At 64.0% G+C, this 49,792-nt stretch carries 58 protein-coding genes (1 of these 58 only partly in view); 40 read left to right on the plus strand and 18 right to left on the minus strand.

What is annotated here, in order from left to right; all coding sequences use genetic code 11:
* Positions 1-748, minus strand: partial view of a branched-chain amino acid ABC transporter substrate-binding protein gene (locus XW59_RS15790; RefSeq protein WP_047146135.1) — the 5' portion only. Its footprint begins 314 nt before the window's first position; the window shows 748 of its 1,062 coding nt (coding positions 1-748); the start codon lies at positions 746-748; its stop codon lies beyond the left edge, outside the window.
* A 180-nt stretch (positions 749-928) separates the two neighbouring features.
* Here XW59_RS15790 and XW59_RS15795 point away from each other — a divergent pair, with 180 nt between their 5' ends.
* The 7 genes from XW59_RS15795 (at position 929) to XW59_RS15825 (ending at position 7,797) form a co-directional block, all read left to right on the plus strand.
* Positions 929-1,423: a flavin reductase gene (locus tag XW59_RS15795; protein ID WP_047146364.1), complete on the plus strand. Its 495-nt coding sequence runs from the start codon at positions 929-931 to the stop codon at positions 1,421-1,423.
* A gap of 20 nt (positions 1,424-1,443) precedes the next feature.
* Positions 1,444-2,373 carry a MoxR family ATPase gene (locus tag XW59_RS15800; protein ID WP_047146134.1) on the plus strand — a complete coding sequence of 310 codons (930 nt, stop codon included), beginning with the start codon at positions 1,444-1,446 and terminating at the stop codon, positions 2,371-2,373.
* A gap of 10 nt (positions 2,374-2,383) precedes the next feature.
* Entirely contained in the window at positions 2,384-3,628 is a 1,245-nt protein-coding gene (locus XW59_RS15805) for a VWA domain-containing protein (RefSeq protein WP_047146133.1), read from the plus strand.
* Between the two features lie 28 nt (positions 3,629-3,656).
* A complete protein-coding gene (locus XW59_RS15810; RefSeq protein WP_047146132.1) occupies positions 3,657-3,995 on the plus strand; it encodes an XdhC family protein in 339 nt (112 codons plus the stop codon).
* A 3-nt stretch (positions 3,996-3,998) separates the two neighbouring features.
* Positions 3,999-4,709, plus strand: a complete 711-nt coding sequence (locus XW59_RS15815; protein ID WP_047146131.1) for an XdhC family protein — start codon at positions 3,999-4,001, stop codon at positions 4,707-4,709.
* Complete coding sequence (locus tag XW59_RS15820) at positions 4,706-6,316, plus strand: molybdopterin-binding/glycosyltransferase family 2 protein (protein WP_047146130.1); 1,611 nt, start codon at positions 4,706-4,708, stop codon at positions 6,314-6,316. The genes XW59_RS15815 and XW59_RS15820 overlap by 4 nt, the downstream gene beginning before the upstream one ends.
* Before the next feature lie 608 nt (positions 6,317-6,924).
* On the plus strand, positions 6,925-7,797 hold the full coding sequence (locus XW59_RS15825; protein ID WP_047146129.1) for a phospholipase: 873 nt from the start codon (positions 6,925-6,927) through the stop codon (positions 7,795-7,797).
* 5 nt (positions 7,798-7,802) lie between these two features.
* Here the strand turns inward: XW59_RS15825 and XW59_RS15830 are convergent, their stop codons facing one another.
* A complete protein-coding gene (locus tag XW59_RS15830) occupies positions 7,803-8,834 on the minus strand; it encodes a DUF1176 domain-containing protein (RefSeq protein ID WP_047146128.1) in 1,032 nt (343 codons plus the stop codon).
* Between the two features lie 74 nt (positions 8,835-8,908).
* Entirely contained in the window at positions 8,909-9,256 is a 348-nt protein-coding gene (locus tag XW59_RS29365) for a hypothetical protein (protein WP_170990157.1), read from the minus strand.
* A gap of 24 nt (positions 9,257-9,280) precedes the next feature.
* On the opposite strand from XW59_RS29365, the gene XW59_RS15840 reads away from it, so the two are divergent.
* Complete coding sequence (locus XW59_RS15840; RefSeq protein WP_052958182.1) at positions 9,281-9,754, plus strand: hypothetical protein; 474 nt, start codon at positions 9,281-9,283, stop codon at positions 9,752-9,754.
* A gap of 50 nt (positions 9,755-9,804) precedes the next feature.
* On the opposite strand, the gene gloA is transcribed toward XW59_RS15840, so the two are convergent.
* The gene (gene gloA, locus XW59_RS15845; RefSeq protein WP_047146127.1) at positions 9,805-10,245 is read right to left on the minus strand and encodes a lactoylglutathione lyase; all 441 of its coding nucleotides are present in this window, start codon (positions 10,243-10,245) and stop codon (positions 9,805-9,807) included.
* Positions 10,246-10,461: 216 nt separating this feature from the next.
* Between gloA and XW59_RS15850 the strand changes: the two genes are divergently transcribed.
* From XW59_RS15850 to XW59_RS15865, 4 genes are read left to right on the plus strand one after another with little or no spacing between them, the layout of a single operon-like run.
* On the plus strand, positions 10,462-11,055 hold the full coding sequence (locus XW59_RS15850; RefSeq protein ID WP_047146126.1) for a cold-shock protein: 594 nt from the start codon (positions 10,462-10,464) through the stop codon (positions 11,053-11,055).
* Between the two features lie 33 nt (positions 11,056-11,088).
* Positions 11,089-11,592 (plus strand): DUF192 domain-containing protein, encoded by a 504-nt coding sequence (locus tag XW59_RS15855; RefSeq protein WP_082137629.1) that lies wholly within the window; start codon positions 11,089-11,091, stop codon positions 11,590-11,592.
* A 25-nt stretch (positions 11,593-11,617) separates the two neighbouring features.
* The gene (locus XW59_RS15860) at positions 11,618-12,388 is read left to right on the plus strand and encodes an alpha/beta hydrolase (protein WP_047146125.1); all 771 of its coding nucleotides are present in this window, start codon (positions 11,618-11,620) and stop codon (positions 12,386-12,388) included.
* A complete protein-coding gene (locus XW59_RS15865) occupies positions 12,385-13,251 on the plus strand; it encodes an alpha/beta hydrolase (protein ID WP_047146124.1) in 867 nt (288 codons plus the stop codon). Before XW59_RS15860 ends, XW59_RS15865 begins: the two co-directional genes overlap by 4 nt.
* On the opposite strand, the gene XW59_RS15870 is transcribed toward XW59_RS15865, so the two are convergent.
* Positions 13,236-14,468 (minus strand): crosslink repair DNA glycosylase YcaQ family protein, encoded by a 1,233-nt coding sequence (locus XW59_RS15870; protein WP_047146123.1) that lies wholly within the window; start codon positions 14,466-14,468, stop codon positions 13,236-13,238. The two genes, XW59_RS15865 and XW59_RS15870, sit on opposite strands and share 16 nt — an antisense overlap.
* Before the next feature lie 145 nt (positions 14,469-14,613).
* Complete coding sequence (locus tag XW59_RS15875) at positions 14,614-15,414, minus strand: enoyl-CoA hydratase-related protein (protein WP_047146122.1); 801 nt, start codon at positions 15,412-15,414, stop codon at positions 14,614-14,616.
* A gap of 110 nt (positions 15,415-15,524) precedes the next feature.
* Here XW59_RS15875 and cysE point away from each other — a divergent pair, with 110 nt between their 5' ends.
* Both cysE and XW59_RS15885 read left to right on the plus strand, forming a co-directional pair.
* Complete coding sequence (gene cysE / locus XW59_RS15880) at positions 15,525-16,346, plus strand: serine O-acetyltransferase (protein WP_047146121.1); 822 nt, start codon at positions 15,525-15,527, stop codon at positions 16,344-16,346.
* Positions 16,347-16,448: 102 nt separating this feature from the next.
* Entirely contained in the window at positions 16,449-16,658 is a 210-nt protein-coding gene (locus XW59_RS15885; protein WP_047146120.1) for a DUF3126 family protein, read from the plus strand.
* Between the two features lie 14 nt (positions 16,659-16,672).
* Here XW59_RS15885 and XW59_RS15890 read toward each other — a convergent pair whose 3' ends face one another.
* The gene (locus XW59_RS15890; RefSeq protein ID WP_047146119.1) at positions 16,673-17,389 is read right to left on the minus strand and encodes a hypothetical protein; all 717 of its coding nucleotides are present in this window, start codon (positions 17,387-17,389) and stop codon (positions 16,673-16,675) included.
* A 189-nt stretch (positions 17,390-17,578) separates the two neighbouring features.
* Here XW59_RS15890 and XW59_RS15895 point away from each other — a divergent pair, with 189 nt between their 5' ends.
* Positions 17,579-18,106 carry a gamma carbonic anhydrase family protein gene (locus XW59_RS15895; protein ID WP_047146118.1) on the plus strand — a complete coding sequence of 176 codons (528 nt, stop codon included), beginning with the start codon at positions 17,579-17,581 and terminating at the stop codon, positions 18,104-18,106.
* Positions 18,107-18,113: 7 nt separating this feature from the next.
* Here XW59_RS15895 and XW59_RS15900 read toward each other — a convergent pair whose 3' ends face one another.
* From XW59_RS15900 to XW59_RS15925, 6 genes are all read right to left on the minus strand, one after another.
* A complete protein-coding gene (locus XW59_RS15900; protein WP_047146117.1) occupies positions 18,114-18,629 on the minus strand; it encodes a DUF1801 domain-containing protein in 516 nt (171 codons plus the stop codon).
* Positions 18,630-18,640: 11 nt separating this feature from the next.
* Entirely contained in the window at positions 18,641-18,865 is a 225-nt protein-coding gene (locus XW59_RS15905) for a hypothetical protein (RefSeq protein ID WP_047146116.1), read from the minus strand.
* Between the two features lie 37 nt (positions 18,866-18,902).
* A complete protein-coding gene (locus XW59_RS15910) occupies positions 18,903-19,298 on the minus strand; it encodes a VOC family protein (protein ID WP_047146115.1) in 396 nt (131 codons plus the stop codon).
* Between the two features lie 75 nt (positions 19,299-19,373).
* Positions 19,374-19,784: an SRPBCC domain-containing protein gene (locus XW59_RS15915; protein WP_047146114.1), complete on the minus strand. Its 411-nt coding sequence runs from the start codon at positions 19,782-19,784 to the stop codon at positions 19,374-19,376.
* Positions 19,781-20,104 carry a metalloregulator ArsR/SmtB family transcription factor gene (locus XW59_RS15920; RefSeq protein WP_047146360.1) on the minus strand — a complete coding sequence of 108 codons (324 nt, stop codon included), beginning with the start codon at positions 20,102-20,104 and terminating at the stop codon, positions 19,781-19,783. The genes XW59_RS15915 and XW59_RS15920 overlap by 4 nt, the downstream gene beginning before the upstream one ends.
* 252 nt (positions 20,105-20,356) lie before the next feature.
* Positions 20,357-20,965: a transglutaminase-like cysteine peptidase gene (locus tag XW59_RS15925; protein WP_047146113.1), complete on the minus strand. Its 609-nt coding sequence runs from the start codon at positions 20,963-20,965 to the stop codon at positions 20,357-20,359.
* A gap of 377 nt (positions 20,966-21,342) precedes the next feature.
* Between XW59_RS15925 and XW59_RS15930 the strand changes: the two genes are divergently transcribed.
* The 4 genes from XW59_RS15930 to XW59_RS15945 all read left to right on the plus strand — a co-directional run bounded on the left by XW59_RS15930 (position 21,343) and on the right by XW59_RS15945 (position 24,731).
* Positions 21,343-22,743, plus strand: a complete 1,401-nt coding sequence (locus XW59_RS15930; RefSeq protein ID WP_047146112.1) for an L-serine ammonia-lyase — start codon at positions 21,343-21,345, stop codon at positions 22,741-22,743.
* Between the two features lie 73 nt (positions 22,744-22,816).
* Positions 22,817-23,251, plus strand: coding sequence for a DUF1489 family protein (locus XW59_RS15935; RefSeq protein WP_047146111.1), 435 nt, complete (start codon positions 22,817-22,819; stop codon positions 23,249-23,251).
* 53 nt (positions 23,252-23,304) lie between these two features.
* Positions 23,305-24,039, plus strand: a complete 735-nt coding sequence (locus tag XW59_RS15940; protein WP_047146110.1) for a hypothetical protein — start codon at positions 23,305-23,307, stop codon at positions 24,037-24,039.
* Entirely contained in the window at positions 24,036-24,731 is a 696-nt protein-coding gene (locus XW59_RS15945; protein WP_047146109.1) for a DnaJ domain-containing protein, read from the plus strand. Before XW59_RS15940 ends, XW59_RS15945 begins: the two co-directional genes overlap by 4 nt.
* A 51-nt stretch (positions 24,732-24,782) precedes the next feature.
* Here the strand turns inward: XW59_RS15945 and XW59_RS15950 are convergent, their stop codons facing one another.
* Positions 24,783-26,165, minus strand: a complete 1,383-nt coding sequence (locus tag XW59_RS15950; protein ID WP_047146108.1) for a D-alanyl-D-alanine carboxypeptidase — start codon at positions 26,163-26,165, stop codon at positions 24,783-24,785.
* Between the two features lie 268 nt (positions 26,166-26,433).
* On the opposite strand from XW59_RS15950, the gene XW59_RS15955 reads away from it, so the two are divergent.
* The 6 genes from XW59_RS15955 to XW59_RS15980 all read left to right on the plus strand — a co-directional run bounded on the left by XW59_RS15955 (position 26,434) and on the right by XW59_RS15980 (position 32,054).
* A complete protein-coding gene (locus XW59_RS15955; protein ID WP_047146107.1) occupies positions 26,434-26,763 on the plus strand; it encodes a phasin family protein in 330 nt (109 codons plus the stop codon).
* A 247-nt stretch (positions 26,764-27,010) separates the two neighbouring features.
* Positions 27,011-27,358, plus strand: coding sequence for an ATP-dependent Clp protease adapter ClpS (gene clpS, locus XW59_RS15960; RefSeq protein ID WP_047146106.1), 348 nt, complete (start codon positions 27,011-27,013; stop codon positions 27,356-27,358).
* Positions 27,359-27,366: 8 nt separating this feature from the next.
* A complete protein-coding gene (clpA, locus tag XW59_RS15965; protein ID WP_047146105.1) occupies positions 27,367-29,829 on the plus strand; it encodes an ATP-dependent Clp protease ATP-binding subunit ClpA in 2,463 nt (820 codons plus the stop codon).
* A gap of 142 nt (positions 29,830-29,971) precedes the next feature.
* Entirely contained in the window at positions 29,972-30,715 is a 744-nt protein-coding gene (locus tag XW59_RS15970) for an AzlC family ABC transporter permease (protein ID WP_137327039.1), read from the plus strand.
* Positions 30,712-31,062, plus strand: coding sequence for an AzlD domain-containing protein (locus XW59_RS15975; protein WP_047146103.1), 351 nt, complete (start codon positions 30,712-30,714; stop codon positions 31,060-31,062). Before XW59_RS15970 ends, XW59_RS15975 begins: the two co-directional genes overlap by 4 nt.
* 65 nt (positions 31,063-31,127) lie before the next feature.
* Positions 31,128-32,054: a phosphatase PAP2 family protein gene (locus XW59_RS15980; RefSeq protein ID WP_047146102.1), complete on the plus strand. Its 927-nt coding sequence runs from the start codon at positions 31,128-31,130 to the stop codon at positions 32,052-32,054.
* On the opposite strand, the gene XW59_RS15985 is transcribed toward XW59_RS15980, so the two are convergent.
* From XW59_RS15985 to XW59_RS16000, 4 genes are all read right to left on the minus strand, one after another.
* Positions 32,045-32,482, minus strand: coding sequence for an HIT family protein (locus tag XW59_RS15985; RefSeq protein WP_047146101.1), 438 nt, complete (start codon positions 32,480-32,482; stop codon positions 32,045-32,047). The genes XW59_RS15980 and XW59_RS15985 overlap by 10 nt on opposite strands.
* 98 nt (positions 32,483-32,580) lie before the next feature.
* Positions 32,581-33,810 (minus strand): GNAT family N-acetyltransferase, encoded by a 1,230-nt coding sequence (locus XW59_RS15990; protein WP_047146100.1) that lies wholly within the window; start codon positions 33,808-33,810, stop codon positions 32,581-32,583.
* Positions 33,811-33,867: 57 nt separating this feature from the next.
* The gene (locus XW59_RS15995; protein ID WP_047146099.1) at positions 33,868-34,581 is read right to left on the minus strand and encodes a glycerophosphodiester phosphodiesterase; all 714 of its coding nucleotides are present in this window, start codon (positions 34,579-34,581) and stop codon (positions 33,868-33,870) included.
* 11 nt (positions 34,582-34,592) lie between these two features.
* Positions 34,593-35,057 carry a RidA family protein gene (locus XW59_RS16000; protein WP_047146098.1) on the minus strand — a complete coding sequence of 155 codons (465 nt, stop codon included), beginning with the start codon at positions 35,055-35,057 and terminating at the stop codon, positions 34,593-34,595.
* A 131-nt stretch (positions 35,058-35,188) separates the two neighbouring features.
* Here XW59_RS16000 and XW59_RS16005 point away from each other — a divergent pair, with 131 nt between their 5' ends.
* The 15 genes from XW59_RS16005 to lpxB all read left to right on the plus strand — a co-directional run bounded on the left by XW59_RS16005 (position 35,189) and on the right by lpxB (position 49,704).
* On the plus strand, positions 35,189-36,013 hold the full coding sequence (locus XW59_RS16005) for a cell envelope integrity EipB family protein (RefSeq protein ID WP_047146097.1): 825 nt from the start codon (positions 35,189-35,191) through the stop codon (positions 36,011-36,013).
* A 9-nt stretch (positions 36,014-36,022) separates the two neighbouring features.
* The gene (locus XW59_RS16010; protein ID WP_047146096.1) at positions 36,023-36,319 is read left to right on the plus strand and encodes a DUF4031 domain-containing protein; all 297 of its coding nucleotides are present in this window, start codon (positions 36,023-36,025) and stop codon (positions 36,317-36,319) included.
* 170 nt (positions 36,320-36,489) lie between these two features.
* The gene (gene rpsB / locus XW59_RS16015; RefSeq protein WP_047146095.1) at positions 36,490-37,272 is read left to right on the plus strand and encodes a 30S ribosomal protein S2; all 783 of its coding nucleotides are present in this window, start codon (positions 36,490-36,492) and stop codon (positions 37,270-37,272) included.
* 105 nt (positions 37,273-37,377) lie between these two features.
* Positions 37,378-38,301, plus strand: a complete 924-nt coding sequence (gene tsf / locus XW59_RS16020) for a translation elongation factor Ts (RefSeq protein ID WP_047146094.1) — start codon at positions 37,378-37,380, stop codon at positions 38,299-38,301.
* Between the two features lie 100 nt (positions 38,302-38,401).
* Positions 38,402-39,124: a UMP kinase gene (gene pyrH, locus XW59_RS16025; RefSeq protein WP_047146093.1), complete on the plus strand. Its 723-nt coding sequence runs from the start codon at positions 38,402-38,404 to the stop codon at positions 39,122-39,124.
* 58 nt (positions 39,125-39,182) lie between these two features.
* A complete protein-coding gene (gene frr, locus XW59_RS16030; protein ID WP_047146092.1) occupies positions 39,183-39,743 on the plus strand; it encodes a ribosome recycling factor in 561 nt (186 codons plus the stop codon).
* 48 nt (positions 39,744-39,791) lie between these two features.
* Positions 39,792-40,508 (plus strand): isoprenyl transferase, encoded by a 717-nt coding sequence (locus tag XW59_RS16035; protein WP_082137612.1) that lies wholly within the window; start codon positions 39,792-39,794, stop codon positions 40,506-40,508.
* Positions 40,505-41,368 (plus strand): phosphatidate cytidylyltransferase, encoded by an 864-nt coding sequence (locus tag XW59_RS16040; RefSeq protein WP_082137611.1) that lies wholly within the window; start codon positions 40,505-40,507, stop codon positions 41,366-41,368. The genes XW59_RS16035 and XW59_RS16040 overlap by 4 nt, the downstream gene beginning before the upstream one ends.
* A gap of 147 nt (positions 41,369-41,515) precedes the next feature.
* Positions 41,516-42,655: an RIP metalloprotease RseP gene (rseP, locus tag XW59_RS16045; RefSeq protein WP_047146091.1), complete on the plus strand. Its 1,140-nt coding sequence runs from the start codon at positions 41,516-41,518 to the stop codon at positions 42,653-42,655.
* A 218-nt stretch (positions 42,656-42,873) separates the two neighbouring features.
* Positions 42,874-45,246, plus strand: coding sequence for an outer membrane protein assembly factor BamA (bamA, locus tag XW59_RS16050; protein WP_047146090.1), 2,373 nt, complete (start codon positions 42,874-42,876; stop codon positions 45,244-45,246).
* Positions 45,247-45,296: 50 nt separating this feature from the next.
* Positions 45,297-46,358 (plus strand): UDP-3-O-(3-hydroxymyristoyl)glucosamine N-acyltransferase, encoded by a 1,062-nt coding sequence (lpxD, locus tag XW59_RS16055; protein ID WP_047146089.1) that lies wholly within the window; start codon positions 45,297-45,299, stop codon positions 46,356-46,358.
* Entirely contained in the window at positions 46,351-46,818 is a 468-nt protein-coding gene (fabZ, locus tag XW59_RS16060; RefSeq protein ID WP_047146088.1) for a 3-hydroxyacyl-ACP dehydratase FabZ, read from the plus strand. The genes lpxD and fabZ overlap by 8 nt, the downstream gene beginning before the upstream one ends.
* A 12-nt stretch (positions 46,819-46,830) precedes the next feature.
* On the plus strand, positions 46,831-47,664 hold the full coding sequence (gene lpxA, locus XW59_RS16065) for an acyl-ACP--UDP-N-acetylglucosamine O-acyltransferase (protein ID WP_047146087.1): 834 nt from the start codon (positions 46,831-46,833) through the stop codon (positions 47,662-47,664).
* Positions 47,648-48,538, plus strand: coding sequence for a UDP-2,3-diacylglucosamine diphosphatase LpxI (lpxI, locus tag XW59_RS16070; protein WP_246666107.1), 891 nt, complete (start codon positions 47,648-47,650; stop codon positions 48,536-48,538). Before lpxA ends, lpxI begins: the two co-directional genes overlap by 17 nt.
* Positions 48,538-49,704, plus strand: a complete 1,167-nt coding sequence (gene lpxB / locus XW59_RS16075) for a lipid-A-disaccharide synthase (protein WP_047146085.1) — start codon at positions 48,538-48,540, stop codon at positions 49,702-49,704. The genes lpxI and lpxB overlap by 1 nt, the downstream gene beginning before the upstream one ends.
* Positions 49,705-49,792: the final 88 nt, after the last annotated feature.

Genomic DNA, 49,792 nt, shown 5'->3' on the forward strand with positions numbered 1-49,792 from the left:
GAACCGCGCCGGGCGCGGACCGCAGGGCCTCGCCGCCGGCGAAGACGATCGGATAGCCGAGGCCGGCCGCATCGCGGGCCATGACGGCGACGTCCTCGCGATCGCCGCCGACGAAGACATGCGTCGCACCGGCGCGGTTCAGCCTGCCGATCAGCCCGATCTGATTGTCGAGTTGCGGGCGGAACGTGTCGACATATACCGGTTTCAGCCCTTGCTGCTCGGCTTCGGCGCGCAGGTTTTCGGCGAGCTCGCGGCCGTAGATCGTACCGTCGTCGACGATCGCGAAATGCGCGTCGCGCCAGCGCTCGATCAGTATGCGCGCAACGCTTCCCCGCTCGGCGTCGCCGCGCGGCGCGATGCGGAAGACCGGCCAGCCGGTCCGCTCGTGCTTGTCGGTGAGGCTCGCGGTGCGCACGGCTGGCGTGATCACAGGGATGCCGGCATCCTTCAGCGCCGGCAGCGCCGCTTCGATGGTCTCGGTGCAGGCGAAGCCGATGACGAGATCGACCTCGTTTTCGATGAAATTCTGTGCCGCCGCGATGCCTGATGCGGCTGTGCAGGCGTCGTCGGCCTCCACGATCTGCGCTCCGGTCTCCTGTGCCGCCGCCGCTGCTCCCCGGCGCATCTGCTCGCCCAGGATATCCGAGGAGCCTTCCCGCGGCACCGCGAGGCCGACGGTCAGCGCCGCGGCATGCACGGGCGTCGCCATGAAGAGCGCGGCAAGGATGAAGGAAGTCGCAGGACGCATCAAAGGCAATTCTGTTCGAGACGGCAAAACGTTGCGCCAACTGGTAAAGGCTGGCGGCGCGACGCGCAACAGGATAGGACCGGTGGCAGGCATCGCGCGCGGCTTGTTTTGTCGCTTGAAAGCGCGCACCTATATTTCGATCGGACCATGACTATCCTGACGCTGGAAACGGAACATCAAGTGCTGAAGCAGAATGCAGTGGAACCCCGGCTCTATCGTGAAGCGATGAGCCGTTTTGCCGGAGCCGTCCATGTCGTGACGACCGACGGGCAGGCGGGCAGGCGCGGCGTGACCGTCATCGCCGCGTGCTCGGTCTCCGATCATCCGCCGACGATCCTCGTCTGCCTCAATCGCGAGAAGGCGGAAAACGACTGCTTCGCCGGGAACGGCGTTTTCGCGCTCAACACGCTCGCCTCCGACCAGCAGAAGATTGCGGACGCCTTTTCCGGCCTCACCGGGCTTTCCCAGGACGATCGTTTCGCGCTCGCCGAATGGGAGACTGTCTCCACCGGCGCGCCGCTTCTGAACGGCGCGCTCGCCTCCTTCGACTGCCACCTTGTCGAGGCCAAGGACGTGGCCACCCACCGCATCCTGATCGGAAAGGTGACAGGCCTGCGCATCGGCGATAGTCTGAGGCCGCTGATCTACCATCATCGCTCCTACCACATTCTTTGAGCAGTCAGCCCGGAGTTCCCATGCCCGAACCGAAGCCGCGTCCCGCGCCGCAATCCATCGACGAGACGATGGCGATGCTTGCGGATGCGGACTACGTGGCCGACCGCTCGCTGGCGACGGTTCTCTTCCTCAGCCTGCGCATGGGGCGGCCGCTCTTCCTCGAGGGCGAGGCCGGCGTGGGCAAGACGGAAATCGCCAAGGTGCTCGCCTCGGCGCTCGGGCGCAGGCTCATCCGGCTGCAGTGCTATGAGGGGCTCGACGTCTCTTCCGCCGTCTACGAGTGGAACTACGCCGCGCAGATGATCGAGATCCGCATGGAGGAGGCGGCCGGCAAGGTCGTCCGCTCCGACATGGAGCGCAACGTCTTTTCCGAGAAATACCTGATCCGCCGTCCGGTGCTGGAGGCGCTGACGGGCGAGAGAGGGGCGGCACCCGTCTTTCTGATCGACGAGCTCGACCGCACCGACGAGGCATTCGAGGCCTTCCTGCTCGAGATATTGTCGGATTTTCAGGTCACCGTGCCCGAATTGGGCACCATCAAGGCGGCCGAGCCGCCGATCGTCGTCATCACCACCAACCGCACCCGCGAGATCCACGACGCGTTGAAGCGCCGCTGCCTCTATCATTGGGTCGATTATCCCGATGCCATCCGCGAGCTGGAGATCGTGCATCGCAAGGTGCCGCGGGCCAATGCGCGGCTTGCCGCCGAGGTCGTCTCCTTCATCCAGAAGCTGCGCGAGCTCGACCTCTTCAAGGTGCCCGGCGTAGCGGAAACAATAGATTGGGCGGGCGCGCTCAACGAACTCGACAAGGTGGCGCTCGATCCCGAGACCATTTCCGACACGATCGGCGTGCTACTGAAATACCAGGACGACATCGCCCGCATCGGCCAGGGCGAGGGGCGGCGCATCCTCGAGGAGGTCAAGGCCGAGCTCTCGGCCGCGCAGTAGGCGGGACCCGATGGCCGGTTTTCGTTCAAATCCGAATGTCGCGGTCGAGGAAGGAAAGCTCGCCGACAACATCGTCTACTTCGCCCGCGCCCTGCGCAAGGCCGGCATGCGGGTCGGTCCGGCAGCAGTCAAGGATGCGATCGAGGCGGTGCTTGCCGCCGGCATCGGCTCGCGTGACGATTTCTACTGGACGCTCCACGCCGTGCTGGTCAACCGGCGCGAGGATCACGCCACCTTCGACGAGGCGTTCCGCCTCTTCTGGCGCTCGCGCGAGCTGGTCGAGAAGATGATCGCGATGTTCTCGCCGGTCGCGCCGGAAACCCGCGAGCGGGAAAAGCACCGCGCCGCCGAATCCCGCGTCGCCGACGCACTCTTCGAAGGGCACCGCAGGAACCAGCCGGTGCGGGAAATTCCCGAGATCGAGGTCGACGCACGCTTCACCTTCTCGGGCAACGAGGTGCTGCGCGACAAGGATTTCGCGCAGATGTCGGCGGCCGAGCTGGCCGAGGCGCGTCGCGCGATCGCGCAATTGCGCCTTCCGCACGATCTGGTGCCCACACGTCGCTTCAAGCCCGACCCCCGCGGCGTGCGTACCGATCCGCGCGCGATGATGCGCTCGGCGCTGCGCACCGGCGGTGATCTCATCCTGCCGAAATTCCGTTCCGTGCGCGAGGTCCATCCGCCATTGGTGGTGCTTGCCGACATTTCCGGCTCGATGAGCCAGTATACGCGCATCTTCCTGCATTTCCTCCACGCGCTGCAGGAGAACCGCTCGCGCGTGCACACCTTCGTCTTCGGAACGCGGCTGACCAATCTGACCAGGCAGATGCGCCGCCGCGACCCCGACGAGGCGCTGGGGGAATGCGCCGCCGCGGTGAAGGACTGGTCGGGCGGCACCCGCATCGGCGACACGATGCGGGAATTCAACCGGCTCTGGTCGCGCAGGGTGCTGGGCCAGGGCGCGGTCGTGCTGCTGATCACCGACGGGCTGGAGCGCGACCATGTCGAAGGCCTGTCGGAGGAGATGGAGCGGCTGCGCAAATCCTGCCGGCGGCTGATCTGGCTCAATCCGCTTTTGCGCTTCGACGGTTTCGAGGCAAGGGCGCGCGGCGTGCGGGCGATGCTGCCGCATGTCGACGAATTTCGGGCCGTCCACACGCTGAATGCCCTGTCCGATCTCGTGTCGTCGCTGTCCGAGCGGCCGTCGCCTGCCGCCGATCCGCGCAAATGGCTTGGCAATAGCCGTGCCGCATGACCATATTTCGAATTTGGAGGTGCAAGCCATGAAGCAAACCCCGGTTCTGGATGCAACCCGCGATCCGCTGATGATCGCGGAGGAATGGATGAAGAACGGCAGGGACGTGGCGGTCGCGACCGTGGTCGAAACCTGGGGCTCCGCTCCCCGACCGGTCGGCAGCCATCTGGTCATCGATGCGGAAGGCAATTTCCACGGCTCCGTCTCGGGCGGCTGCGTCGAGGGCGCGGTGGTGGCCGAGGCTGTCGACATCATCGAAAGCGGCAGGCCGCGAATGCTGGAATTCGGCGTCGCCGACGAAACCGCCTGGCAGGTCGGCCTGTCCTGCGGCGGGCGCATCAAGGTCTATGTCGAGCGGTTGGGTTGAAGAATGGACCCTAATTCCCTGAAAAGACTGAATGTCGAGCGCAAGGCACGCCGCGCCGCCGTGCTTGTCACCAATCTCGCGGATGGCCGCGATCGCGTGGTGAGGGAAGGCGACATCGTAGCCGGCGCGCTCGGCGAGGCGCTCGACAGGGCATTCCGCTCCGGCCGGTCGGGGACGGTCGAGGCCGACGGCGAGAATTTCTTCCTCAATGTTCACCTTCCGCCGCCGCGCCTCGTGGTGATCGGCGCGGTGCATATCAGCCAGGCGCTGGCGCCGATGGCGGGGATCGCCGGATTCGACATGGAGATCATCGACCCGCGCACGGCATTCGCCACCGCCGACCGCTTTCCCAACGTACCGCTCTTTGCCGAGTGGCCACAGGACGTGCTCACCAGGCGGCCGCTCGACGCCTACACGGCACTCACGGCGGTGACGCATGATCCGAAGATCGACGATTTCGCGCTCCATGCCGCGCTTCGCGCCGGATGCTTCTATGTCGGCGCGCTCGGCAGCCGCAAGACGCATGCGAAGCGGGTCGAACGCCTGCTTGCCCTCGGCGCTTCGCAGGTCGAGATCGAGCGCATCCACGCGCCGATCGGTCTCGACATCGGCGCCGCGAGTCCGGCGGAAATCGCGGTGGCGGTGTTGGCGCAGGTGATCCAGGCATTGCGCTCGCGAGCCGTGGTGCGGCTCGGGGAAGGCGAGGCAGCGTGAAGTTCGGTCCGACCCCCCTGGACGAAGCCGAGGGTGCGATCCTCGCCCATTCCGTCACCGCCGGCGGATTTCGTCTGCGCAAGGGCCACCGTATCTCAGCCGCCGACATTGTTTCACTGCGAGCCGCCGGCGTTGCGGAACTCGTCGCCGCCGTGCTCGAGCCGGGCGATCTCGGCGAGAACGAGGCGGCGACGCGGCTTGCCGGCGCGCTCGACGCGCGCGGCGTCTCGGTCAAGCCCGCGAGCACCGGGCGCGTTAACATCCATGCCGAGGCCGCGGGCGTGCTCATGGTCGACCGAGGCCTGATCGACGCGATCAATGCCGTCGACCCGGCGATCACGATCGCGACGCTCGATGAATATGCCGCCGTCGAGGCCGGGCAGATGGTCGCGACGGTGAAGATCATCCCCTTTGCCGTCGCCGGAAACCTGGTGGAGGCCGCGATCCGCGCCTGCGCGGGCCGTTCGGCCTTCGTCGTGAACCCGTATCGCGCGCTTCGGGTCGGGCTGGTCCAGACCGTGCTGCCCGGAGTGAAGCCGAGCGTGCTCGACAAAACGGTGAACGTGACGGAAGGAAGGCTGGAGCGTTCCGGTTCGCGCCTCGTCGCGGAAAGGCGCACGGAGCATCACGCCGAGACGATCGCCGCCTCGATCGCCGAACTGGCTGAAGCGAGCGACCTCGTCGTCGTCTTCGGCGCGTCGGCCGTTTCCGACGAGGAAGACGCCATCCCGGCGGCGATCAGGCTTGCCGGCGGCAAGGTCGAGCGAACCGGGATGCCGGTCGATCCCGGCAATCTTCTCGTGCTCGGCCGTCTCGGCGAGATGCCGGTGATCGGCGCGCCTGGCTGCGCCCGCAGTCCCAAGCCGAACGGCTTCGATTGGGTGCTGGACCGCATCCTCGCGGACGTTCCCATTACCGATCGCGATATTGCCGGCATGGGCGTCGGCGGCCTGCTGATGGAGATACCGACGCGGCCGCAACCGCGCGAGGCGCGCCCGCGCCCTGCGGTGCTCGAAATTCACGGGATATTGCTTGCCGCCGGCCGTTCCAGCCGCATGGGGGGACCGAACAAGCTTCTGGCGGCGTTTCATGGCGTTCCGCTCGTTCGTCATGTCGCGGACCGGTTGACGTCATCGCAGTTGCATGGCGTCCACGCCGTGGTCGGCCATCAGGCCGAGAGGGTGCGGGGCGCGCTCGCCGGTTCGGGCGCCGTGGTGGTCGAGAACGCACAATTCGCGAGCGGGCTTGCCTCCTCGCTGCAGGCGGGCTTCAGGGATTTGCCGAAGGAGGCCGATGGCGTTCTGGTCGCGCTCGCCGACATGCCCGAAATATTCTCGGCCGACATCGACCGCATGATCGATGCCTTCCGCAGGACGGGTGGAAACTCCGTCATCCGTGCAACCCATGAGGGCAGGCGGGGCAATCCCGTCATTCTTCCGCGCGCGCTTTTCGGCGAGATCGCCAGGCTGGAAGGCGACATCGGCGCCCGCCATATCGTCGAGTCGAGCGATTTGCCGATCGTGGATGTGGAGATCGGCCCCGCCGCCAGCGTCGACGTCGACACGCCCGAGGCGATGGCAATGGCGGGCGGGGTGCTGCAAGGTTGAACGGTTGTATCCTCGCCTGATTTTCAGGGCATATCGCCGCCGGCGGTCTGGCACTCGGCATGCGATGCCGGCTAGGCTGGACCATGGCTCGTTCTTTCCTCTCAGCGACCGCTCGCTTTTGTCGGCGCCTTTTCATGGGTGCGTCCTTCGAGGCTCCGCTTCGCTCCGCACCTCAGGATGAGGGAGCTTGGCGCTCCCTGCTCAAACGATCGAGGCCTCGATTTGGCGGGACATTCAAAGAGGGCGCCGATGCGATTTTAGCTCGAAATCCCGTCGAACATCGTCCGCCCGCACAGCGAGCACCAACCTCTTTCATCCTGAGGTGCGCAGCGGAGCGCAGCCCCGAAGAACGCACGGCGCGACTTGAGCAGCGAGCGCCAAGCTCCCTCATCCTGAGGTGCGGAGCGAAGCGAAGCCTCGCAGAACGCACGGCGCGACTTGAGCAGCGAGCATCAGCCTCCCTCATCGTGAGGTGCGGAGCGGAGCGCAGCCTCGAAGAACGCACGGTGCGACTTGAGCAGCGAGCACCAAGCTCCCTCATCCTGAGGTGCGGAGCGAAGCGGAGCCTCGAAGGACGCACGGCGCGACTGCAATCCGTCCGAGGAAACATGAGGGTGGGCCTTCTCGCCGCTCTCGTCCTTGCATTTCCGGCTACCGCGCGGGCCGAGCTGCTCGCCCCCTTCAAGGACGAGCTCTTCGCCTATCCGGCGAGGCTTGGCGAGGCGGATGGCGGTGCCCATGTGACGGTCGACTATCGCGAGATGCGCGACATCAACGGGCGCGACGAAATCCCGGAACGCCGCGCTCATCGCAGATATGTGGATCTTTCGGCCAGGCGCGCGCAGCGGGATTTGCTTGCCCGCGCGGGAGGGGTGCAGATTCCCCATTTCGCCGTCGGAAAGGCCGACGGCGCCCGCTTCATCATGATCTACCTTCACGGACAGGGCGGCAGCCGCAGGCAGGGCGTGGACGACTTCACCTTCGGCGGCAATTTCAACAGGATCAAGAACCTCGCCGTCCGCAATGGCGGGCTCTATCTGACGACGGACTTCACCGATTTCGGTGCCAGGGGCGCCGGCCAGGTCGCAAGCCTGCTTGCGCTCTATGCCGGAAAATCGCCGAACGCGCCGCTCTTCGTCGCCTGTGGCTCGATGGGCGGCGGTCTGTGCTGGAAGCTTGCCGACGATCCGTCGATCGCCCCGAAGCTGGGCGGCCTTCTTCTCCTGGGTTCGCACTGGGACGAGGGCTTCCTGACGAGCCGCGCCTTCAAGCGCAAGGTGCCGGTCTTCTTCGGCCATGGTGGCGCCGACAAGGTGTTTCCGGCGCAAAGGCAGGAGGCTTTCTTCAGATCGATCCTCGCCCGTTCGCCCGGCTATCCGGCGCGTTTCGTGCGCTTCGAGACCGGCAGCCACGGCACGCCGATCCGCATGTCCGACTGGCGTGACACGCTCAACTGGATGGCGCGCAATGCGCCGCGTTAGGCTGGCTACGGCGTGCTGTCGTAGTCGATCACCGTTTCCGGATTGACCTCGCCGTCATATGAAGCGTCGACCTCGTAGAGGACGAGCCGGAAGCGACCGTCGCGAAACGCCCATTTGCCGGTGGAAGAAGCGTCACCCACACCGCGCCATTTGGAGGATTCGCTGATCGCCAGCGTCTGCGGATCGAAGTCCGAATTGACCAGCTCCGCCTTTGTCATGAAGCCGGTGATGCTGATGGAATCGACTTCCTCCCGCGCCTCTTCGTCGACATAGCGGATGTCGAGCTCGGGCTCGGCGAACTGGAGCGGCGCGAGTTCGCCGTCGCCATTGGCGAAATAATAGACATGCGTCTCGTTGTAGGCGCCCGCCATGCAGAAGAAGCGGTAGAGATGCGCCTGGCGCTCCGGATCGTTCGGATCGTCGTCCTGCGTCCGGTAGGAAAACGTGTGGGAATCCGGTTCGGCCCGGGCAGGGTCGGCATTCGCGGGAGCATCGCAGACGGAGGCGAAGTCGGTGGCGAACATCTGCTTCGCCCGCGCCAGCAACGCATCTTGTCGGGGAAGCTCGGGCCCGTCGCCGCAGTGGCGGGGCAGGGCATCCTCGAAAGCCGCGTCGGATGCCGCGAGCGTGCCGCCCTCGATGTGCAGCGGCACGAAGGAATCTTCCTGGATTGCGGGGTTGGCCAGCCGCATCGTGTAGCAGCCGGCAAAGACGTTCTGCGATCCGTCCTTCTGCGTCGCTCTGATCGCGACCGGCAGTTGGTAGAACACACTCCCGGCGGCGCCTTCCTCGCCGGGGATGCCGGTCAGGAGCTCGACGCTCTGCGTGTTTTCATATCCCTTACGATAGGCATCGATGTCGGCTGCCGGCGGCTCCGCGAAATAGCCGAACGCGCGCCCATATTCCTGGCGGTTGATGGCGTTGTAGAGCGAACGCGCCAGCGCCGCCGGGTTCGACCGGTCGTCGACATAGGGCTCGTCCGAAAGGGCCGGGGCCGCGGAAGCCAGAAATCCTGCCGCAAGGATGAGACCGCGCATTCCTTCCTCCTCGAATCGTTCCGCCTATCCTAGGCGAAGCGATGTGGCGGGAGAAAGACGGCGGCGGCCCCGCCTCAATTGGCGCTGCGGACAGCCATTTCGCGGGCGATTCTCGAGAAATCGGCCGGTCTTATGCCGATATCGGCGCGATCCGCCGGGCTCATCGATTCCAGCATGGCGAGCGCGTTGCGGAAGCGCTCCGTTTCGACCGGTCGCGGCCGGGCGAAGAATTCAGTGAAGAACCCCATCTTCAGGTCCCTTTCATGTTGCCTCCCAGCAAGTTGAAGATAGGCGATTTCGTTCGATTTGTGCAGCGCAGCATTATGCATGGCTGCCATGCGCGACAGGCAAATAGCTAAAAAACCCGGTGGGTTATGGGGAACCTTTTTAACTGTCTCGACGTAGTTGGGGAGCAGGGACAATGCGATGGGCGACAGGAGGTTTGTGTGGAGTCGCGCAAGGACATCAGTTTCGCGGAGCTTCTCGACGAATTGATATCCTCCTCGCGGGAGGAGGAGCCGTTTCGGGCCGAAGGTCCGAGGCCGTCGTTGCGCCTCGACATGCTGGCGCAGATCGAGCGCCTCCAGGCCGAGAATTCCTCGCTGTTTCGGGAAAAGGGAGCGAGCGCCTATCGCGAAATGATGAGCGAACCGACGCCGCCCATCGCGGCAGGCCTCGACGAGACCGAGGCGAAGCTCCAGCCGGCCCTCGAGGACCTGTTCTTTCTCGACCCCCAGTCCATCGCCAACGAACTCGGCATCAAGACCAGGAACAACCCCGCCGATCTCGACAAGGCGCGGCGCAGTTTCGCCAAGCGCTACCACCCCGACCGGGTGCCCGAGCATATGCGCGACCGCGCCGCGATGCGGATGCAGATCGCCAACATGCTGATCGACGAGGCCAAGCGCGCCAAGCGTTGACGCGTGTTGCCGGTTTCAGGGCGCGCCGGATTGCCGGCGCGCGATAGGCCTCACCAGCTTCCGGTGTTTTCCATCGAGGCCCAGGGCTCGGCCTTCGCCTTGGCCTCGCCCTTCTGCAGGAGCTCGATCGAGATGCCGTCGGGCGATTTGACGAAGGCCATGCGGCCGTCACGCGGCGGGCGGTTGATCGTCACGCCATTGTCCTGCAGGTGCTGGCAGGTCGCATAGATGTCGTCGACCTCATAGGCGAGATGGCCGAAATTGCGTCCGCCCTTGTAGTCCTCGGGATCCCAATTGTAGGTGAGCTCGACCAGCGGGGCCTGGTTCGCGACACCGGCCTGCTCGTCGCCGGGCGCGGCGAGGAAGATCAGCGTGTAGCGGCCCTGTTCGCTCTCCGTCCGGCGCACTTCCTTCAGGCCGAGCTTGTTGCAATAGAAATCCAGCGACTTGTCGATGTCCGCGACACGGACCATGGTGTGGAGATAGCGCATTTTCCATCCTGTTTCTGGGGGATGCGCCGGAGATATGGAGCAGCGGGCCCCAAAGGGCAACCGACGACGTTAGTCTAAACGTTCATATCAACTCATCTTGGCGTTATTTCACAGCACATGTTGAAAAATGTAGCGCGGCTCTTGCTAACACATGAATGCAGAGTGTTATCCTGTTAATCAGAATCAATCGTGTCGATTGCGAAAAGGTGCGTTCGGATGGGGGACAAAGCCTCTCCAGAGAGGCGGTACGCGGCCATTGAAGATGCTTCGGTACCAGACGATGCAGGCGAGACGGGGCTTGTAGAGGTATCGGGCGCAATCAAGTGGTTCGACGTCGCCAAAGGCTATGGTTTCATCGTGCCCGATAGCGGTGGCATGGGTGATATCCTTTTGCACGTCACCTGCCTTCGCCGCGACGGTTTCCAGACGGCGCTGGAAGGCGCGCGGGTCGTGTGCCTGGTGAAGCGCGGCGATCGCGGCATGCAGGCCTTCAAGGTCGTCTCCATGGACAATTCCACCGCGGTGCATCCGGCCGAGCAGCCGCTGCAGCGCACCCATGTGACGGTGACGCCGGAAAGCGGGCTCGAGCGCGCCCTGGTCAAATGGTTCAACCGCACCAAGGGATTCGGCTTCCTCACGCGCGGCGAGGGAACGGAGGACATCTTCGTCCATATGGAGACCCTGCGCCGCTTCGGCCTCACCGAGCTTCGGCCGGGGCAGGTCGTGCTCGTGCGTTTCGGACGTGGCGAGAAAGGCCTTATGGCTGCCGAGATTCACCCGGATATGGGAACCCTGCCGGTCGCGCACTGACCTTTCCTCCATATCCGGCAGGACAGGATGCCCATGCCCCGAAATGTCTGGATAGCCGCTCTTTTCCTGTTGTTCGCGTTTTCGGCTGCGCCTGCCTTGGCGCAGGAGGGTTGGCCCCAACCTGGCCAGCCGATGATCCTGCCGGTCGATCCCGCTCCGCTGACGGTCGCGACCGCGTCGGGCGAGGCGCGCTTCAGCATCGAAATCGCCGACGACGACCCGAAACGCTCCGCCGGATTGATGTTCCGCGAGGAGATGGACGAGGATCACGGCATGCTCTTCGTCTTCGGAGAGACCCGGCCCGTTTCGTTCTGGATGAAGAACACGCCGCTTCCGCTGGACCTCGTCTTCATCGGCGAGGATGGCAGGGTTCGCGCCGTGCTGCCGGGCGAGCCGCAATCGATTGCTTCCATATCACCCGGCGTTCCGGTTCGCTTCGTGCTTGAATTGAACGCCGGAAGGGCGCAAAAAGCCGGCATTTCCGAGGGCGACCGGATAAGACATCCGCGGATTGACCAGATCGCAGACAGCGGCTGAGCCGCTTTGAACATATTGGCGGCGAATGCAGATTTTCAGCCACAACAATTTTGAGATCGCCTTCATCGACGAGCCGGCCAGGGGCGAGCCGGGCGAGCCGATCCTTCTCATTCACGGCTTCGCCTCGAGCGCGCGGGTGAACTGGGTGTCGCCGGGCTGGGTGAAAACCCTGACCGAGGCCGGCTACCGGACGATCGCGTTCGACAATCTCGGCCACGGGCGTTCTTCCAAGAGCTATGAGCCGGCCGACTACACGCCTTCCAGGATGGCCGACGACGCGGCCGCGCTGCTCGATCACCTCGAAATCCCGCGCGCTCATGTGTTCGGCTATTCGATGGGTGCGCGCATCTCCGCCTTTCTCGCGCTCCGACATCCCGACCGCGTCGCCACGCTGATCTTCGGCGGGCTCGGCTACGGCATGGTGGACGGGGTCGGCGATTGGGATCCGATCGCGGCGGCGCTTGCGGTTGACGATCCGGCGACGGTGACCCATCCGCGCGGGCGCATGTTCCGCAATTTCGCCGATCAGACGAAGAGCGACAGGCGCGCTCTTGCCGCATGTATCGAAACCTCGCGCGAGCTGCTGAGCGAGGCGGAGATGGCGCGCATCGCCCAGCCGACGCTCGTTGCCGTCGGCACCAAGGACGATATCGGCGGCTCGGCCGAAAAGCTCGCCGCGTTGATGCCGGCCGGCGAGGCGTTCGACATCGAGGGACGCGACCATATGCTCGGCGTCGGCGACCGCACCTTCAAGGCGAGAGCCCTGCAATTCCTGAAGGAGCATCCGATCTCATGACACCAGCTGCCGTCGACTTCACCGGTGCCGAGGGCAATCGCCTCGCCGCCGACTTCTGGGATGGACGCGGTCACCCGGTGATCTTCTTCCACGGTGGCGGCCAGACGCGCCGCGCCTGGGACGGGACGGCAAGGCGGATCGCCGCCAACGGCATGCGCGCCGTCACCGTCGATCTTCGCGGGCACGGCGAGAGTGCCTGGGTCGAAAGCGGCAACTACACCTTCCTCGACTACGGCGCCGATGTGGCGGCGGTCGTTCGCCAGGTTGCCGAGCGATTTCGCGTAGCACCCTCGGTCGTCGGCGCCTCGCTCGGCGGACTGTCTTCGCTGATCGCCGAGAAGCGGCACGGCCCGCTGATCGATTCGCTGGTGCTGGTCGACATCACGCCGCGCATGGATCCGGAAGGCGTCGCCAGGATTCAGGGATTCATGGGCGAGCGCATGGAGGAGGGCTTTGCCACGCTGGAAGAGGCGGCGGACGCCATTGCCGGCTACCTGCCGCATCGCAAGCGGCCGAAATCGCTCGAAGGGCTGCGCAAGAACCTGCGCGTCGGCGAGGATGGCCGCTATCGCTGGCACTGGGACCCGGCCTTCATGAAGAGCGGGCGCAACATCAATCTCGGCGCGCGCGAACTCATGGAAGAGCTGATCGATGGGCTGCCCGACCTGCACATCCCCATGCTGCTGGTGCGCGGCATGCAGTCGGAACTGGTGCATGAGGACTACGCAAGGGAATTCGTCGATCTCGCGCCGGCCGCGAGCTATGTCGATGTCGGCGGCGCGGGCCACATGGTCGCCGGCGACCGCAACGACATCTTCTGCTCGGCGATCCTGGAATTCCTGACCGATCAGGAAGCCGCCTGAGCGGCGAGCGCGGCCGGTCTCAGCGGCCCGCGCAGCCATCCATCCAGAAATTTCACGCCGGCGACGCCTGAAAAGCGGCGCACGCGCTCCAGTTCCGCCTCGAGCTTCGACAAGAGAAGCTTGGAAAGCCGGACGCCGGGTTCCGGCCAGAAGGCGCGGATTTCCAGCACGTCCTCGTCGCGCAGCGCCTTCATGTCGATGCGCCCGACGATCGCGTCGCCGCGCATCACCGGAAAGACGTAATAGCCGTATTGGCGCTTCGCCTCCGGCACGAAGACCTCGATGCGATAGAAGAAGTTGAACAGCCGGTGCGCCCGGTTGCGGTCGCGCAGCAGCGGGTCGAACGGGCTCAGAATGCGCATCCGATCCGGCGGCTCGGGCGCGGCGGCGACCGCCTCGACCGTTCCGGGAAGGGCGAGCGAGACCCGCGGCTTCGAGCCGTCGGCCGTCTCGACGCGGACGGTCACCAGTTCGCGACGATGCGCGGCGATCCATTCGTCGACCTCCTGCGGGGTCAAAAGCGCCCAGAAGGCGGCGATCTCGCCGCGCGTGGCGATCCCCAGCCTTGCGAAGGCGCCGCGGCAGGCCCAGTCCACGAATGCCTCATGATCGACCGCCGGCTTGCGATGACAATCCGGTATCACGCGTTCCGTGAGATCGTAGACTTTCTGGAAGCCCTCGCGCCGCGCTATCGCCAGATCGCCGGTGCGCCAGAGATATTCGAGCGCCGCCTTGGAGGGATGCCAGTCCCACCAGCCGGTCGAAGGTTTCTCGCCGTCGAAGTCGCGCGACATCATCGGGCCGTCCTTGGCGATCCTGTCCAGGACGCGATCGAGATCCCCGTCGAAGCCTTCCTTGCCGAAATGATCCTTCCAACGCAGATGCAAACGCTTCTTCTCCCGCGCGAAGCGGTGCCGCCAGTAAGGGAAGAAGGCGCTCGGGATGATCGACGCATCGTGCGTCCAGTTCTCGAAGAGATCGCCGTCCTTCTCGATCAGCGTCTTCAGATCGCGCTGGCGGTAGGTCTGGCTGCGCGCGAACAGGATGTGGTGATGCGCACGCTCGACCGTGTTGATGCTGTCGACCTGCACGAAGCCCAGGTCGCGGATCGCGGTGGCGAGCTCCGGCTTGCGCATCGCCCGGTGCGGCGCGCCGCAAAGCCCCTGCAGGGACATGAAATGACGTCTGGCCTGGCGGTTGGATATCTCAATCATGATGACAGAAAGCTAGCGGCAAACATTCTTCCATCCACCCGAAAACCGAGGCGCCATCAAGTTCCCGTCGTTCCGGCTGCTGACACGTGATGGCAGGAGCCGCCCGTCACCCGGGTTGCCGCCAGTGGCGACGAAAGGCGACGAGCGGCTATTTCCCGTGGAACTGCGGCTTCCGCTTCTCGCGGAAGGCGCTGCGGCCCTCGCCATAGTCGAGGCTGTCGAACGTCGCCGCGCCCAGCGCTTCGGCAAGCTGATAAGCCTTGCCATCGCGGGAGAGCGAGGCCCGGATGGCCGCCTTCGAGGCGCGCACGGAGAGCGGCGCATTGGCGGCGATGACACGGGCGAGTTCGCGCGCGCGGAATTCCAGCGTGCCGCGCTCGACGATCTCGAGCAGGAAGCCCGCCGAAAGCGCCGTCGCCGCGTCGATGCTGGCGGCCGAATAGGTAAGATACCGCGCCAGTTGCGGTCCGAGCGCCTCGACGATGTCGATCATCGCGTCCACCGGATAGGCGAGCCCCAGCTTCGCCGCGGGCACGCAAAAGCGCGCATCGTCCTCCGCGACCCGCAGGTCGCAGGCAGCGGCGAGGCCGAAGCCGCCGCCGAAACAGATGCCGCGAATGGCGGCGAGCGTCGGCACCGGCGCGTCGCGAACCGCGGCGAATGCGGCCGAATTGGCGTTCTCATAGAACCGCGCCGTTTCGGCATTGCGGCGGACCTCGTCGAATTCCCCGATATCGGCGCCGGCCGAAAAGTCACCTCCGGCCCCCATGATGACGATCATGCGCGTTTCCGGATTCTTCCCCAGCGCGGTGACGGTCTCCGCCAGTTCCAGCCACATGGCCTGCGTTATGGCGTTCTTGCGGTGAGGCCGATCGATCGTGACGAGCGCGACCCCTTCCGAGACTTCCGTTTTCAGGGAGCCCGATTGCGCTTTTTTCTGATTTGCCATGATGGGAATCCAATTGAAGTGTTATTAAGCAAATTGAAGTTCATTCCAGCCGCGATCGGGAGTATGTTTCCCGTCTCCGGAAGGCAAGCCGTTTGCACGGGAGAATATGAATGAGCAATCAAAGCGCGATCAGGGCAAGCAGCGTGCAGCCGATCGACCCGATCTGGAGCGCGATCCGCGAGGAGGCGAGCGAGGCGGTCGCACACGATCCCCTGCTGGCGGCGTTTCTCTATTCGACGATCCTCAACCACGACAGTCTCGAGGATTCGGTGATCCACCGGCTTTCCGAGCGGCTCGACCATCCCGATATGGGCGCCGACCTGATCCGGCAGACCTATCAGGCGATGCGGCGAGACGTACCGGAATGGAGCACGATCGTGCGCGTCGACATCCAGGCCTATTACGACCGCGATCCGGCCTGCGACCGCTTCATGATGCCGGTCCTCTATTTCAAGGGTTTTCACGCAATCCAGACCCATCGCCTGGCGCACTGGCTGTGGGGACAGGGTCGCCGCGACTTCGCGCTCTATCTGCAGAGCCGGTCCTCAGCCGTGTTCCAGACCGACATCCATCCGGCCTCGAAGATGGGCAAGGGCATCTTCATCGATCATGCGACGGGGCTCGTGGTAGGCGAGACCGCGATCGTCGAAGACGACGTTTCCATGCTGCACGGGGTAACGCTCGGCGGTACCGGCAAGGCGGGCGGCGACCGGCATCCGAAGATCCGCCACGGCGTGCTGATCGGCGCGGGCGCCAAGATCCTCGGCAATATCGAGGTCGGCCATTGCTCGAAGGTTGCGGCCGGCTCGGTTCTGCTGACCTCGATCCCGGCCAACAAGACCGTTGCCGGCGTGCCGGCCCGCATCGTCGGCGAGGCGGGTTGCGACGAGCCTTCGCGTGCCATGGACCAGTTGCTCGCAGGCGAGAATTGAGGCTTCTCTCCCGATAGCCGTTGAAAGCCCGTCCGCGGGCTTTACATGCGTGTCGGTAGCGTGCCAGAAGCGCCTTCCCACGTAGCCGACCGGAGAGAAGTGTTGAAACCGGAAGAAATCAGAAAGCTCGACGCGTATTTCAAGCGCACCTTCCAGAACCCGCAACTGCAGGTGAAGGCGCGGCCGCGCAAGGACGATTCGTGCGAGCTCTATCTCGGCGACGAGTTCCTCGGCATCATCTTCAAGGATGATGACGACGGCGATCTTTCCTACAATTTCTCGATGGCGATCCTCGACATCGACCTGAGCTGAGCTCTCGCAGCCGCTCACTCGGCCGTTCGCAGGAACTTCCTTGCGGCGGCCATGATCGCCGGATCGACCTCGCGCCACTGCGCGGCAAGTTCCGCCGGCATCCGATAGACGAGATTGAGACCCTTGCCGATGTGGACGTCGCGTTCGCAGGGCGCAAGCGATTCCTTCGCCGCCGCACCCGACAGGCAGCGGGCGACGAACGGAACCCGGCCGCCGCGGTCGCCGACCACCAGCACCTCGTCCTTGTAGCCCGACTGCTCGATGAAATCATGGACCGTCAGCCCGTTGGGGCCGGGTCGTCCGGGCTTTTCCACCAGCGAGCTGTAGATCGGACCGTAGCGCCCGCCCATGTCGCGCGACATCAGCCGTGGCTCGAACGACATGAAGATGATGTTTTTGGAGCCGCCGGCATGGTTGAAGTCGTCCCGGGCGTCGGTGGTGTAGCCGTCCATGTCCGGCCAGCGCAGGTATAGATCGACGCGGGACGCGACGCCGTCGCGCCGCGAGGCTTCGAAACGGATCATGTTGGCGGGTATGGCCAGCACGTCATTGCCGATGACCACCTCGTGGATCGTCCGGTCTTCGGTGTGTCCGGCGAGCACGATCGACCGGCCGATCCATTTTCCGGCGACGCTGATGGCGGCGGACAGCAATGCCAGGGCAAGGAAGATGTAGAAGACCCGCACGACGAAGTTGGGCCGCACCGCCTGCACGTTGAAATCCGTCGTCATTTCCCGTCCCGCGCGGACGCTCGAATTGTCCGCATTCCTGCCAGCCTGATCGGGACGATCATTGGATGGTCATGGTAAATGGATTGTTAATTCCCGGCATGCGCGTGACAAGAAGCATGCCGGAATGCATAAATTCCGTATCGCCGCGCGGCTTGCCTGCCGCGCGAAATCGATCTTACTGGAGGAAGAATGCCGCTCTACGAACTCGACGGCGCCGCGCCGGAACTGGACGACGAGACCACCAACTGGATCGCACCTGATGCGACGATCATCGGCAAGGTGAGGCTGGGCGTTGACGTCGGCGTGTGGTTCGGCGCCGTACTGCGCGGCGACAACGAGCCGATCGTGGTCGGAGAGGGATCGAACATCCAGGAACACACCGTCATGCACACCGATCCCGGTTTTCCGCTGACGGTCGGGCGCAATTGCACGATCGGGCACCGTGCCATCCTGCATGGCTGCACGATCGGCGACAACAGCCTCGTCGGCATGGGCGCCACCATTCTCAACGGCGCACGCATCGGCAGGAATTCCCTGGTGGGGGCGGGAGCCTTGGTGACCGAGGGCAAGGAGTTTCCCGACAATTCGCTGATCGTCGGGGTCCCGGCGAAGGCGGTGCGGACGCTGGACGAGGAAGCGGTAAAACGGCTCGATCGATCGGCCCGGCTCTATGTCGCCAACGGCAAGCGTTTCCGCAACGGCCTGAAGAAGATCTGATCGAAGCTCACAATCGTTCGCCGGGCAACCGGCTGGCTTGCTTGATCCAGTCGACGAACCGCGCCTCGTCGAACTCTCCCTCGTGGATGTCGAGATAGCGAACCGCCGGGTGCTTGGATGGGCCGGGCGGGAGAGGGGCGAGGGACGCACCGCGCAGAAAGATCACCTTCACGTATTTCGTGAAGCAGTGGAGGCTGAGGAACCAGCCCTGGCTTTCGTCCTCGACCCCGTAAAAGGGAGAGTTCCATTTCACCGCCTTGCGCACGCCGGGGACGGTGCGCACGATGAGCGCGTCGAGGCGGCGCCCGATGTCGCTTTTCCAGCCCGGCATGGCGGCGATGTAGGCCTGCACGGGGCCGTCGCCATAGCCCTTCGCGATCTGCGGGTTGCCGCCCGAGAGGAGGACGACCTCGCCGGATTGCGGCTTCGGCGCCGTCTTGGAGCGCGCGGCCGTTCGCCCTGCGCTTGCCTTGGTGACAGGGCCCTTTACGCCCTTCGACGGTTTATCGGGTGTCTTGGCCATCGCGTTCTCTCCTATCCGATGGTGCCTCGCCCGCCGCGCCATCTCGCGGCATAGGGCAGCACGAACATGTAGAGACCGGTGAGCAGAAGAAAGGCGAGGGGGAGCAACGGCAGGAGATAAATCCACTCCGCAGGCTCCCGGCCCAATCCCAGGGCGCCGAAGATGGCGGCAACGATCACCGTGAAGACGATGGACAGCCAGCGGTGGATCTGCCGAACCCAAAAGTTCCAGTTCAATGCGACCTCCTTGAGAAGATGGGCCCAGGTGCCTGTCCTAGCGACGGGCAAGCTGGTTGATTTGAACGAGGTTGCCGCAGGTGTCGTTCAGCTGGGCAATGGTCACGCCGCGCATCACCTCCGTCGGCGGCATCGTGAACTCCGCGCCGCGCGCCTTGATGCGTTCATACTCGGCCTCGACATCGTCGGCATGGAACATGGCGGCCGGCTGGCCTTGTTCAAAGATGGCCTGCTGGTAGGTCTTGGCCGCCGGATTGTCGTTGAGCGCGAGTTGCAGTTCGGTTCCGTCCGCCTCCTCGGGTGAGGCCACGGTGAGCCAGCGATACGGTCCGTTGCTGACATCGGTCTTCTTGGTGAAGCCAAGCACCTCGGTATAGAAGCGCAAGGCCCTTTCCTGGTCGTCCACATACACGCTGGTCAATTTGATCTTCATCGTTCGTCCTCCGTTGCACGCCTTCACGATGGTCGCTTCGCCGGGAGGGCGAGCTCCGCATCGCGCCGACCGGCGTCAGTCCATCCGCTCCAGGACCTGCTCCAGGGCGGTAAGGAATTGCGGCCACCCGACCTTGGCGCCCCGGTAGTAAGGCTGCTGATCGGGTCGGAAGCCCGACTGCTCCATGCGCAGGCGGGTTCCCGTGCTCGTAGGGGTGAGCGTCCACCTGACGACACTTTTCAGATCCTTGGTGTCCCATGTGTATGTCAGCGCCTTGTCTTGCTCGACCGTCTGGACCTCGCAGTCCACGGCGCCCCAGTTCGCGCTCATATTGAAACGGTGGCCCTTGTCCGGCTTGAAGTCGTTCTTCATCAGCCATTCCTCGATCAGGTGCGATTGCGTGAGCGCGCGCCAGATCTTCTCCGGCGGATAGGGTATGTCGCGTTCGACGATGACGGAAAGCGTTTCGGTGGACGTTTCGTTCATTGGTCCATCCTCTTCAGCAGGTCTTCGAGGTTGTCGAACCGGCTCTCCCAAAAACCCGCCATCTGGTTTGTCCAATCGATCAGCGGGGTCAGCGCGCCGAGCTGCGCGCTATAATGCGTCCGGCGTCCTTCGTGACGATCACGCACCAGTCCCGCCTGCTTCAGGAGCGCGAGGTGCTTTGAAACGGCCGGCTGCGAAACCCCGGCGCGGACCGTCAGCGCTCCGACCGTCTGCTCTCCCTCGCTGCACAGCCGTTCGAATATCGCCCGGCGGGTCGGGTCGGCGAGCGTCCTGAAGAGCACATCGTGGGCGTTCGGCATTTCGATCAATAACTCGGTGGCTATTGATTGACTTATAACCATCGAGATATGGGTAGGTCAAGGATCGCCGCAGGCGCCCATAAAAGCGCGGCCAGACAAATCTTGCCGAAGGCGGGAAAATCCGGAGCGACGGTTCCTTGCTTCTAGAAAAAAAGCGGAGCCGGCTCTTGGGGAAAGAGCCGGCTCCTGACCCGGTCGTTGGGGACGGGGAGGGTGGGGACTCGACCGGGTGTCCCTGGCCAGAAGCCTGGCCTAGTTGCTTTTGACGCTGCCGACGAGGATGTCGCGGCTGTCGTCGATCGAAACCCAGATGCCTGCGTGCTTCGTCGACTGGCGCTTCAGATATTCGTAATCGGTATCCGTCCAGGCGAGGACGCGCCCCTCGATATTGTCGAGGATGAAATCGCCATGGCTGGTGCTGACGGTGAGCACCGCATGGCCGTCGCCGTTCGGCTGGCGAACGACGGTGATCAGCAGGTTCGATGCCGGAACGCCGGCCGCGATCAGGCGTTTGCGCTTTTCAAGCACGTAGTCCTCGCAATCGCCTTCGCCATTGACCGGATAGGACCAATATTCCTCCACGCCCCACATCTCCATGTCGGTGCGAGGGGTGACCATCGTGTTGACGAGATTGTTCACCTCGATGATCCGGGCCCAGACCTGCCGGGTAAGCTCGATCGGCTTCTGCTTGGGCGTGGCGACGCACTCCCGCGGCATGCGCTGGCAGAATTCATAATGACCGATCGGCTGGGTCGTGATCCCGCCCGTCTGCATGAAGGGCTGCGCCGCCGCCGTTATTGCTCCCGTCGCGAGCATGCCGGCGAGAAGTGCCAGGCGCAGAATATGTTTTGCAATCCCCATTGCGATTTTGTCTCCCCGTTTGAGAGCACAATCGCAGACCCGGATTTATTTGACGCAAAGGCCGGAGGTAGAAACTAAGTCAAATTTGAAAGGACTTGAGAAGAATTGTGAATAAAAGAAGAATAAAGATTTCAGCGATTTTTTACCTAGAATTTTATCGATCCCTTACAACTTGCCGCCTTCGATCCCATCTGATGGGAAGGCCGGCAACGGCCTTGCGCGCGGAAACCCGCTATCGGCTTGCGTGTCGTTGGAAGCAAAAAGAAGGTCGGCCTGTCCTATTGCCAGCGCCGCGAAAGCCGCCAAACATCGCGCTTCGAACGATCAAAGCGCCAAAGGTCGCTTGCTCGTCCATATCGGTCCTGCGGAGTTAGTGCATGTTCCTTTCCGTATTCGATCTCTTCAAGATCGGCATCGGTCCTTCCTCGTCCCACACGATGGGGCCGATGACGGCCGCGGCCCGCTTTCTCGACGAGATCGCGGGGGACGACTGGCCGCGGCCGCAGGGTGTGGCTGTGGATCGGCTCGCCGTCAGCCTGCACGGCTCGCTGGCCTTCACCGGGGTAGGGCACGGCACGGACAGGGCGGTCGTCCTCGGGCTATGCGGGCTGACGCCGGTGACGGTCGATCCCGACCGGACCGACGCGCTCATGACGCAGGTTGGCAAAGAGAAATCGGTGACGCCGCCGGGACATCCGACCTACCGTTTCGATCCGCGGGCCGATCTCGTGCTCGACAAGAAGACGCCGCTTCCCGGGCATGCCAACGGCATGGCCTTTTCCGCCTTCGACGCGCAAGGCAGGCTGCTCCTGCGCCGGGTCTATTATTCGATCGGTGGCGGTTTCGTGGTTTCGGAGGAAGAGCTGCAACGATTGAAGTCGCAGGCAGCCGCGTCATCGAGCAAGTCGGTGCCCTATCCGTTTCGCAATGCCAGGGAAATGCTCGCCATGGCCGCCGACGGCGGTTTGTCGATAGCTGAAATGAAACGCGCCAACGAGGAAGCGCATATGGCGCGCGAGGATCTCGACGACGGGCTCGACCGTATCTGGGAGGTCATGCGCGCCTGCATCGAGCGCGGACTTTCCCAGGAAGGGATCATGCCCGGCGGGCTGAAGGTGCGCCGCCGCGCCCGCCAGTTGCACGACAAGCTGCAGGAGGAGTGGCAGCGCAATCGTCCGAACCCGCTGCTGGCGAATGATTGGCTTTCCATCTACGCGATGGCCGTCAATGAGGAGAACGCGGCGGGCGGCCGCGTCGTGACCGCGCCCACCAACGGCGCGGCCGGCGTCGTGCCCGCGGTGATGCGCTACTGGCTGCATTTTCACGCCGACGCCGACCAGGCGAGCATTCGCGATTTCCTCCTGACGGCGGCGGCCGTCGGCGGCATCATCAAGCACAATGCGTCGATTTCGGGCGCCGAGGTCGGCTGCCAGGGCGAGGTGGGCTCCGCCTCCGCCATGGCTGCCGCGGGCCTGGCCGCGGTGATGGGCGGCACGCCGCCGCAGGTGGAGAACGCCGCGGAAATCGCGCTCGAGCATCATCTCGGCATGACATGCGACCCGATCGCCGGGCTGGTGCAGGTTCCCTGCATAGAACGCAACGCGCTCGGCGCGGTGAAGGCGGTGACGGCGGCCTCGCTGGCGATCAAGGGCGACGGCACGCATTTCGTGCCGCTCGACGCCGCGATCGAGACGATGAGACAGACCGGCCTCGACATGAACGAGCGCTACAAAGAAACGAGCCTCGGCGGCCTCGCCGTCAATGTGGTGGAATGCTGAGCGTCGGCTTCCACCTGTGGAGCGATGGTCGCGCGGGCTTCATTGCCGGGCCGACAGGCTCTAGACTGGAACCATGTCACTCAATCTCATAAAGCTCTGTGTCGGTTGCGACAGCGTCGAGGACCTCGAGGAGTGGATACGGTTCCGCCTCGAGGAGAAGCGGCGGGCGGGCCAGCCGGTGGAGCAGTTCCACACCACCCGCATGGTGCCCAAGCGCGTCGACGAGCTGCTCGACGGCGGTTCGCTATACTGGATCATCAAGGGCGGCGTTCAATGCCGGCAGAGGTTGGCCGACATTCGCCCTTTCACCGACGGTGAAGGCATCGGGCGGTGCCATCTGGTCTTCGAGCCCGTCGTCATACGCACGCATTGGCAGCCGCGGCGGCCGTTCCAGGGCTGGCGTTACCTTAAGCCGGAAGACGCTCCGGGCGACCTCGCCAATGGCGCCGGCGGAGAGGAGCTGCCGCAGAAGCTGCAGCGGGAACTCTCCGAACTCGGCCTTCTCTAGCCTAAGCCGACCCGCCTCTTGCAAGCTCCGGCTTCCCGCCACATGTTCTTTCCATGAGCGACGAGAAGACACCTGCCCGCCGTACAAACCAGGTTCCGCAAGGGCCTCGTTCGGATTCCGCCGCCGTCGACGCCTTCGTCCGGCAGGCGAGGGCGCTCGCCCAACCCGGGACCAAGGGCGGCGGCAGGCTGATCCTGGCGCTGGACGCGACGATGAGCCGCCAGCCGACCTGGGATCTTGCCTGCACGCTGCAGGCGGAGATGTTCGACGCGGTCGGCAGAACCGGCGGCCTCAATGTGCAGCTCGTCTATTTCCGCGGCTTCGGCGAATGCCGTTCCTCGCGCTTCGTCAGTGATACCGATGCGCTGAAATCGCTGATGACGAGGATAGATTGCCGCGGCGGCCACACGCAGATCGGCAAGGTCCTGTCGCATGCGTTGAAGGAAGCGGAGCGGGAAAAGGTCAACGCACTCGTCTATGTCGGCGACGCGATGGAGGAGGATATCGACGACCTTGCGGAAAAGGCTGGAAGACTCGGCCTCCACGGCCTGCCCGTCTTCATCTTTCAGGAAGGACACGACCCCGTCGCCGAAACCGCCTTCAAGGAGATCTCCCGACTCTCCAAGGGTGCCTGGTTCCGCTTCGACCGCAACGCGGCTTCGGAGCTGGCGAAGCTGCTTTCGGCCGTGGCCGTGTTCGCTTCCGGAGGGTTGAAGGCGCTAGAGGCACGCGGCCAGCCGGAAGACCGCCTCATGATCGAGCATTTGACGGGCAACAGGCGCAGATGACGGTGATGTTCTATCTGTCCGCCGCGCTGCTGATCGTCGCGCTGGTCGGCGCGCTGTTCATACGGGCCGATGCGTCGCGATTGGCCGCCGGGCTGCGGCTGTCCGGGCCGCTGATCCTGGGCATCGTCGGCGTCGGACTGTTGTTCCTGGGCAGGGCGGGCATCGGCGGCATGCTGATCTCGGGCGCCGTCGCCTGGTATACGTCGAACCGCTTCAGGAGCGGCGGCAAACCTTCACCGGGAAGACACTCGACGGTGAGGACGGCGGCGTTGGAAATGGAGCTCGATCACGACACCGGCGCGCTGGAGGGCCTTGTGCTGGCCGGTGGCTTCGAGGGCCGCGAACTGGGCTCTATGTCGCTTACGGAATTGCTTTCGCTCGCCAGCGACCTTTCCTCGGACGGCGAAAGCCTGCAGCTACTTGAGACCTATCTTGACGGCCGCTTTCCCCTCTGGCGTGAGGACGCGCAGATGAACGCGGGCGGCGGGCAGGCTCGCGCGCCAGCTTCGGGCCCCATGACTAAGCAGGAGGCCTACGAGATCCTTGGTCTTGAAACGGGAGCCAGCACGGCGGAGATCCGCAAGGCGCACCGCCGCCTGATGCAGCGCCTGCACCCCGATCTCGGTGGTACTTCTTTCCTTGCTGCGCGTATCAACGAAGCCAAGGATGTCCTGCTCTCTGATCACGACTAACTTCTCCCCTGGACACGAACACAAACCGGGAAAGATGACGGTGCGAACCTCCTAGAGCTGCACCGCGTAGCAATCGATCTTCTTCTTCTTCAGCGCGCCGCACGCGTTCCATGCCTCGTTCTTGGAGCCGAAGCCGCCGAAGCGCGCGCGGAAGAAGGTGGTGCCTTTGTTGTCGAACGTTTCGGTGAAGGCCGTGGCATTCGCGAGCAGGCCGGAAGCCTTCTGCGTCGTGCTTTCAAGGAAGGCCTTCGCCTCACGTTCGGACGGAGAGGAGGCGACCTGGATCACCCAGCCGGCGCTGGGCCGGGTCGTCGAGGCGGTCTGGACCGGATCGATCGGCGTTGCCGCCTCGATGGCCTCGCTGGCGGCGACCACCGGGCTCGGGATCGGGACGGGGGGAGCAAAGCGGGCGGCCGCCGGCTCCTGCGCATAGGCGGCGACCGCGATTTGGCCGATCTCGTCCTGCGGACGGAAATCGGGCGTCGGTATGTTGCGCTTCGGCAATGCGACGGCGGAAGCCGCGACCGCCGTCGACGGGGTCAGCGTACGCGAGGCGATGAGCTGGCCGCCGCCGCCACGCGACGCCTTGGGAAGGTATTCCCTGATGAGCGCGGCCATGTGATCGTCACGGCTCTTGGCGGACTGCCCGCCCATGACCACGGCGACGACGCTGCGGCCGTTGTTTTGGACGGAGGTGACGAGATTGAAGCCCGAGGCACGGATGTAGCCGGTCTTGATGCCGTCGACGCCCTCCACGCGATTCAGAAGACGGTTGTGGTTGTTGTAGCGCGTCTTGCCGAGCGTGAAGGAGGTCGTGGAGAAATACGGATATTGCCGCGGGAAGTGCTCGCGCAGCGCGATGCCCAGGATCGCCATGTCGCGAGCCGTCGTGTACTGCGCGTTGTTGGGCAGTCCGTGGGCGTTGCGGAATTGCGTCGAATCCATGCCGAGCTGACGCGCCTTGGCGGTCATCATCTTGGCGAAGTTGGCTTCCGAGCCACCGAGATGCTCGCCGAGCGCCGTGGCCATGTCGTTGGCCGAGCGCGTGATCAGGGCGAGAATCGCGTTTTCGACCGTGATGGTCGATCCCGCCTTGAGCCCGATCTTCGTCGGCGGTTCCGCGGCGGCATTGGCGGAAACCCGAATGCGGGTGTTCTTGTTGATGCGCCCGGCGTTCATCGCCTCGAACACGAGATAGAGCGTCATCATCTTGGTGAGCGATGCGGGGTAGCGCCTGTCGTTGCCGTTGCTCTGGAAGAGCACCTGGCCGGTCTTGGCGTCCATCACATAGGCGGCATAGCGCGGATTGGCCGATGCCTGCCCGGCGTTTCCGGCGGCTATCGCCAGCGCCATCAGCATGACCAGGAGGGATTTGGAGGAATACGGTATACGCGAGAAAAAGCCTGCCCACACCTGACGCACGATTACACCCATGGTTTCTTATTCGGATCGCAACTGCGGCATTTTTTCCGCCGCCCCAAGCTCCGACCTTAGAAGCCATCGGGTTACCAATCCGTTTATGGTAACCGGGCCGTTCACCATTTTTGCGGTAATTTATCGATCGTTGCTTTCCTGTCGCAGCCAGGGGAGATGACAGGTTTGTGGCAGTTTGTTGACTTTTTGTGCAGTGCACTTTAGTTTTTTATGCAACGCACAATCGCGTTCATCTCACCTCCCCGGCATTCGAAAGGTAAATGCGCAGATGATGCAGTCGTTTGAAGACGCCAACAAAGTTGGCAAGGAATTCCTCGATTCCGGCCTCAAGAGCTTCGCCTCCCTTTCCAAGGGCCTTCAGGTCATCTCCGTCGAGGCGACGGAGTATTCCAAGAAGGCGTACGAGACCGGCAGCGCCGTGGTCGAGAAGCTCGCCTCGGCGAAGTCGCTGGAGAAGGCCGCGGAGATCCAGGCCGACTACGCCAAGCAGGCCTATGAAAGCTTCGTAACGCAGGCCACCAGGATGGGCGAGCTTTACGCCGACATTGCCAAGGATGCCTACAAGCCGTTCGAATCGGTCGTCGCCAAGGCGAAATAGATCAAGCGGATTCGCTTTTTTCGCGGGCCTGGCTGCTCGCGGCGAACCCGGTCGTGCGTGGCGCGGCCGGGTTTCTTTGTTTCGATGCCTTTTGTGTCCCGCGGCCGATCAATTTCGCCACGTCGTGAAGCCGGCCATATTGTCAGCGGGAAAGAAGGCCTTAAAATCCTCAAGGAAATGCCTACATGTCGAACATTGGACGGGCAGGCAAGAAGGAAGGAATTTGGTGACGACCGGCGGGGAAGCCATGCTGAGGAGCGCGGCAAAAATGCAAGGCGACGAGGGCGGAACGGGCCCTTCACGCGGAACAGCGGTCATCACGCGGGCGAAGCCCAAGACGAAGAAACCGTCACTCTACCGCGTCCTGATCCTCAACGACGACTACACCCCGATGGAGTTCGTCGTTCACGTACTGGAGCGCTTCTTCCAGAAGGACAGGGAAGCTGCAACCAGGATCATGCTTCATGTTCACAATCACGGCGTCGGTGAATGTGGAGTCTATACATTTGAGGTGGCGGAGACCAAAGTGACGCAAGTTATGGATTTCGCCCGCCAGCACCAGCATCCGCTGCAATGCGTGATGGAGAAAAAGTGAGGTTTTGAATGCCGGCTTTCTCCCAAGGCCTTGAAAGGGCGCTCCACCAGGCGCTCACTTTCGCAAACGAGCGCCACCACGAATACGCAACGCTCGAACATCTCCTGCTGGCGCTTCTTGACGATCAAGACGCGTCCGCCGTCATGCGTGCCTGCAACGTCAATCTCGACGAACTGAAGCAGACCGTTCTCAGCTACATCGATACCGAACTCGACAATCTGGTGACCGGATATGACGAGGATTCCAAGCCGACCGCCGGCTTCCAGCGCGTCATCCAGCGCGCGGTGATCCATGTGCAGTCATCCGGCCGCGAGGAAGTCTCCGGCGCCAACGTGCTCGTGGCGATCTTCGCCGAGCGCGAGAGCCACGCCGCGTACTTCCTCCAGGAACAGCAGATGACCCGCTACGACGCGGTCAACTACATCAGCCACGGCATTGCCAAGCGCCCGGGCGCGACGGAGACGCGCAGCCCGCGCGGAGCCGAAGAGGATCATTCCGGCCAGCCCGGCGGCGAAGCCGAGGACAACGGCAAGAAGAAGCAGCAGGATGCGCTGACCGCATACTGCGTGAACCTCAACGCCAAGGCCAAGCTCGGCAAGATCGACCCGCTGATCGGCCGCGAGAGCGAGATCAACCGCACGATTCAGGTCCTGTGCCGCCGCTCCAAGAACAACCCGCTCTATGTCGGCGATCCCGGCGTGGGCAAGACCGCGATCGCCGAAGGGTTGGCCAAGCGCATCGTCGAGGGCGACGTGCCCGCCGTACTCGGCGACGCGACCATCTTCGCGCTCGACATGGGCACGCTTCTCGCCGGCACGCGCTATCGCGGCGATTTCGAGGAGCGCCTGAAGCAGGTCGTCAAGGAGCTCGAGGAATATCCGGGCGCGATCCTCTTCATCGACGAGATTCACACGGTGATCGGCGCGGGTGCCACCTCGGGCGGCGCGATGGATGCATCGAACCTGCTCAAGCCAGCGCTTTCATCGGGTGCGATTCGCTGCATCGGATCAACCACTTACAAGGAGTTCCGTCAGTTCTTCGAGAAGGATCGCGCGCTGGTGCGGCGCTTCCAGAAGATCGACGTGAACGAGCCGACCGTGGAAGACACGATCTCGATCATGAAGGGCCTGAAGCCTTACTTCGAGGACTTTCACAAGGTCCGCTACACCAACGACGCGATCAAGGCGGCGGTCGAGCTTTCGGCCCGCTACATCAATGACCGCAAGCTGCCGGACAAGGCGATCGACGTGATCGACGAGACCGGCGCCTCGCAGATGCTGCTGCCGGAATCGCGCCGCAAGAAGACGATCAGCGTCAAGGAAATCGAGGCGACGATCGCGACCATGGCGCGCATCCCGCCGAAGACCGTCTCGGCCGACGACGAGAAGGTGCTCGCCAATCTCGAGGCGGAGCTGCGTCGCGTGGTCTATGGCCAGGACACGGCGATCACCGCGCTCGCCTCGTCGATCAAGCTGGCGCGTGCCGGCCTGCGCGAACCGGAGAAGCCGATCGGCTCATACCTGTTCTCGGGCCCGACCGGCGTCGGCAAGACCGAGGTCGCCAAGCAGCTCGCCGCCTCGCTCGGCGTGGAACTGCTGCGCTTCGACATGTCGGAATATATGGAGCGGCACACGGTCTCCCGGCTGATCGGTGCGCCTCCCGGTTATGTCGGCTTCGACCAGGGCGGCCTCCTGACCGACGGCGTCGACCAGCACCCGCATTGCGTGCTGCTGCTCGACGAGATCGAGAAGGCGCATCCGGACCTCTTCAACATCCTGCTGCAGGTCATGGACCACGGTAAGCTCACCGATCACAACGGCAAGCAGATCGATTTCCGCAACGTCATCCTGATCATGACGACCAATGCGGGCGCCGCCGATCTCGCCAAGGCCGCGATCGGCTTCGGCTCCTCCAGGCGCGAAGGCGACGACATGGAGGCGATCAACCGGATCTTCACGCCGGAGTTCCGCAACCGCCTCGATGCGATCATACCGTTCGGCTCCCTGCCGGTGCCGGTCATCCATCAGGTCGTCCAGAAGTTCGTCATGCAGCTCGAGGCACAGCTTGCCGAGCGCGGCGTGACCTTCGACCTGACGCAAGACGCCGTCGCCTGGCTCGCCGAAAAGGGCTATGACGAGCGCATGGGTGCGCGTCCGCTCGGCCGCGTGATCCAGGAGCACATCAAGAAGCCGCTCGCCGACGAGGTGCTGTTCGGCAAGCTGCGCAAGGGCGGCACCGTCCGCGTGCTTGTCGAGAAGAACGAGGCCGGCACGGCCGAGCTGAAGCTCGAGGCGGTCGCCGACGAGGTCCCGGTCAAGCCGAAGAAGGAAATCGTCGAGGACAGCGCGCCGAAGAAAAAGCGGCCGGCGAAGAAGCCTGCCGCCAAGAAGGCGTCGACCGCCAAGGCAAAGCCCGCGCCGAAGGGCAGGGAGCCCAAGCGCTCGATCGTTCCGCAGCTGCCGCGCAAGTAGGACGCTTCCGCGATCAGAGAACCCCGCGCAACCGGCAACCGGCGCGCGGGGTTTTCTTTTGGGCACTCCGGCGGCCTTCGCCGAAAGTCCGAGCAACAAGCCGGTCGCACGCTAATTCGGCTTGTGTTATGCGTCGTGCGACATGACCGACGAAGCAATTCCATCCAGCGATTCCACTGACTATCTGCACTGGTATCTCAAAGGCGTAAGAGGCGCTTTCTCCGTTCCCGCGCTCATTCTTGCCAGTGCCTTCATCGGCTTTGCCGGTCTGGCGAAGGAGGCCGGCCTGACGCTCGTGCAGACCGTCTTCATGACGGCCGTCATCTGGGCGTTGCCGGCCAAGGTCGTGCTCGTCGGCGCGATCATTGCCGGAAACTCCCTTCCCGCCGCGGCCTTCGCGGTCGCGCTTTCCTCCGTCCGCCTCGCGCCGATGGTGGTGGCGCTCGTTCCCGAACTACGCGCGGAGAAAACGCGTTCCTGGGTGCTCTACTTCCTGTCGCATTTCGTGGCGGTGACGTCCTGGGTGCTGGCCATGGACCGTCTGCGTCATGTGCCGCGACAGGCGCGCACGGCCTACTATGGCGGGCTCGGCGGCACGCTCGTGCTCATCAACATGATCGTCGTCGCTGTCGTCTTCCTGCTTGCCGAAACGCTGCCGCCGACCGCCTCGGCCGCGCTTTTTCTGCTCACGCCGATGTATTTTTTGACCTCGCTGTGGGGATCGGCGCGTGAACGGGCGGGCCATGTCGCGATGGTCTTCGGGCTCGTTCTCGGCCCGGTGTTCCATGTCTACCTGCCGGGCTTCGATCTCCTGGCCGCCGGGCTGATCGGCGGCGGCGGCGCCTATCTCATCCACCGCTTCCGCCGGAAAGGTGCGTCTGCATGACCTTCTGGTCGATCGATGCCTGGTGGTGGCCCTTCCTCTTCATCCTGATCGGCGGATGGCTCGCGACCGACGCCTGGCGCTTTCTTGGCGTCTATCTCGGCGGGCGCATCTCGGAAGATTCCGATCTCATGGTGTTCGTGCGCGCGCTGGCGACGGCGCTCGTCGCCGCAGTCATCGCCAATCTGATCGTCTTTCCGAACGGCGCGCTCGCCGATGTTCCGCTGGCGTTGAGGGTAGGGGCCGCGGCCGCGGGTTTCGCCGCCTATCTCTTCGGCGGAAAGTATATACTGGCGGGTATCGGCGTGGCGGAAGCGGTTCTGCTCTGCGGCATCTGGATGCTCGGCTGAAGCGGCATTAGCCTTCTCTTAGAAGAGTTCTGCTAGGCACGGAGCATGTGGCGAAGGGGCCAGACATGCTTCTCCATCCCGGCGAGCGCATTGCCGCGATCATTACCGCCGTTCTGCTGGCGGCCGACCTTGTCCTGATATTCGTGGCGGCGCATGACGTCGACTGGTCGGGCTATGCCGGTGTCGTGTCGATCGGGCTGGGCGCTTTCGCCTGTGGCCTTTTCTATCGCCGCAGCGGCCGCAGCGAGGAAATCTCGCTTGCCGCGACCGCGACCGGCCTTTTCATATTGTTCACGATCGCCGGCTCGCTCTTCAACTATCTGCTCCTGCCCATCGGCGAGCGCCGCATCGACGCGATCCTTATGACGATCGACGGGTATCTGGGCTATTCCTGGCCGGGTTTCGTCACCGCGGTATCGAGCTTTCCGGCGTTCGGCGCCGTCTTGCGCATGGTCTATCTGAGTTCGCTGGCACAGCTTGTCGTCGTGATCGTCGTCCTGGGCTTTGCCGGACGCCGCGACGACCTGCACCGCTTCCTGGTGACGGGCATGCTGGCCGCGCTGATGGCGATCGCGATCTGGTCGCTCATGCCGAGCTTCGGGCCATCCGCCTACCATGTCCTGCCGGCTGAAACCGAGGCGTCGCTGCGCATGGTGGTCGGCTCCCTCTATGGCGCCGAACTCAACCGCCTCGGTGCCGAGGGGCCGATCATGCTTTCGCCCAGGGACGGTCTCGGCCTGATCGCCTTCCCGTCCTTCCACACGGTGATGGCCTGCATGGCCGTTTGGTTCACGGCTTCGATGAGACGGTTGTTTCCGGTCTTCCTTGCCGTCAATCTCCTGATGATGCCCGCCATACTCGTCCATGGCGGGCATCATCTGGTCGACATCTTCGGCGGGATAGCGGTCTTCGCGGCGGCGCTTTTCATTGCCTGCAGAACATTGGCGGCCTCGGCTGGTGCCGAAACCGCTTCTCCGCTGCCTCAGGCCTGAGCGGCAAGAACCGCTTTGATTTTCTCGGCCTGTTCGGCAAGCACCGCCTGATCGGCCATCTGACCGGTATGCGGCTTCAACGCGATTCCCTCGAAACGGGGAAGGATATGCACGTGCAGGTGAAACACCACCTGTCCGCCCGCCTGCTCGTTGAATTGCTGGATCATCACGCCGTCGGCAGAGAACGCCTCGACGGCGGCCTTGGCGAGCTTGCGCGTGGTGCGCGCCACGGCGGCGAGGCTGTCGTCCTCCACGTCGAATATGTTGCGCGCCGGCTTCTTCGGAATCACCAGGCAATGACCGTCGCCGCGCGGCATGATGTCCATGAAGGCGAAGGTATCGTCGTCCTCGTAGATCTTGTGCGACGGCAGCTCGCCGCGCAGGATTTTCGCGAAGATATTGTTCGGGTCGTAGCTGGCCTGGCTCATCTCATCCTCACTAGGCGATTGGCGAATAGGGAGTAGCGAATGGCGACGGATACGTCCACAGCCAGCCTTGGTTGCCGCGCGCAAAAAGGCGAAACGCGTTATTCGTCGCTTGCCATCGCCGGCCGGTCCTTCCTGAACGGACCGTGTTCCTCCAGATAGTCGCCGACCGCCTCGATGTCGCGGCGTTCACGTTCGAGATAGTCGGCGACGGCTCTGCGCAGGCCGGGATGGGCGATGAAATGGGCCGAATGCGTCGTGACGGGCATGTAGCCGCGCGCCAGCTTGTGCTCGCCCTGGGCGCCGGCCTCGACGGTCCTCAGACCCCTCGATATCGCGAAGTCGATCGCCTGATGGTAACAGACCTCGAAATGCAGATAGGGATGATCCTCGATGCAGCCCCAGTTGCGGCCGTAGAGCGTATCCGACCCGATGAAATTGATCGCGCCGGCGACGTAGCGGCCGGCACGCCTCGCCATGACGAGCAGAATGTCGTCCTTCATCCGCTCGCCGATCAACGAAAAGAACTCGCGGTTGAGATAGGGGCGGCCCCATTTGCGCCCGCCAGTGTCCATGTAGAACGCAAAGAAATCGTCCCAAACGGCTTCCGTGAGGTCGCTGCCGGTGAGCCAGTCTATTCCGATGCCATCGGCGAGCGCCTCGCGCCGCTCCTTCTTCAGCGCCTTGCGCTTGCGCGAGGCGAGGGTCGAGAGAAAATCGTCGTAGCAGGAATAGCCGGGATTGCCGAAATGGAACTGCTGGTCGGTCCGGTGAAGAAAGCCGGCGGCCTCCAGCGAGCGGATCTCCTCCGCTTCGGCGAAGGTGACATGGACCGAGGACGTGCCGAGCCGTTCGTTCAGGGCCTTCAGCCCTTCGGCAAGTGCCGCGCGCACCGCCGCGGCATCGCCGGTGCGGCCTGTCAGAAGACGAGGGCCGGTCGCGGGCGTGAACGGCACGCTGACCTGCAGCTTCGGATAATAGCTTCCTCCGGCACGCTCGAACGCGTCGGCCCAGCCGTGATCGAAGACATACTCGCCTTGGCTGTGGGTCTTGAGATAACAGGGCACCGCGCCGATCAGCGCGCCGCCGGGACCTTCGAGCCGCAGGTGCTGCCCGAGCCAACCCGCGCCGCGTCCCGTACATCCACTGTCTTCCAGCGTTTTCAAAAAATCGTATGATATGAATGGGTTGTAAGAAAAATCTGATTGTCTGCGCGAAGCGCCGCGCAGGCTTTCCCATTCATTTCGCGAGAAAGCATCAAGGCTCGGCGAGACGCGAATGACGAATTCGCTCTCGCCGGCGGAAGCACCCTCGTGGCCCGCTTTGTTCATACCGAACTAGATACGCGACATATTGTGCAATGCAAGATGCCGACGTTCACGCTTGCTTCAAGCGGCCTCGAATCCCTCGAACGTCATCTGGTCGGCATGCGCCACCGTGATCTCGGCGGCGTTCTCGTCGCGCACGGTCCAGGTGATGACGGGCATCGCCAGCTTCTCGCGCACGAAGGTGATGAAGGGATTGGGCAGGTCCATCACGCCGAAGGACACGAAGGAGATCGGGTGCGCGAGCATCGAAAAATGCGCTTCGAGATCGGTGACGCTCCTGCCATGCGCCGTCAGCCCGCCCGGGATGCCGGGCGCATCGGCGGCGAACTGCCTTATCAGCCAATGGTCGAACGACATGATCGCCGCTTCGCCCCGATATTCCGAAAGCACCTGAGCGACCTTGGCGACCAGCGTCTCGTCCTTGCCCTCGATGCCCTTCAATTCGATGATCAGCGGCACGCGCCCGCGTACCGTCGCCAGCATTTCGGCCAGCGTCGGCACGTGGTCTTCCGTGCCGCCGACCTTCATCTGGGCAAGCTCGCCGGCGGTCTTCTCGAAGATACGGCCCTCGTTTCCGGTAAGCCGCTTGAGCACATTGTCGTGGAAGACGACAGGCACGCCGTCGGCGGAGAGGTGCACGTCGCATTCGATCGCATAATCGCGCTCGACCGCCGCCTCGAAGGCCGAGAGCGTGTTTTCCCAGCGGCGGTCGTTCATGTCGTGATAGCCGCGATGGGCGATCGGACGGCGCGAGAGCCAGGATATGTCGCTCATGGGGGCGCCGCCTATTCGACTTCGACGATGGCTTCGATCTCGACCGCCGCGTTCAGCGGCAGCACGGCGACGCCGACGGCGGAGCGGGCATGCTTGCCGCGCTCGCCGAGCGCCTCGGCCAAAAAGTCGGACGCGCCGTTGGCGACCAGATGCTGCTCGGTGAAATCCGGGCTGGAGGCCACGAAGACGGTGATCTTCACCAGCCTCCTGATTCTTTCGAGGTCCCCGATGGCCGCCTTCACCTGGGCGAGGATATTGATCGCGCAGGCTTTGGCGGCTTCCTTGCCGGCGGCGGTGTCGAGATCGCGTCCGAGCAGCCCGGTGGCGATCAGCTTGCCCTCGACCAGCGGGAGCTGCCCCGCGGTCAGGAGCAGGTTTCCGCTTTGCGCGAAAGGCACGTAGTTGGCCGCGGGAGCAGCGGCGGCGGGGATCGTCACGCCCAGTCCGGCGAGGCGTTTTTCAATTGTGTCGCCCATTGTGTATTCCTTATGCTTCCATGCGAGGATATGAACAGGTTGCGATTTTCGCCTCGGTTCTGCCACGAAAATTTTCTGTGGTGAACAGATAGATTGCGGCAGCAGCCTCGCCGCGGATCGGAGAAGAATACATGCGCTTTGCGCGCCTTGCCCTGCCAGCCGTTCTCGCCTCCTCAACCATCGTCTCGGTTCCGGCCTTCGCCGCCGGAACCCTGATGCCGCATCGCGCCGTCTATGACCTCGCGCTCGACCGGGCCTCCGACAGGTCGGGAATCACCGGCATTTCGGGCCGCATGGTCTACGAGTTCAACGGCTCCGCATGCGAGGGCTATACCGTCACCTTCCGGTTCGTTACCCAGATCGACACCAGTGAAGTGTCGCGCATGACCGACCAGCAGACGACGACCTACGAGGACGGCGCCGGGAAGAGCTTCAGCTTCGTCACCCGCTCCTTCATCGATCAGGCGCTCGACAAGGAGCTGAAGGGCACGGCCAAGATTTCGCCGGACGATACGCTGGTCGCGATCGACAAGCCGCAGAAGCAGGAGGTCGTCTTGGAGGCGACGCAGTTCCCCACGCAGCATCTGCTGGAACTGCTCGGCAAGGCCGAGAAGGGCGAGACCTTCTACGAGACGACGTTGTTCGACGGTTCCGAGGATGCCGACAAGGTCATGACGACGACGGTCATCATCGGCAAGGAGGCTCCGGCGAAGGCCGACGACCCGGAGTTGAAGGCCATGGAACCGCTCGCCAAGGACGGCTTCTGGCCCGTCGATATCGCCTATTTCGACCTGGAGGAGGCCGATGGCGAGGAGATGCCGACCTACCGCATCAGCTTCAAGCTGCACGAAAACGGCGTGACGCGCGATCTCGTGATGGATTACGGCGACTTCTCCATGAAGGGAACGCTCGTCAACCTGTCGCTGTTCGATCCGCCGGCCGCCTGTCCGAACTAGGGTCATGCCGTGGCGGTCTATGTCGACGCGGCGATCTGGGCCTGGGCAGGGCGCAAATGGTGCCATCTGCTGGCCGACGATCAGGAGGAGCTTCATCGCTTCGCCGCGCGCATGGGCATTCATCGCAACTGTTACCAAGGCCCGCCCAAGACATCGGCTCCGCATTACGACCTGACCGGGTTCGAACGCGACCGGGCGGTCCGCATGGGCGCCATACCGTCGAGCCGGGCCGAGATCCTGACGGTGTTCCGCCGCGTGCGCGAGCCGCGCGGAAAGAAAGCCGGCCACAGGCTGGCCGCCGAATAGCGGGCAGGCGGCGCTTGCATTGCGCGGCGATACCAACTATATGCGCGCACATTCCACACACGGGCTTTGGTGTCTGTCCGGGAGAAATCCGGCTGGGACCTCCGGTGGCAAAGGGCATTTTGCCTCTTTGTCGATGGCTCGTGGAGGCTTGAACCGGAAAGGAAAATAGAATGGCTCTGCCTGATTACAGCATGCGCCAGCTTCTGGAAGCTGGTGTTCACTTCGGCCACCAGACCCACCGCTGGAACCCGAAGATGGCGCCCTTTATCTTCGGCGCCCGCAACAACATTCACATCATCGACCTGTCGCAGACGGTTCCGCTGCTGCACCAGGCGCTCAAGCAGGTTTCCGACACGGTCGCCAAGGGCGGCCGCGTGCTCTTCGTCGGCACCAAGCGCCAGGCTTCGGACATCGTCGCCGACGCCGCCAAGCGCTCGGCGCAGTATTACGTCAATTCGCGCTGGCTCGGCGGCATGCTGACCAACTGGAAGACGATCTCCAACTCGATCCAGCGCCTGCGCAAACTCGACGAGCTGCTCGCTTCGGAAGCCCAGGGCTTCACCAAGAAGGAGCGCCTGAATCTCGAGCGCGAGCGCGAGAAGCTCGACCGCGCCCTCGGCGGCATCAAGGACATGGGCTCCACGCCGGACCTTATGTTCGTGATCGACACCAACAAGGAAGCGATCGCCATCCAGGAAGCCAAGCGTCTCGGCATTCCGGTCGTCGCGGTCGTCGATTCGAACTGCGATCCGGACAGGGTCGATTTCCCGATCCCCGGCAATGACGACGCCGCACGCGCCATTCAGCTCTATTGCGACCTGATCGCCAAGGCTGCGATCGACGGCATCGAGCGCCAGCAGGGCGCTCTCGGCATCGACCTTGGCGAGCAGGCCGAAACTCCGGCCGAGCCTGCGCTCGACGAGACCCCGGCCGAGGATTCCAAGGAAGCCTGACGCCGGCGGCCCGAAGGGCCGACGATGACCGAACGGGCGACGGGCGCACCTGGCAACACCATGGTGCGCCGTGCCTTTTGAAGGATTTGAGATAAAGAGGCGACAATGAGCATTTCCGCTGCACAGGTCAAACAACTGCGCGACATGACCGGCGCTGGCATGATGGACTGCAAGGCGGCCCTTGCCGAAACCAATGGCGACATGGAAGCCGCGGTCGACTGGTTGCGTAAGAAGGGCATCGCGAAGGCCGACAAGAAGGCCGGCCGCACGGCTGCCGAGGGTCTTATCGGCGTTGCCTCGGACGCCAACAGCGCCGTCGTGGTTGAGGTCAACTCCGAGACCGACTTCGTTGCCCGCAACGACGCCTTCCAGGATATCGTCCGCAACATCGCCAATGTCGCTCTCGGCACCGACGGTTCCGTCGAGGCGGTGGGCGCCGCCGCCTATCCGGGCAACGGCAAGTCCGTCACCGACACGATCAAGGACGCGATCGGAACGATCGGCGAGAATATGAGCCTGCGCCGCTCCGCCAAGCTCGGCGTCGGTTCCGGCGCGGTCGCGATCTACGTCCACAACTCCGTGGTCGAAAACCTCGGCAAGATGGGCGTTCTGGTGGCGATCGAGACGACCGGCAATGCCGATGCGGCGCGCGCCTTCGCCCGCCAGGTCGCCATGCACGTCGCCGCGACCAACCCGCTCGCCCTGACGGCCGAAGAGGTCGACCAGGCGGCCGTGGCGCGCGAGAAGGCGATCTTCGCCGACCAGGCCCGCGAATCCGGCAAGCCGGAAAACATCATCGAAAAGATGGTGGAGGGCCGCATGCGCAAGTTCTTCGAGGAAGTCGTGCTCCTGAAGCAGAACTTCGTCATGAACCCCGACGTGACCGTCGAGCAGGCGCTGAAGGACGCCGAGAAGGAGATCGGCGCGCCCGCGAAGATCACCGGCTTCGTCCGCTTCGCGCTCGGCGAGGGCATCGAGAAGGAAGAGACCGACTTCGCAGCCGAGGTTGCCGCCGCGGTCAAGAAGTAAGCCGCAAGGCATTTCCCTCGGGGACATCGACGGGGCGTCGCGTGACATCGCGGCGCCCTTCGTGTATCGGAAGCCCGCACAATCAAGCGACGAGGAACCAATGCCCGCAACGCCCGCCTATCGACGCGTACTCCTCAAGGCCTCCGGCGAAGCGCTCATGGGAGAGCAGGGGTTCGGCATCGACGTTTCCGTGGCCGACCGCATCGCCGCCGACATCAAGGAAGCCCGCGATCTCGGCGTCGAGGTCGGTGTCGTCATCGGCGGCGGCAACATCTTCCGCGGCGTCGCGGTCGCTTCGAAGGGCGGGGACCGGGTGACCGGCGACCACATGGGCATGCTGGCCACCGTCATCAATTCGCTGGCGTTGCGTACGTCGCTGGTCAAGATCGGCGTCGACGCGGTGGTGCTCTCCGCCATCGCCATGCCGGAGCTTTGCGAAAGCTTCTCGCAGCGTCAGGCGACCGCCTACATGAACGAGGGCAAGGTGGTGATCTTCGCCGGCGGCACGGGCAACCCCTTCTTCACGACCGATTCCGCCGCCGCGCTCCGCGCCGCCGAGATCGGGGCCGACGCTCTCTTCAAGGCAACCCAGGTCGACGGCGTCTATTCCGCCGACCCCAAGAAGGACCCCAGCGCGGTCCGATACGAGCGCATCACCCATGCCGAAGTGCTGCGCAACGGCCTCTCCATCATGGATACGGCGGCAATTGCACTTGCGCGGGAGAACAACATTCCGATAATCGTCTATTCGATTCATGAAAAAGGTGGTTTCGGAGCTATTCTGAGGGGCGAAGGCCACTGCACCGTCGTCAGCGACGCGTGAGGAAGGGCGCCTGGAACCATATGTGTACTTTGCCGGCGAGGCCGGAGACGGAGGTATTATGAGCACCGGAGTTGACTTCAAGGACCTGCAGCGCCGCATGGACGGCGCCATCAGCGCCTTCAGGAACGACCTGGCGTCGCTTCGCACCGGTCGCGCATCCTCGAACCTGCTCGATCCGATCCTGGTCCAGGCCTACGGCGCGCCGATGCCGGTCAATCAGGTGGCGACGGTTACCGTGCCGGAGCCGCGCATGATCTCCGTGTCGGTGTGGGACAAGGCGCTGGTCAGCGCCGTCGACCGGGCAATCCGCGAATCCAATCTCGGTTTCAATCCGATCGTCGACGGCACCAATTTGCGCATCCCGCTGCCGGAACTCAACGAGCAGCGCCGCAAGGAGCTGGTGAAGATCGCACATCAATACACCGAACATGCCAAGGTGGCGGTGCGCCATGTGCGCCGCGACGGCATGGAACATGTGAAGAAGGCCGAGAAGGACGGGGAAATCAGCCAGGACGACATGCGCGTGCATTCCGACCGCGTCCAGAAGATGACCGACGATACGATCACCTCGATCGACGCCATCCTCGCGGAGAAGGAAGCCGAGATCATGCAGGTCTGAGGCGGCAACATCCGACCTGAACGGGATTCGCTGGAAAGGGATCCGCACGTGAAGCCCGCACATATCGCGATCATCATGGACGGCAATGGCCGCTGGGCCAAGGCGCGGGGCCTGCCGCGCGCCGCCGGACACCGCGCGGGCGTGGAAGCGCTGCGCCGCACCGTTCGCGCGGCGGGCGATCTGGGGATCGAGTGGCTGACCGTCTATGCCTTCTCCTCGGAGAACTGGTCGCGCCCGAAATCCGAGGTCAGCGACCTGATGGGGCTCCTGAAGCTGTTCATTCGCCGCGACCTCGCCGAAATCCATCAGGCCGGCGTGCGCGTCCGCATGATCGGCGAACGCGAAAGCCTCGCCGCCGACATCCGCGCCCTGGTCGAGGAAGCGGAGGCGCTGACGGCGCAGAATACCGGGATGAACCTCGTCATCGCCTTCAATTACGGTGCACGCGACGAGATCGCCCGCGCGGCGAAGGAATTGGCCAAGGCCGCCGCTGCCGGCACGCTCGACCCCGCCGAAATAACACCCGAAAGCTTCGGGCGGTTTCTGGACACCAGACTCATACCGGATCCCGACCTCATCATCCGCACCAGCGGTGAATTGCGCCTTTCCAATTTCCTCCTCTGGCAGGGCGCCTATAGCGAACTCATCTTCCTGCCCTGCTACTGGCCGGATTTCGGCTCGGCCGATCTGGCCGGGGCGATCGAGAGCTTCGCCGGCCGCGAGCGTCGCTATGGCGGGCTTGCCGCCCGCGAAGTCGCTTCATGAGCGGCGGCCTTGATCCTTCCGAACCAGACCAGACTGGCGGCCTGAGCAACTTCCAGCAGCGCGTCCTGTCGGCGATCGTCCTCATTATCGTCGTGCTCGTGCTGACCTGGCTCGGCGGCATCGCCTTCCGGCTTCTTGCCGCGGCGATCGGCGCGGCGATGCTCCACGAATGGCTGGCGATGACGCGCACGGCCGAAAATCTCGTTCACCAGAAACTGCTGGCGGGGCTGCTGGCGATCGTGCTCGTTCTCGTCGTCCTGGGCCTGCCGGCGATCTATCTCTTCGCCGCGGTCCTTTGCGCCGCGATCGCCGGCGCCATCCATGCCCGCGTCACGGGGCAGGGCGGATGGCACGTCGTCGGCCTCGTCTATGCCGGCCTGTCGGCCGTCGCGCTCGCGCTCCTGCGTGGCTCGGACTGGGAAGGGATGCGCCTGGTCCTGTTCCTCTTCGCCGTCGTGTGGGTGACCGATATCATGGCGTATTTCGCCGGCAAGGCGCTCGGCGGGCCGAAGCTGGCGCCCTCGATCTCGCCCGGCAAGACATGGAGCGGCGCGCTCGGTGGCGCTGTCTTCGCGATGGCGGCCGGCGGCGTCATCGCCGTCCTGTTCGACATGAAGACCGGGCTTGTCGCCGCGCTTCTGCTCGCCTTGATCCTTTCGATCGTCGCGCAGGCGGGCGACCTCTTCGAATCCGCCATGAAGCGCCGTTTCGCTGTCAAGGATTCCGGCCACCTCATTCCAGGCCACGGCGGCGTCATGGACCGTGTCGACGGGCTGGTGGCGGCGGCCTTCGCGCTTTGCCTCTATGCCGCCGCCGTGGGCGAACTCGACAGACCGGCGCTCGCGTTCTTCGGCGGTTGACGCCGTTTCGCATCACGTTTTTCTCAAAGGGTGAAAGCTATCGTGTCGGCTGGAACTGCTGCTAAAAGGCCGAAGCCAGTGTCACGGATTCGCCGGGATTGCCACGGCAATTAACGCAAGCCACCGCAATCCCGGGAAAGGGACGAATTGACAGACTTCCTCTCGACCTTCTTCAGCACCCAGAACATCCTCATCAGCACGATCATACCCTTCCTCTTCGTGCTGACGATCGTCGTCTTCGTGCATGAGATGGGCCATTACCTCGTCGGGCGCTGGTGCGGCATCGGTGTGAAGGCGTTCTCGATCGGCTTCGGCCCCGAGCTGTTTGGCTTCGACGACCGGCACGGCACCCGCTGGAAGCTGTCGGCCATCCCGCTCGGCGGCTATGTGAAGTTCGTCGGCGACATGAGCGCGACGAGCCAGCCCGATTCGCAGGAGATGGAGACACTCAGCGCGGAGGAACGCCGCGTCGCCTTCCATCTCCAGCCCGTCTGGAAGCGGGCCGCGACGGTCTTCGCCGGTCCGCTGTTCAATTTCCTGCTGACGATCGCCGTTTTCGCGGTGATGTTCTCGATCTACGGCAAATATGTCTCGGAACCGACGGTCGCGGAGGTACGCGCCGACAGCCCCGCGGCTGCGGCGGGTTTCCAGCCCGGCGACCGCTTCGTTTCGGTCTCCGGCACGAAGGTCTCGACCTTCAACGACGTTCAGCGGATCGTTTCGGGGCGGGCGGGCGACCCGCTCACCTTCGTCATGCAGCGCGAAGGCCGGGAAGTGACGCTGACGGCGACGCCCGAATATATCGAGCAGAACGACGCCCTCGGCAACGTCGTTCGAATCGGCGTCATCGGGGTCGTGAACAACGAGGCGCTCGGCCAGCCCCGCCTCGTGACCTACGGCCCCATGGAGGCGCTGGGGCAGGCGGTCGTGGAGACCGGCCATATCATTGCCAGGACCGGGCAGTTCCTCCAGCGTTTCGCCGTGGGCCGCGAGGACAAATGCCAGCTGGGCGGGCCGGTCAAGATCGCGGACATGGCGGGCAAGGCCGCGTCGCTCGGCTTCGAGTGGCTTGTGCAGCTCGTCGCGCTGCTTTCGGTGGGAATAGGTTTTCTCAACCTTCTTCCCATTCCCCCGCTCGACGGCGGCCATTTGCTGTTCTATGGAATTGAGGCGGTGGCACGCAGGCCGGTTTCCGAGAGGGTCATGGAACTGGTCTACAGGGCGGGGCTCTTCCTGGTCCTCGGCTTCATGCTGTTCGTCTTCTGGAACGACCTCTTCGGTTGCTGAAAGATGAACAAAACCGCGATGTTGGGACGATAATTGAGAAGGCGTTTACCATGGTGGGGAATATGCGTGACGCGAAAGCCACGCCCGGGGATTTAGTAAACGCATATTAACTAGAAGCCTTGCGTGTATGGCAAATCCGGGTAATACGGTATCCAGAATTACCGCGCGTCCGGATTTCTCGCCGTGGGGACTACGAGAAAAAAAGGTTCAAAAGCCCAATGAAGGCAGCTTCCAATTTTCTGAGCGCCGCTTCGGCGGTGGCTCTTTCAGCCGGCTTGGTTTTTACCGGTTCAACTGCATTGCAACTCGCCAGCGTCTCCGCTGCGGAAGCTGCCGTCGTGAATCGAATCGAGGTCAGGGGCAACCAGCGCGTTGATGCGGATACGATCCGCAACAATGTCGGCATCACGCCCGGCCGCTCGTTCGACAACAGCGATATCGACGAGGGCGTGAAGCGCCTCTTCGGTACCGGCCTGTTCTCGGATGTCCGCATCAACCAGTCGGGCTCGACGCTCGTCGTCGAGGTCAGCGAGCATTCGATCGTCAACCAGGTGATCTTCCAGGGCAACAAGAAGGTCAAGGAAGCCGAGCTTTCGCGCGCCGTTCAGTTGCAGCCGCGCAGCCCGTTCTCGCAGTCGCTTCTGGAAGCCGACGCCGATACGGTCCGTCAGGCCTATGCCCGCATCGGGCGCAACGATGCCGTCGTCACGCCGCAGGTCATCGATCTCGGCAACAACCGCGTCAACGTCGTGTTCAACGTCCAGGAAGGCGGACGCACCAAGGTCAAGGCCGTCAATTTCGAGGGCAACACCGCCTTCGGCGACGGTCGCCTGCGCGACGTCATCTCGACCAAGCAGTCGAACTTCCTTTCGTTCCTGTTCCGCAACGACATCTATGACGAGGATCGTCTGCGCGCCGACGAGGAGGCGCTGCGCCGCTACTATTACAATCGCGGCTACGCCGACTTCCGTCTCATCTCCGCCTCCGGCGAGCTCGACGAGGCGAACAACGAATACACGATCACCATCGTGGTGGATGAGGGCCAGCGCTATCAGTTCGGCACGATCGAGGTGGAAAGCACGCTCGAGGGTCTGAACAGCGAAGCGCTGCGTGGCCAGCTGAAGACGAGGCAGGGCAACACCTACAAGGCCGAGGACGTCGAGGCCACCATCCTCGGGCTGACCGAGCGCGCGGCCGAGCTCGGCTATGCGTTCGCCCAGGTGACCCCGCGCGGCGACCGCAATTTCGAGAATCACACGATCTCGGTGGTCTACACGGTCGACGAAGGTCCGCGCACCTATATCCAGCGCATCGAGATCCGCGGCAACGACCGCACGCGCGACTACGTGATTCGCCGCGAGTTCGACCTGAGCGAGGGCGACGCCTTCAACCAGGTTCTCGTGCAGCGCGCGAAGCGCCGGCTCGAGCGCCTTGATTTCTTCACCTCGGTCAACATTTCGACCGTTCCCGGTTCGGAGCCCGACCAGGTCATCCTCGTGGTGGATCTGGTGGAGAAGGCGACCGGCGAGCTCTCGCTCGGCGGCGGCTACACCACCGGCAACAGCGCCAACAGCGGCTTTTCCGTGGAAGGCTCGATCGCCGAGCGCAACTTCCTCGGCCGCGGCCAGTCGATCCGCCTGTCGGCTTCGGGCGGCGAGAACGCGCGCGACTTCATGCTGTCGTTCACCGAGCCTTACTTCCTCGGTCGTCGCATCAGCGCCGGCTTCGACGTCTACCGCCAGACGCGCCGCTACGACAAGTACGAGAGCGAGCTGACCGGCGGCACGGTGCGCTTCGGCCTGCCGATCACGCAGGCGCTGAGCACGCAGATCGCCTACAATTATACTCAGGAAGAGTATGATTATCGCGACAAGTGCCTGAACACCTCGGGAGAATTCGATCCCGCGCTCTGCGATCTTTCGCAGGTGATCCGGGACGCCATCGAAGGCGAGAGCCCCTGGGTGAAGTCCTCGGTCAGCGGTTCGGTGATCTTCAACACGATCGACGACATGCGCAATCCGCGCTCGGGAATCTACGCCAACTTCACGACCGAAGTGGCCGGTCTCGGCGGCGACGCGGAATGGGTCAAGTTCACCGGTCGCGGCTCCTACTATCATACGCTTTCGGAGGATCTGGACCTCGTCGGTCTCATCTCCGTCGGCGGCGGTCACATACAGAGCTACGGTGACAAGGAACTTCGCGTCTTCGACCAGTTCCAGAGCAACAACCGCATGATCCGCGGCTTCAAGTTCAACGGCATCGGTCCCTACTCGGTGGCTCCGAACGGCGAGGTCGACCATGTCGGCGGCACGACCTATTTCAATGCGTCCGCCGAGGTCCAGTTCCCCGTTCCGCTGATCCCGGAGAGCTTCGGACTGCGCGCGGCCGCCTTCGTCGATGCGGCGACGCTTTACGGAAGCGACATCGCGAATGTCGGTGGCACTGATTCGGCGCTGCGTGCTTCGGCCGGCGCCAGCGTGATCTGGGCGTCGCCTTTCGGTCCGCTACGTGTCGACTACGCGGTTCCGCTCGCGGAAGAAGAAAACGACGAAGTGCAGAATTTCAGCTTCGGCATCTCGACCCGGTTCTAATGCCGGTTTGAAGCTTCCGGGCCGGAAACGGCCCGGAAGAGAAGGCTTCCATGACACAACCGGTTTTCTTTTCGCCGTCGCGCCGTTTCTCCGCTGGTGAGATCGCTGCGTTGACCGGCGCGGAATTGGTTACCCCCGCACTGGCCGACAAAACCGTATCCGCCATCGCTCCGGCGAGCGAGGGCGGCGCCGGCACGTTGATTTATGTCGACGGCAAGAAGAACGCGCGCTCCATGAAGGGGCCGGCGCCCGCCGTCATGCTCTGCTCTCAAGACGTGGCGGAGCTCGCGCAGGACGGCGTCGCGGTGCTGGTCTCGCGCAAGCCGCAGAGCGATTTCGCGATGATCGGCCGCCTGCTTTTTCCGAACGCGGCACGGCCTGCTCCGCTCCTGGGCGAGATCGGCATTTCGCCGCTCGCCCATGTCGCGCCATCGGCGGCCATAGAAGACGGCGCGATTGTCGAGGCCGGCGCGGTAGTCGGTCCCGGCGTGTCCATCGGCAGCGGCACGGTGATCGCGCCCAACGCCGTTATCGGCGCGCAATGCCAGATCGGCCGCGACTGCTATGTCGGGCCGAACGTCACGGTTCAGTATGCGCTGATCGGAAACCGCGTCTTCCTGCATGGCGGCGTGCAGATCGGGCAGGACGGCTTCGGCTATGTCGGCGGCGCGACGGGGCTTGAAAAGATCCCGCAGATCGGCCGCGTCATCATCCAGGACGATGTCGAGATCGGCGCCAATACCACGGTCGACCGTGGCGCGATGTCCGACACCGTCATCGGCGAGGGAACCAAGATCGACAATCTGGTTCAGATTGCCCACAACGTGCGGATCGGCCGCAATTGCATCATTGCGGGCCATTGCGGACTTTCAGGTTCCGTCACGCTTGGCGACGGAGTGATCATGGGCGGCCGTGTGGGGCTTGCGGATCACCTGACGATCGGCAGCGGCGCGGCGATCGGAGCTGGCAGCGGTGTAATGAACGATATCCCCGCCCGTGAGCGGTGGGGTGGCGTGCCCGCGCAGCCGATAAAGGATGCGATGCGCGAGATCGCGGTCTTGCGCTCGATCGTCCGCAGGGAACGCGAACAAAAGGGAAAGCACGATGTCTGAAGCCGCAAGCACACTGGATACGCTCGATATCCTGGGGTTGATGAAGCTTCTGCCGCACCGTTATCCCTTTCTTCTCGTCGACCGCATCGTCGATATCGACGGCGACAATTCGGCCGTCGGCATCAAGAACGTGACGATGAACGAACCGCATTTTCAGGGTCATTTCCCCGAAATGCCGGTGATGCCGGGCGTGCTCATCATCGAGGCCATGGCCCAGACGGCCGGGGCCATCTGCATCCGGGCGACCGGTGAGGACAAGCCTTCGCTGGTCTATTTCATGACCGTGGACGGCGCCAAGTTCCGCAAGCCCGTCGTGCCGGGCGATCGGCTGGAAATCCACGTCAAAAAACTCAAGCAGCGCGGCAATATCTGGCGCTTTGCCTGCGAGGCCACTGTTGACGGCTCCAAGGTTGCGGAAGCCGAGATTTCGGCCATGATGTCGCCAAAACAGCCGGCTTGAAGAATTTCCGCAATGACCTTGGAAACATTCGTTCATCCGTCCGCCGTCGTCGAGCCGGGCGCGCAGCTCGGTGAAGGCGTCCGCATCGGCCCGTTCTGCCATGTCGGCCCGCAGGTGGTTCTCGGCGACAGGGTCGAGCTCGTCAGCCATGTCTCCGTGGCCGGCGCGACGACCGTGGGCGAGGACGGCCGCGTCTTCCCGCATGCGGCGCTCGGCAGCCCGCCGCAGAACCACAAGCACAAGGGCGGCCACTCGACGCTGATCATCGGCAGGAACGCCACCATCCGCGAGTACGCCAGCTTGCATTTGGGCACCGACACGAGCCGCGGCGAGACGCGTGTGGGCGACAACGCCTATCTGATGGCCTACACGCATGTCGCCCACGACTGCACGCTCGGCAACAATGTGACGATGGCCAACTACGCAGCGCTTGCCGGTCATGTCGATGTCGGCGATTTCGCCAATCTCGGCGGCTTTGCCGGCGTCCACCAGTTTGTTCGCATCGGCCACCATGCCTTCGTCGCCGGTTCCGCCGGCGTGGTTGGCGACGTCATTCCCTATGGAATGGCGTTCGGAAACCGGGCCAGGCTGCGCGGGCTGAACGTGGTCGGCCTCAGGCGTTCGGGCATGTCGCGCAGCGATCTCGCGACGATCCGCGCCGCCTACAAGCTTTTGTTCTCGCCCGACAAGCCGCTGGCGGAAAATGCGGCGCAAGCGGCCGCGAAATTTGCCGATTCCCCGGTCGTCATGGATATGGTGGAATTCGTTTCGCAGCGGGGCAAGCGGCATTTCACGGTTCCCGCGCTGCTCGATCCCGAAGAGGATGATGGTGGCGAGTCGGATTGACGAAACCCCGCCCCGCCAATCCTCAGCCCCGCAGCGCATCGCGGTGGTGGCCGGCAGCGGCTCCCTGCCGATAGACGTCGCGGCCGAACTGGTGCGCACCGGCCGGTCCCCGCTTCTGGTTCTGCTGGAGGGCGAGGCCGAGATTTTGGCGAAATTTCCGCCCTGCGAGCACTTCACCATGCCGCTCGAGCATCTCGGCGAACTCGTCCCGCGGCTGAAGAAGCAGAGGGTGACCCACCTCGTGCTGGCCGGCGGCGTGGAACGACGTCCGCCCTTGCGTAAAATCCGCTGGAGCCTCGATTTGTTCAGGCTCGCGCCGCGTCTGATCACCGCGTTCGCGCGTGGCGACGATGGCCTGTTGCGCGCGTTGATCGACCATATCGAGGCGAACGGGATCAGGGTCATCGGCGCGCATGAGATCGTTCCCAACCTGCTCGCGAGGGAAGGGGCGATGACGATCACCCGGCCGCTGGCGCGCGACAAGGCCGACATCGTCGCCGCAATGCAAGCCGCCCGCGCGATCGGCGAACTCGACATCGGCCAGGCAGCCATCGCGATCGGCGGCCGCGCGGTGGCGCTGGAAGGCATAGAGGGCACGGACGGGTTGCTGGCACGGATGAAGCCGCTGCGTGGCAACGGCCGAATTGCCGGGAAGGATCGCGGCGTACTTGCGAAATGCTCGAAGCCCGGGCAGGAGCTGCGGGCCGACCTGCCGGCGATCGGCCCGCAGACGATCGAGGCGGCGCACGCGGCCGGGCTTGCCGGTGTCGCCGTTGAAACCGGCCGCTCCTTCGTCCTCGATTACAAGCACACCATCGAGCGGGCGAACGATCTCGGCCTCTTCGTCATTGGGGTGCCGAGGGACAAGAGCTGATGCAGGACGCTGCGCCCTTGCGGATCGCGATCGTCGCCGGAGAGGAATCCGGCGACCTCCTGGGCGCCGATCTCGTTGCCGCCCTGACGCGCAAGACCGGGCGCCCGGTGGAACTCGTCGGCGTCGGCGGGCGTCATCTGGAAGCGCTCGGGCTGAAGCCGCTCTTCGACGGTTCCGAGATCGCGCTGATGGGTGTGACGGCCGTCGTAAGGGATCTGCCGCGGCTCATTCGGCGCATCGGCGAGACGGCGCGGCTCGTCCTGCGCGAGAAGCCGGATTGCCTGATCACCATCGACAGCCCCGAATTCAGCCTGCGCGTCGCCCGCAAAGTGAAGGCGGCCGACCCGACCATCCCGACCGTTCATTATGTCTGCCCCAGCGTATGGGCATGGCGTCCGGGCAGGGCGGCGCAGATGCGCGCCTATGTCGACCACGTGCTGTGCATCCTGCCTTTCGAGCCCGACGAGTTGCGGCGCCTGAACGGGCCCGCCGGCACCTTCGTCGGCCACAGGCTTACCCAGGACAGGCATATCCTTGCCGCTGCCGAGAGCCAGCTCGGACGGCCCGATCGCGGGGGGAGAGAGAAGAAGCTGCTTCTCCTCCCCGGATCGCGCCGGGCGGAAGTCGCGGGGTTGATGGACGATTTCGGACGCGCGGCGGAGATTTTGGGCGAGCGGGGAAATCGTTTCCAGCTTCTGCTGCCGACCGTGCCGCGGCTTGCCGATACCGTTTCGCAGGCAACGGCTAACTGGAAGATCCGGCCAGAGATCATTCTCGATCCGGAACGCAAAGGGCAGGCTTTCGCCGAAGCCGACGCCGCGCTGGCCGCTTCGGGCACCGTGCTCCTCGAACTCGCGCTTTCACGCGTACCCGTCATCTCCTGCTACAGGACCGACTTCATATGGCGGGCGCTGTCGGGCCTGATCAAAGCCTGGTCGGCCGCACTGCCCAATCTGATCGCCGGCTGGCCCGTGGTCCCCGAGTTTTACAACGAGACGGTCCGGCCGGAATATCTTGCCCGCCTCGTCGAGCAACTATGGTCGAATACACCTGCGCGCGCCGCGCAACTGCACGGCTTCGAAGCGGTTGCGGCGGCGCTTGAAACGCCGAGGCCCTCCGGCGAGCTCGCCGCCGAAACGGTGCTTTCCCTCGTCAGGACGGCCTGACAGACCTCAACGAAAAAGGCCGCCATTGCAGGCTGTGTGGAAACTGAGGAGGCTCCGGCATGTCCGGGGCCTCTTTAGCTTTCAAGCG

This window comes from Aquamicrobium sp. LC103 (genome assembly GCF_001014615.2).
In the GTDB taxonomy this organism is placed as follows: Bacteria; Pseudomonadota; Alphaproteobacteria; order Rhizobiales; family Rhizobiaceae; genus LBCQ02.

Bases quoted from the DNA above. Each gene is read 5' to 3' on its own strand.
- XW59_RS15800 (WP_047146134.1), top strand. From the start codon at position 1,444: ATGCCCGAACCGAAGCCGCGTCCCGCGCCGCAATCCATCGACGAGACG.
- XW59_RS15805 (WP_047146133.1), top strand. From the start codon at position 2,384: ATGGCCGGTTTTCGTTCAAATCCGAATGTCGCGGTCGAGGAAGGAAAG.
- XW59_RS15810 (WP_047146132.1), top strand. From the start codon at position 3,657: ATGAAGCAAACCCCGGTTCTGGATGCAACCCGCGATCCGCTGATGATC.
- XW59_RS15815 (WP_047146131.1), top strand. From the start codon at position 3,999: ATGGACCCTAATTCCCTGAAAAGACTGAATGTCGAGCGCAAGGCACGC.
- XW59_RS15825 (WP_047146129.1), top strand. From the start codon at position 6,925: ATGAGGGTGGGCCTTCTCGCCGCTCTCGTCCTTGCATTTCCGGCTACC.
- XW59_RS15830 (WP_047146128.1), bottom strand. From the start codon at position 8,834: ATGCGCGGTCTCATCCTTGCGGCAGGATTTCTGGCTTCCGCGGCCCCG.
- gloA (WP_047146127.1), bottom strand. From the start codon at position 10,245: ATGCGCTATCTCCACACCATGGTCCGTGTCGCGGACATCGACAAGTCG.
- XW59_RS15850 (WP_047146126.1), top strand. From the start codon at position 10,462: ATGGGGGACAAAGCCTCTCCAGAGAGGCGGTACGCGGCCATTGAAGAT.
- XW59_RS15855 (WP_082137629.1), top strand. From the start codon at position 11,089: ATGCCCCGAAATGTCTGGATAGCCGCTCTTTTCCTGTTGTTCGCGTTT.
- XW59_RS15860 (WP_047146125.1), top strand. From the start codon at position 11,618: ATGCAGATTTTCAGCCACAACAATTTTGAGATCGCCTTCATCGACGAG.
- XW59_RS15865 (WP_047146124.1), top strand. From the start codon at position 12,385: ATGACACCAGCTGCCGTCGACTTCACCGGTGCCGAGGGCAATCGCCTC.
- XW59_RS15875 (WP_047146122.1), bottom strand. From the start codon at position 15,414: ATGGCAAATCAGAAAAAAGCGCAATCGGGCTCCCTGAAAACGGAAGTC.
- cysE (WP_047146121.1), top strand. From the start codon at position 15,525: ATGAGCAATCAAAGCGCGATCAGGGCAAGCAGCGTGCAGCCGATCGAC.
- XW59_RS15890 (WP_047146119.1), bottom strand. From the start codon at position 17,389: ATGACGACGGATTTCAACGTGCAGGCGGTGCGGCCCAACTTCGTCGTG.
- XW59_RS15895 (WP_047146118.1), top strand. From the start codon at position 17,579: ATGCCGCTCTACGAACTCGACGGCGCCGCGCCGGAACTGGACGACGAG.
- XW59_RS15900 (WP_047146117.1), bottom strand. From the start codon at position 18,629: ATGGCCAAGACACCCGATAAACCGTCGAAGGGCGTAAAGGGCCCTGTC.
- XW59_RS15910 (WP_047146115.1), bottom strand. From the start codon at position 19,298: ATGAAGATCAAATTGACCAGCGTGTATGTGGACGACCAGGAAAGGGCC.
- XW59_RS15915 (WP_047146114.1), bottom strand. From the start codon at position 19,784: ATGAACGAAACGTCCACCGAAACGCTTTCCGTCATCGTCGAACGCGAC.
- XW59_RS15920 (WP_047146360.1), bottom strand. From the start codon at position 20,104: ATGCCGAACGCCCACGATGTGCTCTTCAGGACGCTCGCCGACCCGACC.
- XW59_RS15925 (WP_047146113.1), bottom strand. From the start codon at position 20,965: ATGGGGATTGCAAAACATATTCTGCGCCTGGCACTTCTCGCCGGCATG.
- XW59_RS15930 (WP_047146112.1), top strand. From the start codon at position 21,343: ATGTTCCTTTCCGTATTCGATCTCTTCAAGATCGGCATCGGTCCTTCC.
- XW59_RS15935 (WP_047146111.1), top strand. From the start codon at position 22,817: ATGTCACTCAATCTCATAAAGCTCTGTGTCGGTTGCGACAGCGTCGAG.
- XW59_RS15940 (WP_047146110.1), top strand. From the start codon at position 23,305: ATGAGCGACGAGAAGACACCTGCCCGCCGTACAAACCAGGTTCCGCAA.
- XW59_RS15945 (WP_047146109.1), top strand. From the start codon at position 24,036: ATGACGGTGATGTTCTATCTGTCCGCCGCGCTGCTGATCGTCGCGCTG.
- XW59_RS15950 (WP_047146108.1), bottom strand. From the start codon at position 26,165: ATGGGTGTAATCGTGCGTCAGGTGTGGGCAGGCTTTTTCTCGCGTATA.
- XW59_RS15955 (WP_047146107.1), top strand. From the start codon at position 26,434: ATGATGCAGTCGTTTGAAGACGCCAACAAAGTTGGCAAGGAATTCCTC.
- clpS (WP_047146106.1), top strand. From the start codon at position 27,011: ATGCTGAGGAGCGCGGCAAAAATGCAAGGCGACGAGGGCGGAACGGGC.
- clpA (WP_047146105.1), top strand. From the start codon at position 27,367: ATGCCGGCTTTCTCCCAAGGCCTTGAAAGGGCGCTCCACCAGGCGCTC.
- XW59_RS15970 (WP_137327039.1), top strand. From the start codon at position 29,972: ATGACCGACGAAGCAATTCCATCCAGCGATTCCACTGACTATCTGCAC.
- XW59_RS15975 (WP_047146103.1), top strand. From the start codon at position 30,712: ATGACCTTCTGGTCGATCGATGCCTGGTGGTGGCCCTTCCTCTTCATC.
- XW59_RS15980 (WP_047146102.1), top strand. From the start codon at position 31,128: ATGCTTCTCCATCCCGGCGAGCGCATTGCCGCGATCATTACCGCCGTT.
- XW59_RS15985 (WP_047146101.1), bottom strand. From the start codon at position 32,482: ATGAGCCAGGCCAGCTACGACCCGAACAATATCTTCGCGAAAATCCTG.
- XW59_RS15990 (WP_047146100.1), bottom strand. From the start codon at position 33,810: ATGAACAAAGCGGGCCACGAGGGTGCTTCCGCCGGCGAGAGCGAATTC.
- XW59_RS15995 (WP_047146099.1), bottom strand. From the start codon at position 34,581: ATGAGCGACATATCCTGGCTCTCGCGCCGTCCGATCGCCCATCGCGGC.
- XW59_RS16000 (WP_047146098.1), bottom strand. From the start codon at position 35,057: ATGGGCGACACAATTGAAAAACGCCTCGCCGGACTGGGCGTGACGATC.
- XW59_RS16005 (WP_047146097.1), top strand. From the start codon at position 35,189: ATGCGCTTTGCGCGCCTTGCCCTGCCAGCCGTTCTCGCCTCCTCAACC.
- rpsB (WP_047146095.1), top strand. From the start codon at position 36,490: ATGGCTCTGCCTGATTACAGCATGCGCCAGCTTCTGGAAGCTGGTGTT.
- tsf (WP_047146094.1), top strand. From the start codon at position 37,378: ATGAGCATTTCCGCTGCACAGGTCAAACAACTGCGCGACATGACCGGC.
- pyrH (WP_047146093.1), top strand. From the start codon at position 38,402: ATGCCCGCAACGCCCGCCTATCGACGCGTACTCCTCAAGGCCTCCGGC.
- frr (WP_047146092.1), top strand. From the start codon at position 39,183: ATGAGCACCGGAGTTGACTTCAAGGACCTGCAGCGCCGCATGGACGGC.
- XW59_RS16040 (WP_082137611.1), top strand. From the start codon at position 40,505: ATGAGCGGCGGCCTTGATCCTTCCGAACCAGACCAGACTGGCGGCCTG.
- bamA (WP_047146090.1), top strand. From the start codon at position 42,874: ATGAAGGCAGCTTCCAATTTTCTGAGCGCCGCTTCGGCGGTGGCTCTT.
- lpxD (WP_047146089.1), top strand. From the start codon at position 45,297: ATGACACAACCGGTTTTCTTTTCGCCGTCGCGCCGTTTCTCCGCTGGT.
- fabZ (WP_047146088.1), top strand. From the start codon at position 46,351: ATGTCTGAAGCCGCAAGCACACTGGATACGCTCGATATCCTGGGGTTG.
- lpxA (WP_047146087.1), top strand. From the start codon at position 46,831: ATGACCTTGGAAACATTCGTTCATCCGTCCGCCGTCGTCGAGCCGGGC.
- lpxB (WP_047146085.1), top strand. From the start codon at position 48,538: ATGCAGGACGCTGCGCCCTTGCGGATCGCGATCGTCGCCGGAGAGGAA.